The 56,035-nt window shown below is 57.2% G+C and carries 63 protein-coding genes (1 of these 63 cut by a window edge); 47 read left to right on the plus strand and 16 right to left on the minus strand.

The features are described 5' to 3' along the window. Positions 1-129: 129 nt before the first annotated feature. The 5 genes from KW843_RS25510 to KW843_RS25530 form a co-directional block, all read right to left on the minus strand. Complete coding sequence (locus KW843_RS25510; protein WP_218297930.1) at positions 130-804, minus strand: EAL domain protein; 675 nt, start codon at positions 802-804, stop codon at positions 130-132. Then, entirely contained in the window at positions 801-1,409 is a 609-nt protein-coding gene (locus KW843_RS25515; protein ID WP_121944215.1) for a DUF4400 domain-containing protein, read from the minus strand. Before KW843_RS25515 ends, KW843_RS25510 begins: the two co-directional genes overlap by 4 nt. Before the next feature lie 2 nt (positions 1,410-1,411). Then, positions 1,412-3,307 (minus strand): conjugative transfer system coupling protein TraD, encoded by a 1,896-nt coding sequence (traD, locus tag KW843_RS25520; RefSeq protein WP_218297931.1) that lies wholly within the window; start codon positions 3,305-3,307, stop codon positions 1,412-1,414. Between the two features lie 8 nt (positions 3,308-3,315). Beyond that, entirely contained in the window at positions 3,316-3,714 is a 399-nt protein-coding gene (locus KW843_RS25525; RefSeq protein WP_218297932.1) for a hypothetical protein, read from the minus strand. Between the two features lie 258 nt (positions 3,715-3,972). Further along, positions 3,973-4,293 carry an H-NS family nucleoid-associated regulatory protein gene (locus KW843_RS25530; protein ID WP_158605796.1) on the minus strand — a complete coding sequence of 107 codons (321 nt, stop codon included), beginning with the start codon at positions 4,291-4,293 and terminating at the stop codon, positions 3,973-3,975. A gap of 444 nt (positions 4,294-4,737) precedes the next feature. Between KW843_RS25530 and KW843_RS25535 the strand changes: the two genes are divergently transcribed. The 4 genes from KW843_RS25535 to KW843_RS25550 all read left to right on the plus strand — a co-directional run bounded on the left by KW843_RS25535 (position 4,738) and on the right by KW843_RS25550 (position 10,187). After that, positions 4,738-5,865, plus strand: a complete 1,128-nt coding sequence (locus tag KW843_RS25535; protein ID WP_233584371.1) for a ParA family protein — start codon at positions 4,738-4,740, stop codon at positions 5,863-5,865. After that, entirely contained in the window at positions 5,865-6,968 is a 1,104-nt protein-coding gene (locus KW843_RS25540) for a ParB N-terminal domain-containing protein (RefSeq protein WP_218297933.1), read from the plus strand. The genes KW843_RS25535 and KW843_RS25540 overlap by 1 nt, the downstream gene beginning before the upstream one ends. 1,397 nt (positions 6,969-8,365) lie before the next feature. After that, positions 8,366-9,313: a hypothetical protein gene (locus KW843_RS25545; RefSeq protein WP_218297934.1), complete on the plus strand. Its 948-nt coding sequence runs from the start codon at positions 8,366-8,368 to the stop codon at positions 9,311-9,313. Positions 9,314-9,548: 235 nt separating this feature from the next. Beyond that, on the plus strand, positions 9,549-10,187 hold the full coding sequence (locus tag KW843_RS25550; RefSeq protein ID WP_121944208.1) for a DNA-binding protein: 639 nt from the start codon (positions 9,549-9,551) through the stop codon (positions 10,185-10,187). Between the two features lie 393 nt (positions 10,188-10,580). Here the strand turns inward: KW843_RS25550 and KW843_RS25555 are convergent, their stop codons facing one another. Further along, positions 10,581-11,072 (minus strand): DUF1870 family protein, encoded by a 492-nt coding sequence (locus KW843_RS25555; protein ID WP_218297935.1) that lies wholly within the window; start codon positions 11,070-11,072, stop codon positions 10,581-10,583. Positions 11,073-11,251: 179 nt separating this feature from the next. Here KW843_RS25555 and KW843_RS25560 point away from each other — a divergent pair, with 179 nt between their 5' ends. After that, positions 11,252-11,698, plus strand: coding sequence for a hypothetical protein (locus KW843_RS25560; RefSeq protein WP_121944206.1), 447 nt, complete (start codon positions 11,252-11,254; stop codon positions 11,696-11,698). Here the strand turns inward: KW843_RS25560 and KW843_RS25565 are convergent. After that, the gene (locus tag KW843_RS25565; protein WP_147455724.1) at positions 11,688-12,152 is read right to left on the minus strand and encodes a hypothetical protein; all 465 of its coding nucleotides are present in this window, start codon (positions 12,150-12,152) and stop codon (positions 11,688-11,690) included. The two genes, KW843_RS25560 and KW843_RS25565, sit on opposite strands and share 11 nt — an antisense overlap. 127 nt (positions 12,153-12,279) lie before the next feature. Between KW843_RS25565 and KW843_RS25570 the strand changes: the two genes are divergently transcribed. From KW843_RS25570 to KW843_RS25600, 7 genes are all read left to right on the plus strand, one after another. Beyond that, a complete protein-coding gene (locus KW843_RS25570) occupies positions 12,280-12,480 on the plus strand; it encodes a hypothetical protein (protein WP_218297936.1) in 201 nt (66 codons plus the stop codon). A 1-nt stretch (position 12,481) separates the two neighbouring features. Beyond that, the gene (locus KW843_RS25575) at positions 12,482-13,144 is read left to right on the plus strand and encodes a phospholipase D family protein (RefSeq protein WP_218297937.1); all 663 of its coding nucleotides are present in this window, start codon (positions 12,482-12,484) and stop codon (positions 13,142-13,144) included. A 58-nt stretch (positions 13,145-13,202) separates the two neighbouring features. After that, the gene (locus tag KW843_RS25580) at positions 13,203-13,490 is read left to right on the plus strand and encodes an H-NS family nucleoid-associated regulatory protein (protein ID WP_121944202.1); all 288 of its coding nucleotides are present in this window, start codon (positions 13,203-13,205) and stop codon (positions 13,488-13,490) included. A gap of 220 nt (positions 13,491-13,710) precedes the next feature. Then, positions 13,711-14,145, plus strand: coding sequence for a hypothetical protein (locus tag KW843_RS25585; RefSeq protein ID WP_218297938.1), 435 nt, complete (start codon positions 13,711-13,713; stop codon positions 14,143-14,145). A gap of 18 nt (positions 14,146-14,163) precedes the next feature. After that, positions 14,164-14,466, plus strand: coding sequence for a hypothetical protein (locus KW843_RS25590; protein WP_218297939.1), 303 nt, complete (start codon positions 14,164-14,166; stop codon positions 14,464-14,466). Between the two features lie 471 nt (positions 14,467-14,937). Beyond that, positions 14,938-16,116 carry a transposase gene (locus KW843_RS25595; protein WP_255594959.1) on the plus strand — a complete coding sequence of 393 codons (1,179 nt, stop codon included), beginning with the start codon at positions 14,938-14,940 and terminating at the stop codon, positions 16,114-16,116. 53 nt (positions 16,117-16,169) lie between these two features. Then, positions 16,170-18,788 carry an AAA family ATPase gene (locus KW843_RS25600; protein WP_218297941.1) on the plus strand — a complete coding sequence of 873 codons (2,619 nt, stop codon included), beginning with the start codon at positions 16,170-16,172 and terminating at the stop codon, positions 18,786-18,788. A gap of 77 nt (positions 18,789-18,865) precedes the next feature. Here the strand turns inward: KW843_RS25600 and KW843_RS25605 are convergent, their stop codons facing one another. The 3 genes from KW843_RS25605 to KW843_RS25615 all read right to left on the minus strand — a co-directional run bounded on the left by KW843_RS25605 (position 18,866) and on the right by KW843_RS25615 (position 20,687). Further along, positions 18,866-19,753: a hypothetical protein gene (locus tag KW843_RS25605; RefSeq protein WP_218297942.1), complete on the minus strand. Its 888-nt coding sequence runs from the start codon at positions 19,751-19,753 to the stop codon at positions 18,866-18,868. A 77-nt stretch (positions 19,754-19,830) separates the two neighbouring features. Then, positions 19,831-20,553 carry a hypothetical protein gene (locus tag KW843_RS25610; RefSeq protein WP_218297943.1) on the minus strand — a complete coding sequence of 241 codons (723 nt, stop codon included), beginning with the start codon at positions 20,551-20,553 and terminating at the stop codon, positions 19,831-19,833. Continuing rightward, entirely contained in the window at positions 20,550-20,687 is a 138-nt protein-coding gene (locus tag KW843_RS25615) for a hypothetical protein (RefSeq protein WP_218297944.1), read from the minus strand. Before KW843_RS25615 ends, KW843_RS25610 begins: the two co-directional genes overlap by 4 nt. Positions 20,688-20,774: 87 nt before the next feature. Here KW843_RS25615 and KW843_RS25620 point away from each other — a divergent pair, with 87 nt between their 5' ends. Genes KW843_RS25620 through KW843_RS25630 form a run of 3 tightly spaced genes read left to right on the plus strand, consistent with a single transcriptional unit; the run spans position 20,775 to position 22,160 of the window. Continuing rightward, complete coding sequence (locus tag KW843_RS25620) at positions 20,775-21,146, plus strand: hypothetical protein (protein ID WP_218297945.1); 372 nt, start codon at positions 20,775-20,777, stop codon at positions 21,144-21,146. Then, positions 21,130-21,807, plus strand: a complete 678-nt coding sequence (locus KW843_RS25625) for a YkgJ family cysteine cluster protein (RefSeq protein WP_218297946.1) — start codon at positions 21,130-21,132, stop codon at positions 21,805-21,807. Before KW843_RS25620 ends, KW843_RS25625 begins: the two co-directional genes overlap by 17 nt. Further along, positions 21,804-22,160, plus strand: a complete 357-nt coding sequence (locus tag KW843_RS25630) for a hypothetical protein (protein ID WP_218297947.1) — start codon at positions 21,804-21,806, stop codon at positions 22,158-22,160. Before KW843_RS25625 ends, KW843_RS25630 begins: the two co-directional genes overlap by 4 nt. Positions 22,161-22,395: 235 nt before the next feature. On the opposite strand, the gene KW843_RS25635 is transcribed toward KW843_RS25630, so the two are convergent. Beyond that, the gene (locus KW843_RS25635; RefSeq protein WP_218297948.1) at positions 22,396-23,355 is read right to left on the minus strand and encodes an IS5 family transposase; all 960 of its coding nucleotides are present in this window, start codon (positions 23,353-23,355) and stop codon (positions 22,396-22,398) included. A gap of 190 nt (positions 23,356-23,545) precedes the next feature. Between KW843_RS25635 and KW843_RS25640 the strand changes: the two genes are divergently transcribed. From KW843_RS25640 to KW843_RS25745, 22 genes are all read left to right on the plus strand, one after another. After that, complete coding sequence (locus KW843_RS25640) at positions 23,546-25,003, plus strand: hypothetical protein (protein ID WP_218297949.1); 1,458 nt, start codon at positions 23,546-23,548, stop codon at positions 25,001-25,003. A 14-nt stretch (positions 25,004-25,017) separates the two neighbouring features. Then, positions 25,018-25,713 carry an adenylosuccinate synthase gene (locus KW843_RS25645; RefSeq protein ID WP_218297950.1) on the plus strand — a complete coding sequence of 232 codons (696 nt, stop codon included), beginning with the start codon at positions 25,018-25,020 and terminating at the stop codon, positions 25,711-25,713. Between the two features lie 9 nt (positions 25,714-25,722). Further along, the gene (locus tag KW843_RS25650) at positions 25,723-26,118 is read left to right on the plus strand and encodes a hypothetical protein (protein ID WP_218297951.1); all 396 of its coding nucleotides are present in this window, start codon (positions 25,723-25,725) and stop codon (positions 26,116-26,118) included. 55 nt (positions 26,119-26,173) lie between these two features. Continuing rightward, complete coding sequence (locus KW843_RS25655; protein ID WP_218297952.1) at positions 26,174-26,632, plus strand: hypothetical protein; 459 nt, start codon at positions 26,174-26,176, stop codon at positions 26,630-26,632. Between the two features lie 134 nt (positions 26,633-26,766). Then, on the plus strand, positions 26,767-27,093 hold the full coding sequence (locus tag KW843_RS25660) for a helix-turn-helix domain-containing protein (RefSeq protein WP_218297953.1): 327 nt from the start codon (positions 26,767-26,769) through the stop codon (positions 27,091-27,093). A gap of 37 nt (positions 27,094-27,130) precedes the next feature. Next, complete coding sequence (locus tag KW843_RS25665) at positions 27,131-27,334, plus strand: hypothetical protein (protein ID WP_218297954.1); 204 nt, start codon at positions 27,131-27,133, stop codon at positions 27,332-27,334. 11 nt (positions 27,335-27,345) lie between these two features. Continuing rightward, a complete protein-coding gene (locus KW843_RS25670; RefSeq protein ID WP_218297955.1) occupies positions 27,346-27,561 on the plus strand; it encodes a transcriptional regulator KorA in 216 nt (71 codons plus the stop codon). Between the two features lies 1 nt (position 27,562). After that, the gene (locus KW843_RS25675; protein ID WP_218297956.1) at positions 27,563-28,186 is read left to right on the plus strand and encodes a DUF1643 domain-containing protein; all 624 of its coding nucleotides are present in this window, start codon (positions 27,563-27,565) and stop codon (positions 28,184-28,186) included. 176 nt (positions 28,187-28,362) lie between these two features. Continuing rightward, a complete protein-coding gene (locus KW843_RS25680; protein ID WP_218297957.1) occupies positions 28,363-28,617 on the plus strand; it encodes a hypothetical protein in 255 nt (84 codons plus the stop codon). 60 nt (positions 28,618-28,677) lie between these two features. Next, a complete protein-coding gene (locus KW843_RS27040) occupies positions 28,678-28,893 on the plus strand; it encodes a DNA translocase FtsK (protein ID WP_218297958.1) in 216 nt (71 codons plus the stop codon). Positions 28,894-28,968: 75 nt separating this feature from the next. Further along, positions 28,969-29,499 carry a hypothetical protein gene (locus tag KW843_RS25690; RefSeq protein WP_218297959.1) on the plus strand — a complete coding sequence of 177 codons (531 nt, stop codon included), beginning with the start codon at positions 28,969-28,971 and terminating at the stop codon, positions 29,497-29,499. Positions 29,500-29,530: 31 nt separating this feature from the next. Beyond that, on the plus strand, positions 29,531-29,866 hold the full coding sequence (locus tag KW843_RS25695) for a hypothetical protein (RefSeq protein ID WP_218297960.1): 336 nt from the start codon (positions 29,531-29,533) through the stop codon (positions 29,864-29,866). Between the two features lie 8 nt (positions 29,867-29,874). Continuing rightward, entirely contained in the window at positions 29,875-30,057 is a 183-nt protein-coding gene (locus KW843_RS25700) for a hypothetical protein (RefSeq protein ID WP_218297961.1), read from the plus strand. Positions 30,058-30,069: 12 nt separating this feature from the next. After that, positions 30,070-30,327, plus strand: coding sequence for a hypothetical protein (locus KW843_RS25705; RefSeq protein ID WP_218297962.1), 258 nt, complete (start codon positions 30,070-30,072; stop codon positions 30,325-30,327). 2 nt (positions 30,328-30,329) lie between these two features. After that, positions 30,330-30,710 (plus strand): hypothetical protein, encoded by a 381-nt coding sequence (locus tag KW843_RS25710; RefSeq protein ID WP_218297963.1) that lies wholly within the window; start codon positions 30,330-30,332, stop codon positions 30,708-30,710. Next, a complete protein-coding gene (locus KW843_RS25715; protein WP_218297964.1) occupies positions 30,707-31,147 on the plus strand; it encodes a hypothetical protein in 441 nt (146 codons plus the stop codon). Before KW843_RS25710 ends, KW843_RS25715 begins: the two co-directional genes overlap by 4 nt. Positions 31,148-31,191: 44 nt before the next feature. Next, entirely contained in the window at positions 31,192-31,866 is a 675-nt protein-coding gene (locus KW843_RS25720) for a hypothetical protein (RefSeq protein WP_218297965.1), read from the plus strand. Between the two features lie 63 nt (positions 31,867-31,929). After that, the gene (locus KW843_RS25725) at positions 31,930-35,634 is read left to right on the plus strand and encodes an ATP-binding protein (RefSeq protein ID WP_218297966.1); all 3,705 of its coding nucleotides are present in this window, start codon (positions 31,930-31,932) and stop codon (positions 35,632-35,634) included. Then, a complete protein-coding gene (locus KW843_RS25730; protein ID WP_218297967.1) occupies positions 35,621-36,292 on the plus strand; it encodes a hypothetical protein in 672 nt (223 codons plus the stop codon). The genes KW843_RS25725 and KW843_RS25730 overlap by 14 nt, the downstream gene beginning before the upstream one ends. Then, complete coding sequence (locus tag KW843_RS25735) at positions 36,289-37,521, plus strand: hypothetical protein (RefSeq protein WP_218297968.1); 1,233 nt, start codon at positions 36,289-36,291, stop codon at positions 37,519-37,521. Before KW843_RS25730 ends, KW843_RS25735 begins: the two co-directional genes overlap by 4 nt. Continuing rightward, positions 37,518-38,342, plus strand: a complete 825-nt coding sequence (locus KW843_RS25740) for a hypothetical protein (RefSeq protein ID WP_218297969.1) — start codon at positions 37,518-37,520, stop codon at positions 38,340-38,342. Before KW843_RS25735 ends, KW843_RS25740 begins: the two co-directional genes overlap by 4 nt. An 80-nt stretch (positions 38,343-38,422) precedes the next feature. Then, positions 38,423-38,914, plus strand: a complete 492-nt coding sequence (locus KW843_RS25745) for a hypothetical protein (protein ID WP_158605788.1) — start codon at positions 38,423-38,425, stop codon at positions 38,912-38,914. Positions 38,915-39,057: 143 nt separating this feature from the next. On the opposite strand, the gene KW843_RS25750 is transcribed toward KW843_RS25745, so the two are convergent. From KW843_RS25750 to KW843_RS25760, 3 genes are all read right to left on the minus strand, one after another. Continuing rightward, the gene (locus KW843_RS25750; protein ID WP_218297970.1) at positions 39,058-40,335 is read right to left on the minus strand and encodes an ETX/MTX2 family pore-forming toxin; all 1,278 of its coding nucleotides are present in this window, start codon (positions 40,333-40,335) and stop codon (positions 39,058-39,060) included. Between the two features lie 129 nt (positions 40,336-40,464). Continuing rightward, entirely contained in the window at positions 40,465-41,565 is a 1,101-nt protein-coding gene (locus tag KW843_RS25755; RefSeq protein ID WP_218297971.1) for a hypothetical protein, read from the minus strand. 10 nt (positions 41,566-41,575) lie between these two features. Beyond that, positions 41,576-42,625 (minus strand): hypothetical protein, encoded by a 1,050-nt coding sequence (locus KW843_RS25760; protein ID WP_218297972.1) that lies wholly within the window; start codon positions 42,623-42,625, stop codon positions 41,576-41,578. A gap of 200 nt (positions 42,626-42,825) precedes the next feature. On the opposite strand from KW843_RS25760, the gene KW843_RS25765 reads away from it, so the two are divergent. The 4 genes from KW843_RS25765 to KW843_RS25780 all read left to right on the plus strand — a co-directional run bounded on the left by KW843_RS25765 (position 42,826) and on the right by KW843_RS25780 (position 46,794). Then, positions 42,826-43,038, plus strand: a complete 213-nt coding sequence (locus KW843_RS25765) for a hypothetical protein (protein WP_218297973.1) — start codon at positions 42,826-42,828, stop codon at positions 43,036-43,038. A 98-nt stretch (positions 43,039-43,136) separates the two neighbouring features. Then, on the plus strand, positions 43,137-45,422 hold the full coding sequence (locus KW843_RS25770) for a hypothetical protein (RefSeq protein WP_218297974.1): 2,286 nt from the start codon (positions 43,137-43,139) through the stop codon (positions 45,420-45,422). A gap of 25 nt (positions 45,423-45,447) precedes the next feature. Further along, positions 45,448-45,978, plus strand: coding sequence for a ProQ/FINO family protein (locus tag KW843_RS25775; RefSeq protein WP_218297975.1), 531 nt, complete (start codon positions 45,448-45,450; stop codon positions 45,976-45,978). Positions 45,979-46,023: 45 nt separating this feature from the next. Next, positions 46,024-46,794 carry a hypothetical protein gene (locus KW843_RS25780; protein WP_218297976.1) on the plus strand — a complete coding sequence of 257 codons (771 nt, stop codon included), beginning with the start codon at positions 46,024-46,026 and terminating at the stop codon, positions 46,792-46,794. Between the two features lie 51 nt (positions 46,795-46,845). On the opposite strand, the gene KW843_RS25785 is transcribed toward KW843_RS25780, so the two are convergent. Beyond that, a complete protein-coding gene (locus KW843_RS25785; protein ID WP_218297977.1) occupies positions 46,846-49,638 on the minus strand; it encodes a DNA methyltransferase in 2,793 nt (930 codons plus the stop codon). 116 nt (positions 49,639-49,754) lie between these two features. Beyond that, positions 49,755-49,946 (minus strand): hypothetical protein, encoded by a 192-nt coding sequence (locus KW843_RS25790; RefSeq protein WP_218297978.1) that lies wholly within the window; start codon positions 49,944-49,946, stop codon positions 49,755-49,757. Positions 49,947-50,274: 328 nt separating this feature from the next. On the opposite strand from KW843_RS25790, the gene KW843_RS25795 reads away from it, so the two are divergent. The 6 genes from KW843_RS25795 to KW843_RS25820 form a co-directional block, all read left to right on the plus strand. Beyond that, positions 50,275-50,592, plus strand: coding sequence for a hypothetical protein (locus KW843_RS25795; RefSeq protein ID WP_218297979.1), 318 nt, complete (start codon positions 50,275-50,277; stop codon positions 50,590-50,592). Further along, positions 50,589-51,935, plus strand: a complete 1,347-nt coding sequence (locus tag KW843_RS25800; RefSeq protein WP_218297980.1) for a HipA domain-containing protein — start codon at positions 50,589-50,591, stop codon at positions 51,933-51,935. The genes KW843_RS25795 and KW843_RS25800 overlap by 4 nt, the downstream gene beginning before the upstream one ends. A 406-nt stretch (positions 51,936-52,341) precedes the next feature. Beyond that, complete coding sequence (locus KW843_RS25805; RefSeq protein ID WP_218297981.1) at positions 52,342-52,623, plus strand: hypothetical protein; 282 nt, start codon at positions 52,342-52,344, stop codon at positions 52,621-52,623. Between the two features lie 64 nt (positions 52,624-52,687). Then, complete coding sequence (locus KW843_RS25810) at positions 52,688-53,605, plus strand: DUF262 domain-containing protein (RefSeq protein WP_218297982.1); 918 nt, start codon at positions 52,688-52,690, stop codon at positions 53,603-53,605. A 49-nt stretch (positions 53,606-53,654) separates the two neighbouring features. Beyond that, positions 53,655-55,265, plus strand: coding sequence for an ATP-binding protein (locus tag KW843_RS25815; protein WP_218297983.1), 1,611 nt, complete (start codon positions 53,655-53,657; stop codon positions 55,263-55,265). Between the two features lies 1 nt (position 55,266). Further along, positions 55,267-56,035, plus strand: partial view of a hypothetical protein gene (locus KW843_RS25820; RefSeq protein ID WP_218297984.1) — the 5' end (the start) only. It continues 2,708 nt past the right edge of the window; only the first 769 of its 3,477 coding nucleotides appear in the window; its start codon is at positions 55,267-55,269; its stop codon lies off the right edge, out of view.

Here is a 56,035-nt window from a genome sequence, read left to right on the forward strand (position 1 = left end):
GTGCGTGCGCCGCACCGCATAGCGGGGTGTCTGAGGGTCTTTGAGCATCGTGTCCACTCTCGTTTGCGTGCACACGATCGTGCTCAACCACAGCAGGTCCTTCAAGATGAGTTCGCCGGCCGCTTACATTCATGCCGCAGCCAATTGCAGCTGTCGATTTCTGGCCGCTACGCCAGGTGGAGTCAGAATTCGCGGCACCTCATGCTCTTTGAGGACATCGCACCAGTAGCCTTGCAACTCGCTGGCTCCGAGCTTGACCGCTTGCGTTGCGATCTCAGAGGACTCAATGTGTTCCGCAACCACGATGGCTCCAGTTCCCAAGCTGGAGATGAAATCGAGACCCGAACGATCATTTGCTTTCAGAACCCTCGGCCTGAACACTTCGATCATGCGCTCCTCCAAGTCTGTGCCGGCAACATCATCCAGCGCAATTTCACCTCCAAGGCCTCGTATGCCCTCACAGAGGTTCTTGATGCGCTGGAATCCCCAATGGTGACGGATCAGCTCGTTTCTCTCCACGATCTCGATGACCATTCCAGGAACCATGTGCTCGGCCATCGCCACCACCCAATCCAGATTAAGCATTGACGAGGCCTCGACATTGCAATGAACCCTGAGCTTGGACTTGTAGGCCGTGCAAAGGAACCGCGCCGCTTTCAGTGCTGCAATATCAACCTCAAGCATCTGGCGGCGGTTGGTGAAATCGACCTGATGCCTGTACAGCAACTCAAACCCCAGGATCTCGTGCGACTCACACGCGAGCATGGGCTGAACGCGGAAGTTTGCGAGAGCACTGACATTCACAGGCGCTTCTGAAGATTTGCAACCCATAGCCACCACGCAAAAGAAAGACCGGCGATTGCCAATGGAGCCACCCACGTTGAGACGTAGATAGGCACGAATAGCCAAGCGACCAACGACACTCCGACCAACTTGGCAAGGTCCACCCCACGCTTGTGCAGCATGGGGCTCTGTGAGGAGAAAGACGCTTTGGCAATCTGTCTGCGATAGTGGCCATCAGCCATAGCGGCCAGAATGCAGGGAAGAGCAAAAAGCGTCCACATCAAGAGCATTCCGCCCCGATACAGGATTACATGTGTCCAGACAGTGCCTGCGAATGCACGCTCCATCAACCAACGATCAACTTTTTCGTTTCCCGAGAGTTCAGCACTTTCGAAAGCATGACCGACTTCTCGATTGACCGTCTCCAGCAAAGAGAAGATCTGCTCCATGATCCATTGGTCAGTTTCATGCCCAAGCCACGCTACGAGCTGGCGCTGCTCAGCGTCACGCACTGCGTTGAAGATAGGCAGCGGCAACAGTACAAGAACTGCCAGGGTGCCAAAGAGCACAACGACCAGCGTCAATGAAGCAAGCGAAGGCTTTCCCTCTTTCCCCTTTTCTGCCATGACTATTTGCCCCCCCACAGAGAGGTGAACATGGTGATGAAACGCGGCCTAGCTGGCTTTGGCAAAGGCGCATTGGTCAAGAGGATGGGAATGCGAGACTTGAAAGTCCGACCACCCGACATGCGTGCGTAGAAGTGCAACGGCGGCAACTCACTCAATACCGGTGGTGGTATCAGATCGGCTTCCTCAGCCGAGGCTTGCTCTTTGTATGACGCGTCGTAGTGCTCGCTGGGATCAGATGCAACGTTATGCCCGTAGCTGACGGACATCGACTGCACTTTGATTTTGGGAATCCCATCCGCGAACAATTGCTGGGTTCTCGGATCTTGAACCCTTAGAGCAATTTTGTTGTTCGTGTTGGCCAGGACCTGAATCGCCTTGTTTTCATCGCCAAGCCGAGCTGCAAAGTCGGCAAAGGTTTGAGTTGCCACAGTGAGTCTGAAACCCGCCCCACGACCTTTGTTGAGCAGCTGGATGGTCGGCGTATTGATCACCTCTGCCGCTTCGTCAACGAACACGTCAATGGGCTTCTTCTTGTCCAGCCCGTAGTTGTAGATGTCGCCCGCAACTGCGGTCATGTCAGCGAGCATCACGGAGCCAATTGCACTGCCAACCGTTGGGTCAGCGAGTGAGTCCAGGCCCATGTACAGAACCATGTTGTTTCGGATGACCTTGGACATATCCAAGACCACCTTTTCACTCCCGGGCTCATGCTTGGGCGATAGCAGCTCTGCAAGAGGATCTGCAGTGAGCATCGACAGAATTGGGATGAGCGAGGCCACCATCTTTTGAAAGTGATCCCGGTTGTGTTCATACGTCGAAATCAGGCCAGCCAGATCAACGTTTGGCCACTCGTGAATCACCACTTCCTTGTAATAGGCGATGTACGCAAGAAGAACCGCTTCAGGCCCCTTGTTCTTCGCCTTGGAGGTTTTGATATAGCTTGCAGCGCCTTTCTCCCAATTGGGTACTTTCTGGTTGAAGTGAAAGAGGAGGCCCTTTGTCAGGAGATCATCTGGTCCCCCTTCGATGTAGCGACGGAGGCTTACCAAGTTCGGGCGCTCCCCAGTAGCGATCAAGCCCGCACAAATGTCTTGGAGCACTTTCCAGCCGAAAGCAACGAACGCATCGGCACCCGTTTCGGAGGGAATCAATGCAGCCACCCGAGAGGCAAGTTCCGTCTTGCGATTCCAGTTGCGGAGAGGATCGAGACTGACGGACTTGTCTGGATGAGCGGGGTTGAAGTAAGCGAACCGCTCTGGCTGACCAAGTGATTCGCAAATCCTCCGGGCGTTGTCCGCGAGTCCCTGGTCGCCCTTGGGGTCAATGATCACCACTGGGCCCCCTCGAAGGATGGCCTGTCCGATGCAGAGGTCAAATAGACGCGTCTTCCCCACCCCGGTAGACCCTACGATGAGGGTGTGACCTTCCAGCAACTCTAGTGGAACAGTGATGTCGTCCTCTTTGTCCAGCCCGTGGAGCCAATAGCTACCGTCCTTGCTGAGCGCCTCTTTGCCCAATGTTTTGGCGACCCCGCTGGCAATCAGCGCATGCATACGCTGAGCCACCATATCGGTCCATTGATACCCATTGCCGAGCCATAACTCGTCACGCTTGATCGCTCCCTTCGATGCCTTCTTCAACCCTTCGATATCAATGAACGTTTTGCCAGTGAAATTTGTTCGGGCCATGTCGGAGTGCCGTGTCCACGCCTTAGCCATCCGGTAAAAGCCCATGAGCGAACAACCGCTTGCTGCAACCGTTGCAAAAGTCGTCGGCAGTGGCAGATACCATGCCGAGACAATGCAAATCCCAACAGCTCCGAACCAACCGAGGGTTTGACCAGCCTCGTAGTTTGGGCGCCAAGGGTTGTCAAAGTCGAAGAGCTGCTCCGCCATGTCAATCCTCAGTGCGCCGCCGACAACGTGCCAGCCGACAGCGGCCGAGCGGCCTCAGGCGTCAGCGTGTCAAACAAACTGTCCACCTTGGTGCGAATCAACTCAATGGTCAATGGACCAGGGCTTGCGTTACCTTCGTCATCAATGGAAAGCTGATGCGCCAGCAGTCGCTTGATTTTTTCGTAGCGAGGGTGTGCTTTGGTGACCAAAACACGGTTCAAAGTCTCGCCTCCGTAGCGTGCAGATCGGCTTTTCCAACTGGTGACATTCTTGGCCGGAAAGCGAGTGGCAACGATCCTCGGGGAGCCACTCTCCAGCACGAACACCATGATGTAGCCGCCGTCCTGGGCCGAAGCGTCAGGTACCATGGCACCGACATGTTCTGGGCTCCCGTCAAACATCCACACACGTATCTCCTGTTCACAAACGTGTATTGAGAATATCAACCGGTCCTACCCAGACCACCCCTAAAAAGCGCGGATTTTCAAGACCTTTCGATTTTTCTGCTCAATCCAGGGGGCCCACGATGCATGTACAGCATCGTCAAGACTTGTCGTCACGCTCCCCCCTGCTTCACGCGTTCTTACCTTGAGCGACCTTTTTACGAGCCAAAAAAAACGAGAACCATGAAAGGTTCTCGTCTTGAAATCACTACGGTTACAAGGCTAGGTGACCGCGTACTTTTCGATGTCCTCACCTCGCGCTAAAGCTTCTTTGATCCAACGCGGCCTTGGACCGACGCCGCCACCCCATGTCTGCCCCTTCTCGTTCCGATATCTAACGGGTCGCGCGCTTGCGCGCCTGGACGTGTTGCGTGGCACAACTTTCACATCTGGGAAGAGATCGGTGGGAGTTAGCTTGTACAGCTCAATAGTCTTGCGAACGTCCTGGATCACATCATCCAGCGCGGCCAATCGGAATTTTTCAATCTTTGCCTCGACCCTCTCTCGCTCTGCGAGGGCCTCAGCCAGTTCTTCGGATGTCATGACGCGTCCTGGTTGCATGCGTGCAATTCCTCCATTGGATTAGGCGCAATTAACTGCAATTCTATTGCACATTTAATTGCATTTCCACAGCTAATTCATCAGCTCCCTTTCTCGTCACCAGGGACCGACATCGCTGAAGAAAGGCACCCTTTTGGGCCACGAAGGGCTAAACGTCATGTTTTTGCTTACTTTTCGGCACCCTTTTGGGTTGGCGTGCTACCTAGAATGCCTGTACAGAAGGGCTGTCCTCATAGGGGGCTGATGCCTACGCGAGGCGATGACGGGAAACAAGTGTCTTGCCGAGTTCGCAACATGTAACCGACTAATTTTCGTTGGTGGCTTTTTTCTAGGATGTTGACCGTTTGCCCACCAACGACGATTCGCCTTGACATGACAACTTGCCCAACCACATAATTCGCCATCAATGTGATGTTACGCCCTACCATGAGCCCTCGTTCTACCTATTCGGACACTTCTGGTCTCCAATACCGCCTACGTGCTGCGTCGGCTCTGCTGGGCATCGCTGAGAACACAACCAAGTCATACATCGAGAACTCAGGCATCCATGTTCGCCGAGCAAACGAGGCTGACTCCAAAGCCGTCGCAGTGCGGCTCTTCGATCCAGACACCCTTTTTCAACTCGCTCAGTACCGTCGAGCCAAGGGCTTCGTCAAGACTCCCCAGAAGGGCCCTTACTTCATCGCTGTGGACATCGTTAAGGGTGGCACTGGGAAGACCACCACAGCTGTTGAGATTGCGTTGCACATGCAACTGGCTGGTCTTCGCGTTCTCGCGATAGATTTGGATGCGCAAGCCAACCTCACCCAGTACATGGGTTACGAGGCAGATCTGAACAAGGACGAAATCGAGCCAATGGGCCTGAGTCTCGATGCCGTTGTTGGGAAAACATTTGCCCACACCGTTTCTACTTATGTCGGTCGATCTGCACGAGAGTCGTTTGGTAGCCTGATAAAAATGCCTTTTGGCAAAAATGGGCCTCACCTGATTCCCGCTGATGCAAATCTAGGCGATATTGAATTTGCACTGAGTTCTTCCAAGGGCGCGCGAGAGTTAACCCTGAAAAAACTCTTTTCTGAATCTGCGCGAGGCTTGATTCCAGAGTTGAACGTTTCAGAATATGACGTTGTTGTGATGGACTGTCCACCCAATGTCACTATGACGAGCACTGCCGCGCTGGCTGCTGCAGATCTCGTGGTTGCACCGGTCCGCTTGGACGCTTTCGGTGTCAAGGGTCTAACCCGTTTGATCAATGAAATTGCGCTTCTCCGCGAATCTTACGGAGACGCGATTGTGGCGGATCAAGTCATTCTTGCCACCCATTTCGCCCCACAACTTTCTCGCATCCAGCGGATGCATCAAGCGCTTCAGGCTTATCAGAAAAATCTAGCGCCAGTCTCGATTTCGCTTTCTGAGGATTTACCAAAATCCCTTGAACACTATATTCCGCTGAGTTTGCAGAAGCCATTGAGTCAAGCAAGCCGAGAATACAAGGAATTCAATGATTTCCTACTTCGTCGGCTCATGAACATAGAAGAGCAGCGAGGCAAATAATGAGACGTGCGCCTTTTGCCCCGGTTCAAGATAACCAGGCCGAAACTTCGGTCAAGTCTGAAACGCGGCCCCCAGCATCGAAAAAGCCTGCACCGCCCCCGTTGATCCTTCCAGCGATCACCACACCAGGGGCCGGTGCTTTGGCACGGACGGTAGACGAGCCTGTTGAATCGCCTTCGCCCGTATCAAATCCGGTTGCCGAACAAGCCGACGAGCGAGGCCAGCATCAATCGCTGCCTTCATCAGCCGCATCCCATGCCTACGAGGTTGTTTTCATCAGTGCTCACGACATTGATCCGAATAGGTTCGCGCCACGCGAAATCTATGGCGATAACACCCTCCAAGAACGCGCTGATTCTCTTGAGGCGAATGGCCAGCGAGATCCCATTCATGTAATTCCCAACCCTGCGAAGCCGGGTCGTTTCATCATTGGGGATGGCTGGACTCGGGTTCAGGCCGTCCGAATGAGGGACATTCTCAATCTTCAATTGAAGGCAATCATCCACACGGACAAGTCCGAGGAAGACATTGCCTGGATGGGCTACGCCCAAAACGAAGAACGCGAAGCCCACACCGATTTCGACCGTGCAAAGTTCTACCAAAAGTGGCGAGATCAAGGCTGGACTTGGGAGCAAATTTCCAAGAAAACTGGCATTCCCGTGGGAAGTCTTTCCCAATATGGAAATTACAGCAAACTTGATGTGGATATTCTCCACTATGCCAAACGCCATCCCGAAAAGGTGTCGGTGAATGTTGTCAACCAACTGTGGCGTCTCGTGTCCGCTAAAAAGAGCGCTGAGGCAGCGATATCGTTGTGCAAGACGTTCGTTGATAACGATGAGTCATTCCGTTGGCTCAAGGAACGTGTTGACTCGTTGACGATGGAACAACGGCCTGACCGGAAGAGCAGTCCCGTGAAGTTCCAGCGCCGGTACGAGCATGGGCACTTCAAACAACGGTCGGATGGAAAGATCGAAATCGTGGGCATGATTCCTCCAGATAAATTGGAGCAATTCAACGAAACGATGGACAAGCTGCTGCGCCCTTACTTCGGCTCTGAGGAGCCAAGTAACATCAACACACCCACGGACAATCAGCAGTGACCATCACTCAGGCCACTCAAAACAAAGGACGCTCAGCGTCCTTTGTTGCTTTTTGGGGTTCCGAAATTGGGACTTCATTCAATACGCAGCGACTGCCACTTCCTTTCTGTACGTACAGACCTAACGGGAAAAATGGGTACCAGCCGTTGCCTCATAAGAAGCTGAGTGATTCCCCAACAAATCCAGCACTCGGTTCTATAGGTACAAAACTAAGCGAAGAGCCGCACAACGGAGTAGCCTACTCATCCTCTCTTCTGTACGTACAGAAGATGCTCTGCGCGCCAGCTTCAGCTGCCGATCTTGACTACATTCAAGCACCCTTCACCTTGCCCAGCGGCATCGCAATCCACTTCTGTACGTACAGAACACCAACCACCCACGAGTACAGACCCTCTGAAATAATGGGCGAAATCAGCGAGCCCTTCTTGCGAGCCCTTCATTTCATCATCTCTTCCAGACCAACACCAAGGGGTGTCGATGGCAGCACTTCTGTACGTACAGAAGCTGAGCGACTAGGAGCCAGGATAACAAGGGGCTTGCCAGGCTGCGCCAATTCAAATTGCCAACAGAGTTCCGCCAAGAAGACCGTGCAGCCAGCCCTCGTCTTGACAGCCCCTCGTTTACTGGGGCTCACGTCAAACGCCTCGCTATGGACACGGGCAGACGTAATTTGTAAATCGAATCTTCAGATCACAACCTTTCCCACAGGCATCTGCGCTTGTAGCATTTCGCAATGGTCTGTCGAATGGCGATCCATGCGCACCCCGGAGAACGCTGTGTTGGCAAGCACAACAGAGATGGCAACCTCGATTCGTACTGCCAGTGCTACAGACCTTTCGGCACCTCTGTACGTACAGAACAGCCACAGACCCACCAAAGCATCTGTACATACAGAACGGCATTCCAAGCCCGTGGACTGGTCTCTAGCGTCCGTGTCGTCCCCTCTGTACGTACAGATCATGCGCCGGCACTCCCAAGGCTCTGTACGTACAGAACGACCTGGCAGTCTCAATACCAATGCCCACTGGCAAGGCAACTTGCACTCCACAGTGGGCATCGTTATTTCAGACATTCACCGAGCCCGGTTTCCGCTCCAACGGATTCATCGGCTCACACGCAGCAAGACCCGGATAGCAAAACAGAACCCCGCCATGAGCGGGGTTCTGTGCATCTGGGGTACTTGGAATTGGAGATTGAAGATGACCTAAGAACCGGCCAATAAAAAACCCCGGTAGCTCCAACTACCGGGGTTCTCAGCATCGTGATGGTGATGCTCGAAGCTGCTACTCGTTCCAACAACCGACGCCAATCGGTTTAAGCACAGCCAACTCAGGTACGAATAGTAGTTTTTCCATGCCTCGCCGTCAAGGAGATCGTGTCCTTACGTGGAGACTGCGATGGATAAACTCGCGCCTACAGAAATCCGATACCCATACGCCATTGTTCGGGCGTGCTCGGAGTTGCCTTACCTTTCACCATTCGTGGCAATGCCAGATGGTTTTCTCCGGGTTGTTTTGAAGATTGTTCAAAAAATCAATCTTCGAAATCCTTTTTCAGAAATCTTTGCTTCACGCAAAACGCTTGCGGATGAGGCAGGTAAATCGTTGGATACGGTCCACCGTTCAATCCAATGGCTTGAGCAGAACAACCTCATCGAAAGGGAGCGGAAGGCCCGTGCAGGACTTCGTGGATCACGGTCGCCCCTGGTGCCGACCAAATCCCTCCTGTTGGCGTTGGGCCTGGTGGATGAACGTGGGGTTCCTGTCGAGCCCAAAAAGGCCGCAAAAGCAGCCCCTGCAGGAATGGACGATGGTCAACTCACAACGAGTTCTTCAAACGGTCCAGAACTAACACCAAGCTCCACAACCTCTGCCAAGGAGGAGGGTGCCTACACGCGTATTGGGGCTGTTTGCCTGCCTACAGATCTCATATGGCTCTGCAGTAAGGGCCTATCGCCGTTTGCTGTTCTAGGTCTGATGAAGAGGGCAAGGACTGCTTCACAGCGACTATCGGACGTGGTGCATGCCGCCAAAAAGTACCTGGAAAACCTGAAGGCAAACCAGCTCTACGCCTACCTCCAAACCCTCTTAACCAGCGGTCGGGACTTCTCAGCACCATATCGAGAGGAAGCGAAAAAAGATGAGGAAAAACGCGAAAAGTCCTATCTTTTGGAAAAAGCTGAGATTTATGAAGGCCGTAGATTTACTTCTCGAAAGACAGGCAAGGTCTACCAGGTCGAATCCGGCGTGATCCGCGAAACGGTAAACGGTCAATCACGGGTGACACCGTTCAACAGGGCCTTCCTTGAGGCGCTAGAGGCCGGGAAACTGGTGCAACACAACTAGGAAGTTACACAGGGGTCATGTCGCAGTTCTGCGGCTTCTAGATCAGTAAATAAACAATCTATAGAAATACATGCTACGCATCCTGTGGATAACCTCCCTTGCGGGATAGGGCCTGCACATTCAAGACTTGCTAACAGAAACTGGACTCTGGGCGAGATGGGTAGATCCGCAACTTCAGGAGGCCAAGCAGATCCCCGTGTTGATAGGCCTACACTTGGCAAACACAGGAGCCAAAATGTCGAACGAACGCATGGACTACGAAAGCAGAAGGGCCTTGGTCTTCCAGGCAGCGACAGAGATTGCTGAAACTGGCCAAGTTCCCAGCTTGGAAGCCGTCAAACTGAAGGTAGGCGGTGGAAGCTACACGACACTCACCAGAGCGCTTCGTGAGTGGCGCAAAGAAAAGGACCGTCAACAAACGGCAGTGGAAGCTCCGCCAGAAATCGTCTCTGATTTAGCGCAGCGTCTAGCAGGTGACCTGTGGAAGGCAGCAACCGCTGAAGCACAGATGGGCCTAGCAGCAGCTCGTGAAGCCTTGAACCTGGAGAACAAGCGGCTTCAGGAGGAAATGACAGAGGTATTGCGCAGCGCGGATTTAATGGCTACCCAGATGACTGAGATTCAGAGTCGTGCTGAAGAGCTTCAAGCCAAGTTGGAAGAGGCATCACGCGGCCGATCAGATGCTGAAACTCAACTCCAGGTCCAGACGACCAAGGTAGTGAACCTTGAGGAACGAGTCAGTGAATTACGGAAGGAATTAGCTGACGCAAAGAGTGCTTCAACATCCTCCAGTCTGCATGATGAGATTCAAAGTCTACGAGCCCAGCTATCAACCCTCACCGAGCAGAATGCAAAAATCCTGGCCAAGGAGTAACTCAGAGACCTCACTCTGAAGTGATGCTGAAATGACTCTACCGGGAAGTGATCCTATGCTGCGGCTGAAGTGCTACAAGAGGATGAGATTTTACGGTGGGCATTTCCAGGTGACTCTGGGCTGCTACTGGAGTGCCAGTTCAGCTTGAACCCTTCTGAGACTGTAGTTTGTAGGCCTACACTACTACATACACTACACACCAAGCTTGGCCCGATGGATTGTGGGATGGGTGTCGATAAATAGTGCGCCACACCAGGCGTTATGTATGGATGCCCCGCGCAATTGCCCTTGTTGGAAGCAAAGTGGGGAAGTAGGTTTCTGTGCCTCCAGAAACAACAAAACCCCTGTCGGGGTTCTGTGTGTGAGGGATATGGAAATTTGGCCGTGCCGGCGTCAACCAGTTACCGCCCGAGGGGAAGAGACAAAGCCCAGGTATTCTGAGAGAAGTTCAGCGGTAGCCGGTCGGCCGCAAGCCCAGGCTGTGAAGCCCACCAGGTCAAAGGGATAGAGCTTGAACCTTGAGGGGTATTCAGTCGCCAGCGAAGCATTGAGTGACTGAGTGACCCGAAAGCCCTCTGGCTCGTGGTCATCGATTGCCATCCAGTCGTCCATGGTTTGGAACCAGAACTCATCGAATCGGGCATTGGGACTTGACTCAATCATCTGGCGATACATGACCAGCTGCTTGTTGCGGTACTCAAATATCGCGTTGAACCTGTCCATCACCATCGAGGGCGAGGGCGAACGGCCGGATTCGATGTTGTTCCAATGATCGAGGGTCATGTTCGGGAACAGTGATGCGGCCTCATTTGGACTGAGGAACAGGGTGTTCCGCAGCACCTGCAGGTAGACACAGCCTGGCTCAATTCGTTGGTTCATGCTCATGCAAACCTCCATAAATTCGGGTGCTTTCAGCACTCGCAGGGTTGGGACTGGATACCGCTCATGCGGAATTCGAACGGTCGCCATTTGAAAAACACGGCTTTCGCTCGCTTTTCGATTTTTCGGGGCCAAAAATCTGACAGATGAAAGTGCTTTCTGGACACTGCGGGTCAAGGTACCCCATGACCAGAACCATTAACTTTTCATCCATCAACGAAGCTGTAAATCAGGGCTTTGTCGTTGCCGCTCGTAAGGAGTACCAGTCGTACAAAGGGTGCTCCATTTACGGTCACGACAACAGCCAGCGTGGGTTCATTGGTGCCTCCTATGGTTTGAGGGTGGAGATCCCGGAGGACTTCACTTCCAACTTTCTGGGAGTTCGGTCTGACAAGATCTTTGGTCACACAGTCAGCGCCAATGTCCAAGCGCAATGGGGTTCGGTAGGGAAGGGCCAATCCATCCTTGTCTTTGAGCCCCACGTATTTCAAGAGGCGCTGATTTCGGCCCGCGCCTGGACCGACGCATGGTTCCACGCGCACCCCGAAGCGCAAGCCTTGTTCAACGAGTCAATCAATGCTGCCCGCCGTGTGCGCCAGCAAAGTGCTTCGGCCCAGCGCGTCACTGGTTGAAGACCTGGAAATCAGCTTCGTTGTTGAAACCACGCAAAAAATGGTAGCCGTCACGCGTCTCGAAGTAGCGGAACAGCATGCCGGTTTTCCACTGGTCAGGTCGTTGCGGGACGTATTGAGAAAGCACGAGCTTCTCTTCGTCGGAGCCCACTTCCTTGTACCGGATGTGGAACAAATCCTTGTTGTTTTCCAGGATCTCCAGAGCCCCGAGAACCAGGCTGGCCCCTCTAATGGTGGTGCTCTTCGTAGCCAGCCCAACAGTGTCCTTGGCAGTGGCCACCTCTGCGGGGGCCTTACCGATGTGAGTGCTCACAATGCGCCCTTCAGCGATCAGTGTGAAACCTCCCGAGGAGCGTTTCAGACTTTCAATCTGAGCAGCCTTCTCTTGCGAGACCGTGGCGCAACCAGTCAGGCCGATAGCAATAGCAACGATGGCAGCTTTCGCAATTTTCAACATCTTCCCTCCTTCAAAACTGTGAACGTGTTGATGGAGGAAATCCTACCCGAATTGATCGCGAATTGCAATTGAATTGCAATTCAAATGCAATTATTTGAACAATTGAAACAACAAGGAGCGTTACATGTCTTTGATCAGAAGTGCGCTGGTGTTCGCAGCTATGAGCTTTAGCATCGCAGTGGTGATGGAGACCGCATCTGGTACCGAGGGGGCGGTCGAGCGGGTGCTAGGACAGGTGCAATCCTCGATGGACCGTGGTGCGCATGTCGTGGTTGGCTTAATGAAGCAGGTTGAACCTGCCCTGGTGAATGTTGCATCGAAATAAATTGGCCATCTCATTCGCTTCGATCATGCGAACGGCAGTGGTGTTGGCTGTCACGGTGTTAGGCACTTCTGCGTTTGCCCGTGATTCAGGGTTAGGCGAAAAGGCTTTGCAGCTGGCCGCCTCAGCAGGGGAGGGCGTCAAGGCAGTTCGGGAGGCCTTCACCAACTCCGCAACTCCAGTCCAGGCACAAGGGCAGATTGAGGTCGCCTTTTCACCGAATCAGGGTGCTGAAGAGCTGGTGATCCGGGTGACTGACAGCGCGAAGAAGGATCTGCGCGTCATGGCATATGCATTCACCAGCTCAAAAATCACGTCTGCCCTGATCCGTGCCGCTAAGCGAGGTGTAAACGTCTACCTTCTTGCAGACGAAAAGCAGAATCTCGGGGCAGGGGCTGGGCCCAAGGGCAGGGCTGCGCTCTCAGCCTTGAGCCTGGCCGGGGTTCACGTCCGAGTGGTTGATGCTTACCCCATCTTTCACGACAAGGTTCAAATTAGCGATGGTCGAGTATTGCAGACCGGCAGTTTTAACTACAGCGATGCTGCGGCTAAAAGGAATTCAGAAAACGTGATTGTTCATTGGGACAACCCAGAATTGGCTTCGGCATATGCAGAGCACTTTGCTCGAAACTGGAAGTTGTCAAAAGCTTTCAATCCATCCTTCTGAACTATTGCAATTGAATTGCAATCCTCTACAATTCAAGCGTCAATATTTAGGTTGAACAATGACCACTTACCAAGATCTTCTCAAGCAGCGTGATGCACTCGATGCGCAAATCGCTGAGGTACGTAAAGGCGAATTGGCCAATGCGGTTTCGCAAGCTCGGCAGCTCGTTCAAGAGTTCGGCCTGACGGCTCAAGACATCTTCGGCGGGACACGCCAATCCAAGGTCAAGGGCACTACCGTTGCTGCCAAATACCGCGACCCATCTACGGGTGCAACCTGGAGCGGCCGGGGCAAGCCCCCACTCTGGATTGCTGGTAAGGATCGCGCGCAGTTCGCGATTGCTTGACCTGATCAACCTATGACCAGACGCGGCTCAAATGAGCCGCGTTTTGTATTTGGGGCCTCTGATCACTCCTGATTTGATCCCTCGTGCAATTGCTTGAACTTCCGAGAACGGATTTTCGTAATGTCATCGATTTGCTTGCTTTTCAAGGGGTAAATCGAAAGCCGTGCTTTTGATAATTCTCCTGACAACTTCGAAAGAAGTAATTCTCAGGAGGATTGCCTTGAAAGACTTCATCCCTGCTTCTCACCCGGCATCGCTGGAACACCCCAGCTCATGGACGCTCAGCGCGCGTCACTATGTCGGCGAACGTCACCCGCTGATCTCCCTCATCTACCTCGGCCTGGCACTGGGTTCGTTTTTGATGGGGGCCCATCTGCACATCGGCACGCAGGTGGGAGTTGATTCATACCCGGCAATGCTCTGCCTGAGTTTGCTGATGGGTGCAGGGGCCTCGGTGGTGACCTACCTTGAAGCACGCCCCCTCTTTGCGCCTGCGCCCACTGAGTACCTGCGTCTTCTTGACGGACAAAGGCTGCATCCCAAGGCCCACGGGATAGTGGACAGCCGCAAGTCAACAAACTCTTCCTTGCGGGGTATCGATCTGTGGTTGGTGCTTGTTATCCAGCTGCGATGGTCGCGGATTGCCTGTGTCTGACTTACCAGAGCCCCCGAAATGAGCCCTCAAACGAACACACGCCTGAATGTGATCCATACCCCGTCCACGTTCGAGCTGGGCGGGCTGCTGGTGGATATCGGGGGTGCCATCGACGGCCCCTGGTCACCAAACGAACCCGATGATCTGGGGCCGTTGATGCTGAACGAGCATCTTGACCCTGAAGCGCTCCGCAGTGAGTGTGCCGATCTGGTGCGGCGTAACCCTGGCCACTACCTTCGCCTCTTCGGCTCCATGTGCTTTACCGTTGTCCATGAGCTTGGCGATCTGGAACGAGGGTCTGAGGAAGGATGCGCGCTATGACGGAGGTCCTCTTCGAGGTTCAAGGCAAACCGGTAAAGCCCGGAGATACCCTTTGGGTTCATCCTTCACGCGAGCCCCGCGCCGGCACTCGTGTGAGGGCATTCCGCCCAGCAGTGAGGGGCGAAGCACTCATGCGTACAGACGATGGCGCCTTGCCCGTTGTGTCCATCGAATGCCTGTCGTGGAGTCCCTGGGCATTGAACCTGGTCGCGGAGGCTCGGAGATCTGCAGGCTCAGGAGAACGGAATCGCCAGGCCGATGCCGTGTGGGCCGACGCGATTGCCTGGGCTGTTGCGAATCCCGAAGATGCTGCACGGATCGCCGCATCCATCGCATCGGAACGGGCTGATGGGCTTTGATGACTCGCGATCAATCGCACCGCTGCGGTTGCATCTGGCCGACGCCCCTCTCCTGAGCCCCCATTACAAGGTCCATAGCTTTTCCGAGGAGGAGGGGACACTGCGTGTTGGCATGGAGTGCCAAGTAACACCTGGTGCGTGTCCTCACTGTGGGGGGAAGGGGGCGAAATCATGGGGCCGCAGAGAGCAGGTGATAGCTGACGTGCCACGTCGCGGCCGAGCAGTGCAGTTGACCATCACCTTCAAGCGATATCGCTGTTCGTCGCCCAGTTGCCGCAAGACCTTTTCCCAATCCTTGCCAGCGGTTGCTGACCACCGGGCCATGACCCAGCGTCTATGCCGGTGGGTGTGCGAACAGGCGCTGGACAGAACCTATGTGTCTATCGCTGCCGAGGCGAGGCTCGATGAGAAAACGGTGCGCTCTGTGTTCGCGGACCACCTCGCAAAGATGCGGCAACAGGTTCGCACGCTCGCTGCACCCTGCTTGGCAATCGTTCCGGTAACCGCCCTGAATGGCGAACGGTACGTGATCCTGAACACCACGCACGGGATGCTGATCGATGTCCTGGAGCATCGTCAGGAAGTCGGCCTCACGCAAACCCTCAAGGCACTGAAAGGAAGCGAGAAAGTTGGAAGCGTCAGTATCGGGTTTGATCCGATCGCACTCGCTGCTGTCCATGATGCTCTGCCTCAGGCAATCCCCTTCATTGACCCCGGCGAGGTCCAGGCAGTGCTGATGCAAGGACTGTTGACCGCCCGTGCTGCGGCGAGAGCGGCCATGACGCCATACTCATGCCGGAAGATGTCAGGCGATGTGGAGCTGCTCGAAGCATCGGAACAAAGTCTCACCGAAGACCAGCAACTGCGCTTGGAAGGCTGGTTTCATCAATCACCAGCCCTCGGAGAGGCCTACGAATTCAAAAGGGCTGTAATGGCCCTCTATGGGTCTGCGCAGCGGTTCGATGAGCCCCACCTAGCAGTGAAGTCCATTGAAGCTGCTTGGAGCAGTCTAGGGCCTGATAGCGCCCATCATTTCAGCTCGTTCCATCGGTTGTGGCCTCTGTGGGGGCGGTACATCGCCAACGCCTTCTGTCCCATCGAGGGATTGCGGTTTGCCATGGATGTGGCCACGGTCGGCGAGCTTCAGCAGATTGTGGAGCGCAGCGGACGCGGCAACTCCATCCAGGCGGTCCGCGCGAAGATGCTTTTTCCGCCCAGCGTGCCAGTCTTCTCAATGTCCGTCCCTGGGGCCAGTCTCACCCGCTTGAGAAGGCCACTGAGCCCCAAGTAGATCCCGTCTCAGTGGTTAAACTGAAATCGGAGAACTAACGAGACGGGGGATGCATGGCGTTGATGCAGGAACTATTGGCTTGGACAAAGGGGCTCCAAGCCTGGCAGAGTGACGCCTTGGCGCGCTTGCTGGCAAAGAAAGAGCTTTCGCCCGCTGATCAAGATGACCTTTATGCCCTTCTCAAGGTGGCACATGGCATACCTGATCCAGAGAAACGGGAGCCTTTGCCGCTTGCCGAAGACCAGATTCCGGCGCCGATCCAAGCTGAGACCGAAATCGAGTTGCTGGTCATCAAGAATTTGCGCAACGTCAACGCCATCGCTGAAAACCAGCAATTGGAAGTTGGAGCCAAGGGCTTGACGGTCATCTATGGCTCCAACGGAAGTGGAAAGTCTGGGTACTCGCGGGTCCTCAAGCGTGCCTGCAGGGCTCGCGACCAGGCAGAACAAATCCTCCCCAACGCCAATGTGGCTGGGGCCAAAATGGGTAACGCTCAGGCAACCTTCACCGTATGCGTGAATGGCCAGGTTGATGAATATCTATGGCAGCAAGGCAGGGAGGCGCCCAAGGAGCTGTCGGCCCTGTCGATTTTTGACACTCGGTGTGCGCGTGCCTACCTGGACAGCGAGGACGATTTCGCCTACGTGCCATATGGGCTCGATGTGCTGGATAGCCTGGCCAAGCTGTACCAGCAACTCAAGATCCGCCTTGAAGCCGAACAGCGTGAACATGCTGTAGATCTCCAGGTGTTCGCTCACCTCAAGGGAGAAACGGCAGTCGGAGGGTTGATTGATACCCTCTCAGCAAAGACCGATCCCGAAGCGGTGGAGGGCCTGGCCAACATCACCAATGAGGAGCTTCTACGAAAGCAGACATTGGAGGAAAGCCTCAAAGAGAACAACCCGAAGGAAAAGGCTGTCGCGCTGGGCGTCAAGGCGAAGAGGGTTGATGCCTTGGCGACCCGAGCCGAGGTGCTGGCTGGCGCCCTGGGGCTTGGAGCAATTGCGAAGCTCAAAGGCCTTGTGGATGAGTGCAGAGATGCACAGGCAGCTGCAGCCGTTGCCGCGAAGGCTTTCAAAGAGGGTGAGAGGCTGCTCCCTGGCACAGGAGGGCAGGCCTGGAGAGAGCTTTTTGATGCGGCCAAAAGGTTCGCTCTTGAATCCCATCCTGATTGCGAATTCCCTGACCTTGGGGTGGATGCAGCGTGTCCCTTGTGCCAGCAGCCCTTGGATGCCGGCGCTCAGCGGCTGCAGCGTTTCGAGGCTTTCATCCAAGCGGATGTAGAGCGCACAGCACAGGAGCGCAAAGAGGCCTTGGCCGTGGTTCTCGATCCCTTGGTCAAAATGGATTTGACGTTGAACCTTGATGCGATTACCGAGGCTGAACTGTCAGGACTGGACCCATTGCTGATTCCAGAGTTGCGTGAATTCGAGGGGCGTGTGCAGGCCCGCCATCTCTCCATTCTGAAGTCCGTAGAAACGCTCGACTGGGCGGGTCCAGCAGAAGAACTTATCAACCCTGGCGAGCGATTGCTGAAGCTCGAAATGGCTTTGAACCAGGAGGCTGAGGCGCTGGAACAAGCGGCAGACGAGAATGAGCGAAAAGCCCTTCTGGCTGAACTGAGCGAACTTCAGGCGCGCGAGAAGCTGGGCATGGTCAAAGATGCGGTGTTGGTCACAATCGCGAAACTCGAACATCGATTGAAGCTGACGAGCTGCCTGGCGTCGGTCAGAACCAACGGCATTTCACTCAAGGCGTCAGAACTGGCTGAAAAAGTAGTCTCCAAGGATCTTGAAGCAGCGTTGAACCGAGAGTTCAAGGCTCTGGGCGTTGGAAACCTCAGCGTGTCCCTGCAGAGCCGTGCTGACCGGGGCAGGGCACTTCACAAGCTCAAGCTGCAGCTACCGCAGGTCCGCAACCCTGCAGAGATACTGAGCGAAGGTGAGCAACGCGCCATCGCCATCGGCTCCTTCCTTGCGGAGGTGGGCCTGAGTGGCTCCAAAGGGGGTGTTGTCTTCGATGACCCTGTGTCCTCACTCGACCACAGCAGGCGCGAAAGAGTCGCACGGCGACTTGCCGTTGAGGCGAATCAGCGCCAAGTGATCATCTTCACTCACGACATTTACTTCCTGTGCTTGCTGGTGGAGGAGGCCAAGCAGGTGGGAGCCCCCGTTCTTACCCAGAGCCTCACGAAGCGACCGGAAGGATTCGGTGTTGCAGACCCGGAGTTGCCGTTTGAGGGTAAATCAGCCAGCAAAAGGATCAGCGCCTTGAAAGCCCAGCATCAGACCCTGGCCAAACTCTATCGCGAAGGGAACCAGGCTGAGCACGAGCGGATGACTGTGGACGCTTATTTCCGTCTCAGGATGGCTTGGGAGCGTGCAGTTGAAGAGGTACTGCTGCGCGAGGTCATCTTGAGGTTCCGCAAGGGCATTGAGACGCAGCGCCTACTGGGTGTGAGCGTTGAAGACGATGACTACGCCAAGATTACCGCTGGGATGTCCAAGTGCTCAAACTATGCGCATGACAAGGCCATGATTGGTGGCGTGGCTGTTCCTGAGCCTGACGAACTGCTGGCCGATATTCAAGCCCTAGACGAATGGCGAGCCACTGTCGTGAAGCGATCCGAGGAGACAGTCAAGAAGCGCAAGGCGGGTCCGGTTCCCGTATAGACACAGCGCTGGGCTCAGCCTCACGACAATGGTTCCGATATCGGATTTTGTGGTGGGGCTTCGCTGGAATTATCAGTTCATTTTTTAGACTGAATTGCAGGTTTCGGACGCGTAATGACTTCAGTTTCTATGGCCTGAACAAACTGCCGTATCAGGAGAGCCGTCGCCGTTACATAGGCCCGCGTGAAGTCGTTGAGCTTGTTGCCCTGTTTGTCGTAGCCGTTGCGATGCACGCAGTCGTGACGAAGAAGGATGGCCCTCATCAGGCTGTCCTTGTCCGCCGCAAGAGGCAGTATTCGAATTCCCAGTGCGATCCTATAGAGAACGTCCACCTTAGGTAGGTTGTGATACAGCATATCGCGCAGATATTCACGGACTTTTGCCTTGGCAAAGTCAGGGGTGGCTTTGATCGCCTCAAGGGTGAATTTCGCATCTGATAGCCCTTCAGCCTCAGCAATGAGGCGATCCTCGGCCTGCTGGTCAGACCCAACCTCCGCAATCAGTGTGTCGCAGAGATAGGCTTCAAGTATCACGATCTGTTGAGTGAAGAGCATCCGGTTGATGTTGGAACTCCCTTCCTCCGTGCCTCTTTCGTTGAGCAAGTCGATGGCTTCGGCGCTTGCTGTCAGAAATGACCGATAGGCGCTGTTTGGGAGCACATACTCCAACCAATTTTCAGGTTCTGGTTCTTCGTGTTGTAGGCCGAAGTCGAAGTCCTCGACCAGGATGTGCTGACCTACATTGGATTCGGTCATGTTTTCCGCGCCTTCTGGGTATTCCCATACCCCCCAGCTCATGAGCCCCAACTCCGGGTGTTCGACCATGGCTTCATGGTGGGAGGCTGGGCCCATTGGGCGTTCGTCGCCGCCTGCGTCTTGCCAGTCAAGTTCGTCGGCAGAAATTGAGTAGACATCCCCCGTCACGGCGTGGCGCACTCTCGCTGTGCCGTAGCAATAGATTTCCATGAGCAGACTCCCCGCAAAGTTGTGACGGGGAATTGTGGCACCTGGCCTGAGGTGTGCAGAGTTAGAAAGTTCGCGCTCTATCGTGCTGCAGGGCGAGGAAGGTGAGGCGCAATCTTGAGAATTTCTGGCCAGCGGGTTACTTCAGGTGCGGCGTACCCAAGCTGGCGAAGAGCCTGAATGGCCGTGACGATGTTGGGCACCACGTAGGCCTTCAGTGCGAGGTCAGGGGCTCCGCAAAGGGCAGGCAACGCCGTTTCCCATCCACGAAACATCGGCCACGGCGAAAGCATCTGTTTGCCGTTCTGGTGCATGACGCGAACCCAGCACTGCCCATCAGATCCCCGCAGGAGAGCAACAGAGGAGTTTTGGCGATGCTGCCATGGCCATGGGTGCTCTGGTGGTGGCGGCGGTGGTGGCGGGGCAGGCCTGCGAACGATGTTGAAGCTCGGCGCCCGTTCGCGCAACTCGCGCAGCCTTGCTTCAGCAGCCGCCATGGTTGCATCGTGTTCCGCCTTGAAGCGCGCCATCAGCTCTGCGGTGTTGTTCATGAGCAGTTGACGCTCATCCTCAGTCAGGGGCTTGCCATTCCCGCCTCCAGCTGAGTACGCGGGCAGTCCCAAGGCAGAGGCGCTACCAAATCTCTTGGCAAAGCAGGTGGAGCCCAGCACCAGGATCTGCCCGTTCTCCTCGACAACATGGATGGCCGCATACACGCCGTGTCCGCATCCTGGCTGCATGCATTGAACGCGCTTTTGAGGAAGCACGGCAACGATGGCGAGTAGGCGTGCGGGGCTGCTCATGCTGTGAAAAAACGGACCACAAGCCAGATCGCGACAGGCACGGCCAGGGTTACTGCGGCCAGATTGGTAGCAAGAGCCCAGGTCTGCAGCCTCCGCAGTCGCTGCAGGTCTTTCTCAAGAGCTTTCGTGTTCATCGGTGTTCGAGAAGTTGACTTTTGAACCTACAATTTATTGCAATTTTAATTGCAATTGCAAGTTCAATATTTAGCCTCTCACACACCATGAACGAATCGCTTGCCGCCTGGCAAAAGAACCATGGCTTTACCTACCAGCAGGCAGCAGAGGCTCTAGGGCTGGGCCGCACCATGTTCTGGAACTATCTCAAGCGCGATAGCTTGCCACGCCTGGTGGGTCTAGCGTGTCAGGGTGTCACTCTCGGGCAGTGCGTGCGCAACATCTCCGTTTGGCACGAGCGCCACAAGCACACCCTGGCTTCCGGCGCCGCAGCTCTGGGTATCAGCCGCGCCAGCTACTCCAAGTACCTGCACATGAGCCCCGAATTGGTACCCCGTACCGTCATGTTGGCCTGTGCCGCGTTGGATGAAGGCCTCGAACCCATTGGAGCAGGGGCAAGCCGTGACGGCCGACAGTGACTTCCTGGTGCCCGGTGGGCAGGTTCAAGCCCCAACCCACGAGGTCATGGGGCGCATCGAGCGCCGATGGGAAGGCCTGCGCGAACGCGTGGAGGCCAAGCTGCAGACGCTCAAAGGTGTGGATCGCAGGCAGGAATCCCGGCTCCTCGACCAAGCGGCCAAGGCCGGCACCGTGGCCAAGCGGGTGACATGGCTGCGCAAGGCGGCTGATAGCGTCACGGGCAGTGCTGCACCGTTGGCGGCATGCCGCAAGGGGTGCTCACATTGCTGCCATATCGCCGTGATGATCTCCAGAGCCGAGGCGCGGGTCATCGCCAAGGAAACTGGGGCGCCGATGAACCCGTTGGCAGGGAAGTACACCATGGCCAACGTGGATGGGGACAGCGAGAGCTACAAGGCGGCAACGCAGGAAGCGTTTGGCAAGCCCTGTACCTTCCTGAGGGATGACGGCTGCGGGATCTACTCCGTGCGCCCCCTTCAGTGCAGGCTTCTCCTGAACATGGATGAAGACGCATTGCTGTGCCAGCTCGTGGAGGGCGGCACCATCAACGTCCCTTACCTGAACACCCAGGAACACCACGTCGATTCGGTTGTCATCCTGGGGGCTCACCAGGATTACGACGACATCAGGAAATGGTTCCCGGTGACTGCGCAACCGTGAGCCACACCGTGCCGCGCAGTCATCTCGTGCTGCTCTATTCGTGGGCGGCGAGCAACTTCCATGTGCTGGTACCGAAACGGCGCGGCACTGGCTACCTGTCCGTTCCCTACGGGCATCACCCCATTCCTGGCCTTGACGCCATTGCGGATCGCGCTGGTGTCGATGTGACGGGGCTCGATGGGGCTCTTTGCTTCGAGTGTGGAGGCCGGGTCTTCCACGGCAACGAAAGCCTGCGTTCAGCTTTTGTCGCCCAAGTGGTCCCTGCGCTTGAGGCGCACTACGGTATGGCATCCCGCGAGGTCACAGAGGCTGACTTCTGGCGGTTGCACCCACTTTTCAGCCGGGAACGCTGACTAGGAAAAGGCAGCTGCGGCAGCCTGTATCTCGACCGAGGCAAGACCAGCCTGGCCCAGGGGCGCCGTTCAGCGGGGGGCATCATCAAAAAAAGCTAAGGAAGGTCTGCGCAATGCGCTTTGAGATGTGCTGATGCCGGGCGGCCAAACAGATTCGCTGCGATTTCTCGTCCGCAGACCGTCGCAGCGCTGTCAAAGGTCGGCTTTGCGGCCCGTTGGCCGTGTGCAGGCGCACTCATGCCTGCGCTCCAATCAAAGTTCGCCGCACCATCCACAGGTTGGACAGTGCAAACAGCGTGTGCAACTGCGCGGTGTTCTTGGCCAGGCCACGGTAGCGCACCTTCACGTGTCCGAACTGGCGCTTGATCACCCGAAACGGATGCTCGACCTTGGCCCGGATGCTTGCCTTGAGACGTTCGAGCTGCTCGCTCAGGTCCTCGACCAGACGGGTCTTGTCCAGTTTGCGGCGCTTGCCTGGGCGCATGGCGATGTTCCAGCGCACGCCGGCTTTGGCGTCGGGGCGCTTGTCTGCTCCCTGGTAACCGGCGTCGCCCCAGGCCTGCGTCTCCTGGCCGTGCAGCAGCGTGTTCGCCTCGACCACATCGCCCACGCTACCGGCCGTGCCTCGCACGGTGTGCACCAGGCCCGAGTCGGCATCCACACCAATGTGGGCCTTCATGCCGAAATACCACTGGTTGCCCTTCTTGCTCTGCTTCATCTGCGGGTCGCGTTCGCCCGAGGCATTCTTGGTCGAGCTGGGCGCGGCGATCAGCGTGGCGTCCACCACCGTGCCGGCGCGCAGCATCAAGCCCTTGGCGCCCAGCAGCTCGTTGACCAGCGCCAGGATCTGCGGGGCCAGCTTGTGTTCTTCCAGCAGTCGGCGGAACCGCAGGATCGTGGTCTCGTCGGGCAGCGGCGTGTCCCAGTTCAGGCCGGCGAACTCGCGGAACAGTGGCACGTCGTGCAACGACTCTTCCATCGCCGGATCGCTCAGCGTGAACCATTGCTGCATGAAGTGGATGCGCAGCATCGTCTCCACGGCAAACGGCGGGCGACCGCGCTTGCCCTCGGGCGCGTACGGCGTGATCAAGGCCACCAAGGCTGTCCACGGCACCACGCGTTCCATCTCCGCCAGGAACTCGCGCTTGCGTGTGCGCTTGGTCGTCAGGTTCAGGCCCAGGTCCGCTTGCTTCATGGCACCGATTGTCTTTGCATGCATGTGCCGATCAGCACATCGGGGCGCGATTTACGCAGACCTTCCCTAAACGTCACGTTTTCGCTTGCTTTTCAGCACCCTTTTGACCTATCCGGGGTTCCAGAATCAATGAAATTAAGACTGCGAAGGCAAACAGCCTGCGTAGTGAACAGCGAATTTCTATTGATTCATGACGCACTTGCATTCCGTTTACCTGCCATCGAAATCGACCACTGAGATTGCGGCGCAACCGTTGGAAGAGATCTGCTTTCAAACTTGCGTTGAGGCTGCAGAAATGGAGTGTTCACCAAATCCTGAAAGACGATGGGTACACCCCCTCAATAATAAGAATTACCTTCTATCTGACGATGGAAATTTCTTTGAAATTGATAGTGGTAGCAGGGTAAGACGCGGCAAAACTTTCAAGCGATCTGGATCGGCGAGCACAACTGTGATTTTTGGTGACCTACGCCCGAACCTCGGCGGATTGATGTTGGAGTCCTTTGGACATCAAAAACCAGGTAAATATGTTTACGTTGAGTTCCTCAATGGCGTAGAAGACGACTGCAGAATCTCGAATATGCGGTGGAGTGCCCCTGGTACGCGCCTGGACTCAAGGGCGTTGCTGTCCATTTATTTGCCAAATATCTCCAAAGACTTTCTCTACTCACAGGATCAAAAATTCACAGAAATGTCCCTTAGCGCAGAATTATTGTCTTTGCTGCGTAATGAGTGTCAGATGGCGGACACCCTTCGATGGGCTGTGAAGTTCGGCGTCCGAACTTACTTTCTTTCCGATCAAGGTCACTGTATCTCCGTGCAGGAATACCGCCCCAGGGGTAAACCTCGCTATCTTGGTACGAAAACAGCCACGCGTTATCCGGTGAAGATTCGTGGTGTCTTCTATGGTTATAAAGTGGATTGCGCCAAAGAATATTTGCTAGGACCACTGTTGCTGGATTCATTTGTCGGTCCACGGCCAAGCAACTCTGCAATAGCCAAATACCGCAATGGCAACCATGATGATGCACGGGTTGAAAACTTGTTTTGGGTCGAACGCACAGACACTTTGCCTCTTCGCCCAGTCGCAGAGCGTCCATTGACTTGGGAAGAGACTTCCAAAATGGTGTTCTCAGTTTTTGAAAATCAGTATGGGTCGATTCTGAGTACATTGGAACAGAGGTGGAGCGATGCCGCTGGGCGTTCAGTATTAATCACCGAAATATTGAATGCTGTTGTGGATGTGCTCGATAAGACAGCAGAATTGGCTCTTGGATTTGCAGGGACCACAAGGATGCGTATCAAGAAGGTCTTCGACACCTTTGATATTCCATTTCCTTGTGGCATCAATGCTGATGTTCTCATTGCACTTCAGCGTGTTCATGGGCGTTTCTTGCAGATGCCTGATGCGGTCAAGTTTTGCGAGGCTGTGGATGCGCCTGGGCTCGTCAAGGTTGAGGCGGGAATTGAAATAAATCCGGTTCAACTGCTTTTAGATACCGCTGTGGCGCTTAAAAGCATTGATTCAAAGATAAAGCAGGAGCCATTATTTCTTGGCAAGGCTGCTTTTCGCTTGTCAAACTTGTGCAGTATTGAGTTGTCGATGCTGAAAGCTTGGGAAGCCTCTGTCCCAAATTCAACGGTCTAGATATGCCTTCCACGATGAAACATTCAGACCTGTGCAAGCTCGCTGTGGGCTGGCTCAAACGGCCGTTTTCTCGCGGAGGCCACGGCTGCACAGTCGCCATTGACGAGTGCCGTACTGGCTGGAGCGGTGAAATCCCCGATGCCGTGGGCTACAGATACTCCGGCATGCAGGACACGTCCATGGATGGAACTGTCCTGGTCGAGTGCAAGGTCTCTCGCTCGGACTTCCTGGCAGACAAGGCCAAGCCTCACAGGCATGCGGGTGGCATCGGTAACTGGCGCTACTACATGGCCCCCGAGGGGCTCATCTCGCCAGAGGAGCTGCCTGAGAAGTGGGGCCTGGTGGAGGTGAACGCCCGTGGTCATCTGAAGACCCGAGTCGGCGCGTACACGGATTCCAACTACGAACTGCAGCGCCAGCGTCTGGCCGCGATGCGACATGAATCGGAGACTGCGCGCGAGTTCTTCCTCTTGGTCCGCATGTTCGACAGGATCTGCGACCCAGAAAAGTTCGTGGACATAGGCAAGGAGCGAAACCGCCTTGCCTTCCGGGTGACCGACCTCCAGCAGGAGCTTCGCCTCGCTGAGCGGAAATCTGAAACGCTTGAAGTGCAGATCTTCAACCTGCTCGATGAGCTGGCCCGCTATCGAGGCATGCATGGCGAATTGCCGCCTCTGCAGGCCTCGCCCCTTTTTTTAACCCCAACCTGAAAGGCTCCCATGAAGAAACTCACCGTCAACGATCTGCCCAACCTGAGCGAGAGCGACAAGGGCATCGTTTTCAACTACTTTGGCGCACTGAGCAGTATTGCGCGCCGTCGCAAGCAGGCCTTCGCGCTGGCGATCTTTGGCTGCTTCGTCATCGGCCTGTCCTATTTCATTGACAGCGCTGCAGCAGACATCACGAGCGAGTACGCGTGGATTCCAGCCCTGCAATGGGTGACCAAGGTACTCCCTGCCATTGCCTTCCCCGCGCTGGCATTCATGAGCCTGTGGGGTGCAAGCACCCAGCAGCGCACAGCCGGTGGCCTTGAGCACAAGCTGGCAGATCGCGGTCTGGATGTGTCGGGTCTGAGCGGGCCAGATGTGTTCAAGCACCTCGCAATGCCGGCTTGAGCATCAAGGATTTAGAGACATCTGTAACTGACATAGAAGCCGGGGACTCGAAGGTATGCCAATCAAGGCGAAATTATTTCTTTTGGCCGTTTTTATTGGCCTTGCCAGTGTGGTGGCAACTCTCTACGAAAGCCATCAAAAACAGGTCAAAGTTGACACTGCTGTCAGTCGAGCCCCGGCCCTTATCAAAGAGGATTTCTTGAGGTGGTCAGGCATTAGCTCGGTCGATGGAGAGGCCTTGCAGTGGATTGGGGCCGACAGCGAAATCCTCTACGTTCAGAGAGATTATTCGGGATTGAATTTCGAGTCGATGTCTTTTCGGAACTGGCTTGTCTGGGCCAAAACACCGGCAGGGCGCATCTACAAGGTTCACTATTGGATTGACGGTGATGCGACCTTGCATTCCAAATCGCAACCCATGCCTGGTAGTCAGGCTTCTCTTGTCGATGTGCTGGTTAAAGATGGGCAGGTTGACCTTATCCGCAAGCTTGGTTTGCCCTTGAAGGTGGGCTAGTTCACTTTTGATTGCAATGCGATCACCCATGATTTGCGGCTGGATCACGGGCTGATCCATGTGCTCCTCACCGAGGGGCTCGCAACTTGCTAAATAATTGCCATGGCAAACTTTATGCCCATAAAATACCTGCCATGGCAAAGAGAACCGGTACCCCTGTCAATCCCGTTCCGGTGGATGTCCACAACGCACTGCAGAGCATGGCAGATCGCGCCACCGTGGCGCGCAAGGCGAGAGGCCTGACTCAGGCCGACCTGGCGCGTCTATCCAATGTGGGGCTCAGCACCATCTCTTCCATTGAGGCTGGGCACGATGGCGTCACACTTGCAAGCTTGCTCAAGGTTCTCTCTGCACTGGACTTGCTGGAACAGGCCGACCAGATCTTCTGCTTGGAAAGAGACCCGGCCATCGTTGAGTACGGGCGGGAGAGGCTATCGAAATGGGGAGGAGGCCGACGATGACTGTTCTCCTTGCCCATCCAAGTTTTTGAGGAGCAACATGCTTGAGCTTTGGACGATTTACGACAGCCCGATAGATCTCCCCGGTAGTTTCGTGGCCCGCAAATGGGTGCTGGACAAGCCGACGAGTGAACTTTTGCAAGACAAGACGCTGGAGGGGCTGCGGGCGAAGCTTCCGGCTGGCCTGCACTGCATGCCGCGCTCGCCTGGGGATGAGCCCCAAATCGTTGAGACCTGGATGTGAATGGGGGCCTGATGACGGGAGAGCAGTTCGACACGATTGCCAGGATGATTCGGGCCCGTGAGCCCGCGCGCTCAGCGGCGCGGCTGGTCCTGGTGGATGGCTTGACGCAGGCCGAAGCGGCCCGCAGGCACAAAATGGAGCCCAATGCGCTGAACAATGCGGTACGCCGGTACCGCGAGTTCGACAGAGCGATTCGAGAGGCCTACGGGCTCAATGGGGGGCTCTGAGATGGATAGCCAGAACCTGTTCCCGGATCTGGAGGAGCCCCCAGTCACTCGCGGACGTAAGGGGCGTGGCAAGGCATACGCCACGGCGGCCATTGGCTCTTCTGCTCCATTGCCAGCGTCTGTGGTCGATCCGCTCGTCGCCGAGCGCACGGTCTTCAATGCGGATCGCACTCACAGGATGACCCTGTTTCGCCACTGGGGGGACATTGAGGACTTCGCCTGCGGCATTTGCATGAATCCATCCGGCGCGGCTGAGGACGTGAGCGACCCCACGGTGGATGGAATGTGCCGCCGCGCTCAGTTGCACTGGGGCGTTGGCGCGTACTACCAGCTCAACGTGATGTCCATTCGCGGAACCTATTCTGCAGATCTGGCCAAAACCAAGGTTGTGAACCTGCCCGAGAACGACGAGTGGATTCGCCGCATCGCTTCCAAGGCTCGCCTTGTGGTCGTGGGCTGGGGAGTGCCGGGGCTCAAGTCGGGCCGCGCAGAGGCCGTTGAAAAGATCCTGCTGGAGGTGTGTGATCCCGCCAAGGTTTTCTGTTTCGGCCGCAACATCGATGGCTCCCCAAAGCATCCTTTGTACCAGCGGACCGCTGCGCCACTGCTGCCGTACTTTTCGTGATGAGGTGAGGGTGCTGCAACTCGCTGTGCGCCTTGATATACACGTTATAACGTGTATATAATCGGCCCATGCGCAAGCAGTCCTGAAATGTCAGCACTCATGGATGCTGGTTGCCCTCGTGGGGGGGCGCCATTTCCAGCGTGCAGCAAGACTCTCAACAAGGAAAAGGAAAGACCGTGAACCCAACAGAGGCCATAGCAGTATTGCGATCTATCCAGGCCCACCACGAGACAACCAGGGGGATTCAAATCGGGTTCTTCATGAAAGATGCGACGGTTGCGCTGGGCAGCTTTGCGCAGGCATCGCACATGCTGACCATGTTGATGGTGGACGGATTGATCGGATCTGAGCCAGTGCTGATGAACGGCGAGGTACACACCATCTACCGTGTGGCAGATGCAACGCCACCCACATCGCCTGTTATGCATTGAGGGGCAGGACCAAGAAACCGTAAACGAGCAGTTCGAAGCAAATACTGAGAGGAACCCGTTATGTCCCCGATCCCTGAAGAACTCGTGGAGCAGGCTGTAGAAACATTGAGGCCACTCAACCGAGCAAGTCCGACTACGCTGGAGCGCTTATTGAAGGTGCACTACCACACGGCGGTAGCGCTACTTGAAGAACTTGAAACGAGGGGTGTAGTCGGGCCCGTGATCGGGAAACTCGGTGAAAGAAGAACTATTGCGTTTAGGACGGCAGTCGAATGAGCCTCCAGATGGCCCAGGCGAGACGCTGCTGAAGGGTGGTCAAATGAGAATCTCAACTGTGGAGGGGCGCTTCGAATGAACAAACTGTCTTTGCCCGTGGTGCTGGCCGCGATGTGTCTTTCGGCATGCAGCGGTGGTGGGGCAAATAGCGAGAAGCTGATCGGAAGCTGGACTTGCGACGGTCCGTCCCGTCCAAACATGGAGTTCAAGGCAGGTGGGCTGTATCTCAAAGACACCCTCGGCGATCCCAACTCGCCACAGGCAAGCGGGCGGGCATCGACGGAGATCAATGGGACATACAAGATCGACGGCAGCAGCGTGACCATGACGCCGACCCAGTTTCGTTTGGCCGTTGAGCCCCAAGACCTTGCGATATTTCTACAGGCGTCACACGGCGGTCAAGGCCGTTTGACTCACATCCGTGGCACTACTTTTGAACTCGCACCAGGCAAAGACCAGACAGTGATGAGCTTCAAGTTCGAAGGCAACTCTGCGACGTTCCAGGTCACGAAACTGATCGACGCAGAGGGCAAGGAGGTCAAGCACCCCAATGGCGCTTGGAAGCCCTTCGAGTGCGTGAAGTCGTCATCGGGCTCCAAGCCGTGATGCTGGTCTGAAAACTCACGAGCCCCTGGTCATGCCCATCACGAAACGCCCTTGCTCAAACTGCCCTTTTCGCTGTGACGGCGAGGGTATACCGCTGGAGCCTGGACGGATCGAGGGAATCGTTTCGGGCCTGCTCCGAGACGACCAGCAGACGTTTGTGTGCCACAAGACGTTGGACTCCTCCACTCAGCGTATGACGTGCGCCGGGGCCATCGGCGTGATGTCAAAGCTAGGCCGACTGCCGGTGATCGCGAGGCTTGGGCTGGTCTACGGCGTCATCACGACCGCCGACATCGATGCGAGTGCCGCCATGGTCATTGATCCGACTACGCTGGATCTGGCCCAGGCGGATATTGAAACGGAATAGGGGGCTCTATGGTTTTCGAGAACATGCGCAAGGAACTGAGCGAACTGGTGGGCCTGGTCCGCATGAGCGAGCGCTATTGCACATCGGTGGCCGTGCGCTCCGATCTGGCCACCGATGAATCGCACGCGGCCGAGGTGAAGCGTGAACAGCGGATTGCCGAGCTTTCCGCCAAGTTCGGCATCACGTCCTGAGGAGATGACGAAATGCAGACACACACGATCTTCCAACCGCTGCGCCGTGACGACACCATTCACGGCGAAAGCTACTACCTCGCATCCGAGGTCGATGCGGTCCTGGGTGCTGGCTCAACCGCGCCTGCAGATCCCATGAAGGCAGCATTCGAGGCCAAGTACCACCGGGACTGGGAAGACCCCTCAGGCGATGAAATGAAGGCCATCTGGGCAGATGCATGGGCTGCAGCCAAGGCCGTTCAGCAACCCCCATCCTTGGCAGGGCGTTGAAGGTGGGTTGGTTCAAGCGAATTGCGCTCTGGTTTTCTCCCAGAGACAGGTTCATTGCCCAGCAGCAGGCCTTGGGGAAGACGCCGGAGGAAATCGATCTCCTGCTCAGGCTTCATGAGTCGCGCCAGTGGCTGGATACGAGGCGGCGAGAACTCTATGAGCAAGAGAACCCACCACCTCAGCTTCGCTTTGTGGATGTCACACCTGGCGCGCTCGAAGACGATACGCCTCGCTCCGAGCTGGACATTTTTGGGCATCGGCGTGAAATGGCGGAGTACGAAGCTGGGTACCAGGCCGTGCTCGCCGATGAGCACGAGGAGCTACAACGGGAGTTTGCGGAGCAAGAGGCTGCTCAGCACAGTACCCCAAAGGGTAGAACATGATGCCCCCCGCCGAATTCGCTGCCCGCGCATTGGAAGCCTTGGATGCTCTGCCCTTGGAGGTCCTGCACGGCATGCCGCTGGAGTGCGATGGCGCCTCTCAAGCCCTTTCCCAGATCCTGCTGCATGCCGGGATCGACCACGCGATCCACATTGGAAGCCTCACGGTGGATGGTTCAGGGCACATCCCTTTGCACTGGTGGGTGACCCTGCCCACTGGTCAGTGCTGCGACATCCGGGCCCGCATGTGGCTTGGGGATGCACCGGGGGTCCCCCACGGCGTGTTTCTGCCCACCGCCGCCCAGCACTACCAGTCCAAGGCCATGCGTGCGCCAGTCAAGACAGCGGTGCTCTTCAGCATTCTCACTTCGCAGGACCTGGACGCCTTCGTTGCATCCATCGCCTCGGCCGCTCCTGTCCATCGCCTTACCGCCGCGTGACGCTGGCGCTCCACCCGTCGAACACACCCCAACAACGTGCCCCAATGAACGCCCTGCAGCCCCTTGTTTACCCCGTGATCCATCACCTGGATGCTCCAACCACTTTTTCCGAAATCCAAGTTGCACGAACATGCGGCGCGGACGGTGTATTCCTGATCTCGCATGACGGGGCGGATCTTGAATTGGTGGAAGTTGCTCGGACCGCCATCCGGGAGAACGCGGGGTTCCCGATAGGCCTGAATCTACTCTCCATGGGTTGCGTCCAAGCCGCGATGATGGCGCTGGAGGCGGGGTCGGACATGCTCTGGGCCGACGATATGGGAGTGGACTCGCAGGGGCTCACGGCTGAAGGCCAGGAAATGGCCACCATTGCCCGTGACCATCCCCGTCTGCAGCTCTTCGCCAGCGTTGCCTTCAAGTACCGCCCGCACGAGCCGAATCCGGTCGGAGCAGCTGCTCACGCCCGTGCCGCAGGATTCATCCCCACCACCAGCGGCGATGCCACCGGCCACGCACCGGACCCGCAGAAGATCTTTGCAATGGGGGAGGGCGGGGCTCTGGCCATCGCCAGCGGCATGACCCCGGAGAACGTGGCGACCTACGCGCCGGCACTGACGCACATCCTGGTGGCGACGGGGGTATCCCGGACGGAGCATCACATCGACCCTGAAAAGCTCACCGCGCTCATTGGAAAGCTCAGGCAAGGAAGTGCTGTTTGAGCGGGGCTGCGAAGGCACAATGAAATCACAGCCTGTCTAATCACATCCGAGGGATCGAACCACATGCCCCATCAGCTTCGCCGCATCATCGCCATCAACATCAGGAACCCCAGCGACAGCAACCCTTCGGGGCGGATCTCTGAGCTGGACCCACGCGGCGGTGTTCTGGCGGTGGGTGACAACGGGGTGGGCAAGACCACTTTTCTGCGCCTGATCCCTCTCTTCTATGGTGCTACCCCCTCCCAGGTCCTGAAGGGTTCCGGGAAGGCGTCCATGATCCGGCACACGCTACCCGACCCCAGCAGCGCGGTGGCCTATGAGTACGAGCGGGAGAGTGACTCACATCTGCGCACGGTGGTGATGTATGCCAAGGATGGCGAGGACATCCCGGACTTTCGGATCGTCTCAGCCGGGTTTGATGAAACCTTCTTCTACGACGAGAACAACACGTTTGTGACGCGCTCGGAGTTCGCCCAACGGCTCCATGCGCGCAACATCAACGTCTCGCCCGTCCTGCAGCTCAACGAGTACCGCAGCGTCATCCTGAATGAGCGCATGAGCAGCAAGAACGCCAAGCAGATGATGCTGTTGGCCCGCGATCACTCTTTGGGACCACGCCCCCTGCGAAATCTCAACCAGATTGCAGCCGCGATGGCGAATGAGAAGATCAGCTTTCGTGACCTGCAGAACATCGTGCTGGAACGCGTGGCCGAGGACCAGGCCACGGAATCGAAGCGTCAGAACGTGCGCGAACTCAAGCAGCGCCGGGAGGATGTGACCACCTGGTTGGACAGTCGCACCCACATGGCCGATATCTTGAAGCGCAAACCCGACGCTGACCGGATGAAGGAACGCATCGGCCGCATCAAAGGGGTTCACATGGAGCTGTGCTCGCTCCATGTGGCCGTCAAGGCAGCACTCGCCCAGGCGGCAACGGACCAAGAACGGTTGACCAGTGAGCGCAAGGCCCAGGCAGAGGCCTTCGATCAGGCGCTTAGTGCTTTGGGCAACGAAATCACGGAGGCAGAGCAGAAAAAGACCGAAGCCCATGGCGATTGGCAGCGCCTCAATGAAGCGTTTCTGGCCGTGAACAGTCGCCAGAATCACTTCGACCGGATCGATGCGAAGACCCTTGAGGCCAATGAATCCAGGGAGGCCGCACTTCGGCAGCAGGCGCGGGACAAGGAGAAAGAGCATGAGCGCCTCACCTCTGCATCGGGTTCTCTCCAGACCGAATACGAGAGGCGCTGTCTCGAAATCGAGCAGTCCGCACAGCGTCAGCAAAATGAGATCGCTGAGCGCAAAGCCACAGCACAAAGCGCGGGGCTCAAAAAGCGTTTGGCCCTCGGTGAAGCCAAGGACGCGGACTTGCAGGCGCTGGAGGAGCCCCCCAGGCTCGCCGAGATCGCCAAGGAGCGCACCCGCCTGGCCACCCGCGAAGGCGAGATCAACCAACAGATCAAAAACCCCGCTGCCACGGATGAGACCCTTGCTGCACAAGAGGAGTCTGAGGCCATTCTCGAACAGCGCCGCAAGGATTTCGACGCAGCCAGGGAAACCGCCTTGGCACGCGATAAAGATGAGGCCCAGGCTCGCGGTGAGCTTGAAGCGGCTGTCAAGGCCGTGGAGGGTCTTGAGGCCAGTCAGAAAGCGCTGCTGGACCACATTGATGCCCTGACCGCCCAGGTCACCCCGGAACCCGGTTCCTTGCTCGCCTTCATCCGTGCAAGCGACGACCCTGTATGGCCCCATGCCAGCAAGCTGATCGCGGAGGCAGTGATCCACCGAACCGACCTCTCACCAGTGATGCTGGACATCCCAGCCGCACAGAGAGGCGAGGAGGGGGCCGTGGTGGTGGGCAATGCCACGGTGAGCACTCAGGAGCTACCCCTGCCTGAGTGGTTCTCGATGGATTCGGTGCGCCACCAGCTTGAAACTGCAAAAGGCCAGCTCGCAAACATCAACGCGTCGGTGGACAAAGCGGCAGACCATGCAGAAACAGCCCGACTGAAGCTGAAGCAGGCCGGTACCGACCATGGCAGGGCGGTAGCTAACCTTGGTTTGGCGAAGTCGGCCTTTGATGCTGCGGTCACAGAGAAAGGACGCCTCGACAGCCTTGTGAAGACCGAGCGTAGCGCGGCAGAGACCCAGGCTAGGAAGGACCTTGTTGCTTTGCAGGCGGCTCTCACAGCCCTTGGCAAAGAAGACCACGGCATCCGCGAAGGCGTCAAAAGAAATCGCCAAGCAATCCATGCGGAATACAAGCTCAAGGCCGAGACTCTGGAAGCCGAGATGACGAGTGCGATCAACAAGCTGGATGCCGAGGCGCAGGGAGTTGAAGCGACCCTCAAGACCGATCTGAACAACGCTCGACAGGACTACGAGCGCAAGCTGGCTGGCATGGGGCTCGATACCGTGCGGATCAATGCCGTGGAGGGAGAGCTGCAAGAGCTGCGGGCCCAGCTTGAAGCGATTGCCAACAACCGGCATGAGGTGGCTGCGTGGAAAAAATTCTGCACGGAGGAGCTACCGCACTTTGAAACCACCCGGCGCAGGGTGGGAGATCTGCACACCGCTTTTCTGAAGGCGTCTGAGCGCCTTGGGAATCTTGAAACCAGCCGAAATGATCTGACCAAGGAGGCCAAGGAGGTGCTTGATGCCCTCGACGGGCAGATTTCAACCGCCGCCAATGACGCACAGCGCTTGGAGGAATTGCGCGCCCAGAAGCTCAAAGACTATCTCGACTTTGTGCCCAGCAGCGCCCACACCGGGCGCTCCATGCTGGAACTCGACCAGGAGGTGACCCGCAAACTCCGCACGCTGGTGGATGAGGCTGCGGCCCTTCGCAGCGAGGTCCTGTCCCTGCGCAATGAGTTTGAGAAGAAGGAGGGCGGGCCCAATGACTGGCTCAAGCTCAAGCGCAAGGAGCTACCTGACCGGCAGACCCGTCTGGAGCACGAGTACCTGTGGCTCGAAGCGGAGCAGCTGTGCGACTGGTTTGAACGCACTGAATGCGGGAGCTTCATCGAACAGCTCACCCACCAGATGAACGGCTTCTTCGAAAACGCCAGCGTGTTCGTGAGCCGTCTGGACACCTTCGACCGCCTGGTGGCGACGTTCAACACCGAGCTGGGCAGGGCGCTGGCCACGGCCGAGCACTTCGAGCGCTTCAAGAACCTGAGCGTGCGCGTCACATCGAGCGTGGGCCAGCAGGCGTTCCTCTCGGTGCTGCGCAAGATGCGGGACAAGAGCCCCACGATTTCGCTCACAGGGCGCGCGTACTCCCGTGTCGGCATGGAGCTGCCCTCGGATGAGGATACCGCCTTGGTCCGCGAGTACAAGGAGATCCTGCGCTCCGATGGTGGGGTGCAGGTGGACCTGAACGAGCAGGTACGCCTCGAATTCAGCCTCTATGAGAACGGCAAGCGCTCCGTCATCAGCAATGAGGAGGAGTTCCGGGCGGTGTCGTCCAACGGCAATTCCGCCCTCATTACGGCCATGTTCCTCATGGGCTTCGTGCAGATGATCCGGGGCTCCTCGCCGGTCCGGTTGGTGTGGGTGACCGACGAATTGGGCCGGTTTGACGCCAAGAACGTCGGCGCGTTCCTCAAGACCCTGGCCCTGAACAACATCGACGTGATCAGCGCCAGCCCCAGTGTCGATCCGGCGCTCGCGCGCCACTTCCCGCGCCTGAGCCTGTTCGAGAACACCGGGGCGATCTTCACCAACGAGACCCACGAACTGGAGGCCGAGCATGAACTCGCTTAAATCCGCGCTCAAGCTGCTCGCCAAGGGTGAGTTTGTCTGCAAAGTCCGGTTTGAGAGTGAGTACGAGGCACTGGCGACACAGGAAGGCCAGCAGCAGGCCCAGGAATGGCTATCGGCCGTGGGGTACCGGCTGGCGCGTCTCCACGACGAGGGGGCGTTCTTTATGGCCTACGACGAATCGCCCACCACCGACACCCGTGCTCGCATCCGGGAAGAACTCAAAACGGTGCGCCACCGGCTGATGCCCTATGTGGGCTTCTTCAACCTGTTGCGGGAGGCGCAGGGGAGCGATCCGCAGCTCCACGCGGGCGACGTGGTGTGGTTGACCGAGATCAGTGAGGCCGTGCGCAACTCCTCCGCGCTGGAGCGGCGTCTGGCCGACATGCGCGAACTCGCCGATAACCGGGTGACGGACAGCGGTGCAACGGTGTTCCGCGTCCAGAAGATGTTCAAGATCCTGGAGGACGCGGGCTACCTGCAGCAGACCAACGAGGTGAGCAAGGGCTACACCTTCACCGGCAAGGTGGACTACCTGCTCCAGCTCATTGCCTTCATCAACGAAAACACCCCCCACATCTCTGATGAGCAGGTGGTGGACCAGATCGACCCCCAGGCGCGGCTGGAAGAGGCTGAGGCTCCCGAGGCGGGGGCTGCATGACCTCCTCACCGACCAAGGACGTACTGAAGACGCTCTACCAGCATGCCGATGTGGTGGAGCAAACCCGGCGCGACGGCATCATTGTGCCGGCGCAAGATGCCCCGCAGGCGTCCGTGGGGGCTCTGCGGCAGGCCAACGCCCTGCGCCCTGCGGGGGAGGATGGATATCGGCTGCACCCCAAGCTGCGCGACTTCCTGAACGACCACCTGCAGCTCTTCCCGGCCTACCAGACCCTGGCCGAGATCGGTTCGCGCATAGGCCAGGCGAATCAGCTCTGGAATGAGGTGGACGATCTGTTTCGCGCCAAGGACTACAGCGCGGTGGAGAACATCGTGGAGACCATCGAATCCACGGTCTTTGATATCGGCGACAGTGTGGAGCGCAACCTGCTGTACATGCATACGCTCCTGTCCACTCGCTACGGTAACGTGCGCACGCTGGAGGCCAAGAAGTCGCAGAACCGCTTCTACCAGCGCGAAGCCAACATCCTCGCCCAAGACATGTCGCGCATGGCTGCTGTCTTTCACAAGATCGAGAGCGAGGCAACCGCTCGCGGGATGCCCGAGCTGGCCAAGTTCGTCCGCATGAACCTGCAGGCTCACCTGCAGACCTGGCAGCATGCCATGGCCGAGATGCAGGCGCAGTTGTCGCGGGAGATCTTCCGCATCCGGGAGGTGGAGGACAGCCACAAGCATCTCGCGCGCCTGGATCTGCTCATGCGCCAGCAGCCTTCATGGCTGGGATTCGAACTGGACCCTTCGGCGCGCATCCCCGACTTCTTTCTGGCTGCGCGCCTGCCGGATTTCGCGCCCCAGATCGAGCCGCAGGACACCGACCACCAGTTCGTGGAGGCCATGGTCAAGGAGGTGGCAGCGCTCCCTCCGCAGCCTGTGGAGCCCCAACCCAAGGAGATCAAGCGCTTCAAGCGGGTAGTGGACGAGCGGCCCGTGAAAAAAAAGTCCGATGCCGCGATTGCGCTGGACAGGCTGGCCGGTGCCGCCAAGCGCGCAACGGACAAGTTCTCGCTGGCTGAATGGCGCGAGACCGACGACCTTGCCAAGACCCTGCAGCCCCATATCTGGCTGGGCTTTGCCGTTCTCGCACTGCGGGAGCAGAAATACCGGGTGGAGGTGGTATCGAGCCCCGCGCGCCCCGGTGAGCGGTTCCGGCACCGGTTTCACGATGCGATGGTCCATCCGGCCTCGGTAGCGGGGTCCGTGAAGGCATGAACCAGCAGCAGGTGACGTTCCTGAGGCGGCTGATCGAGACTGAGCCGTCTTCCCGGCCCTTCGGCGTGACCGCCGAATACCTGCTCAATGCCGAGGGCCTCGGGAAGGTCCAGGGGAGAAGGGTGGTCTACACCCAGACAGACTTTGCGGCGGCGCGCAATCTGCTCAAGGCGCGAGGCTTTGAGCCATCGCGCCAGGTGGAGCCGGTACCGCGCAGTCAGGTGCAACCTGGTGAATCCGAGAAATGGGGCTCCCTGCGCGTCTCTGAGGGCCTGGTGGCGGTGGTGCCGTTGGGCCTGCCGGGGGTTCAGATCCCCACGGGGAGCATGCTGTGCATGGATGTGCGCCAAGCGCTGGCCTTGCCCTACGAGGTCCTCGTGTTCTGCGAGAACCTGGAGCCCATGCTGCGGCTGCACCATTACCAGTGGCTCGCGGGATTCCTCAAGGGGCGCCCCGCGCTGGCACTGTTCCGGGGTGCGCCTGGGTATTTCCGCACGGACATGGCGAACGAGCTGCTGGTGCAGGACCATCGTCCCGTGCTGGCGTTCTTCGACTTCGATCCCAAGGGGCTGTCCATGGCCACTTCGGTGCCACGGCGCGAGGCATTGTGTTTGCCGCCGCTGGACAGTCTGGAGGCGGCTGTCAGGGCGCAACGGCGGAAGAGTCTGTATCTGGGGTCCGTGGAGGTGTCACGGCCTCATCTGGAAGCCCAGCCTGCAGGTGGCGACGTGGGGCTCGCTTGGGGGCTCATGAAAAGGTTGGAGATGGGGCTCGATCAGGAGCATTTTCCCGTTCGTATTGGAGGCGATTTTCCTGAATGAGTCATCTCATTCAGATATGCTGCTGGTTCGTTACATTTAATATTTTGGCTACGGGAGTGGGTATGTTGAGGACTTCGATTGTGACTGTTGCTGTGCTTTTTGTTGCTGCGTGCGGGAAAACATCGTCATCAGATCCTGTAGACGGGCTGAAATCTGTTATGGGTAATTTACAAACGAAGCTCAACAACCAGAAGCCTGTAATCACCCCGCCTAAGCCCGGCGATCCATATTACACACAGTGGTGGGCGCGAAAAATATATACCAATCCGACGATGGAGTTTGATGTACAGAAAACGGATTCGCTCGTTTCACCTTATCGAGGATTGGTCAATTTCGAGTGCAACAACCGATTTGCCAAAGGCGACTCTCAGGAATCAGTGCAGGGAGAACTCCGAGATTTTGTTGAAACGAAATGTAGGGCTACTTACGCATTTCAGGAGAAGAAATGGGTGTTCAAAGCTCTGGCATGCAATCGCGACCCTTCAAAGCCAACCTTCTTCGAAGAAATTGAAGCTGGAGATTCGAGCGTTCTTGGTCAGTGTCGGAGCATTGCTAGTTCGAATTCGCCCTGATAAAAATCTTTCGTGTTCAGCCTCAAGCTTGCGATGAGTTCATTTTTGCTCCGTACAATTTTCTTGTTCAAAAAGTATGCTGACGGGCGCCTAGTTGATGAACTCATAATCCAGGCGCACGTCGCAAACGCTTTGTGGGTTTCCTAACGCTTCAGGATTTGTCGTTGTTCACTGATAGGCTCACACACAGCATCTGACTCGCTGGTGCAAACAGTGCAAGCGCCATCATCGTCTGCAAAGCAAATTTCCCTGTAGCCGTTTGGAGGTGAGTCGCAGGGACCCATGTAGCACATTGAGCCTGGGGTCGCAAAGGCTTTGAAGCGAATTTGTGGTTTGGCACCTTTTGATTGCAGTCCGTTTCTTTTGTTGCGATCAGCGATGTCCTGAGGTGTCGTCGTAAGGGTGTTGAAGCCTGTTCCCACGTAATTCATGTCGCGGATGACATAAGCTGGAGCCAGTCCTTTTTCAACATCGTCACAATCTTGCGAGGTAACTGGAAAGTCGTTGCGCCTAGATTTGGAGAGGGTTGAGGCAGTAACAGCCAGTACACCATTTACCTCAATTGTTCGCTCGGACTCGCTGAGAATCTGGCTGGCCTGCCGTTTTTCATCCATATTTGGATCTAGGTCACCATCAACTATGACTGATCCGCTGAATGGAACTTCCAAAGAAGTTTCGAACAAAATCAAGTCAACGCGCGTTCTCGTCATTGGAGGAACGTCCTCCAAAACTTGCGACGTGTAGTTGATGGTGGTGTTAGATGATTGGCTATCTGTTCTGTCCAGGCTTGTAGTCTGGCTTACGCTGGCACCAACGCTTGCACCGAATCCACTCGGGAGTTTGTAATCAACGCGTGCATTGACGCCAATTGTTGACGACACACCCTTTCGAACTTGCGTTGAAACGGTTGATTGTGATGTAAATGAGAAATTCTCATTTATCTTTGATTTTTCCGTTTTCGAGCAATTGATTTTTTCAGCTTGCTTTATGAAAGTCTTGGGTGGAAATTGAATTGTCTGAGCTTCCAGGACCTGCATTTGGCTGACTTGAATTACTCGGCCATTTGTCGCAATAAGCGGCTCAATGGCAATTGACTCCTTTCTTGTTACTTTGTCAAAGCATCTTGGCTCGTAGCACATGGGAGTGGTGCCGCTCATGCCTGCTGATTTTAATTCAATAGGGTAAGACATTTTGTCTACGGGGCTTGAGCATGGTATTTTCCGTCCCAATCCCCCACCGCAGACTGTTTCAACAGTCTCGGTAACCTTCAATTTCCTTGCTCCAGGTTTTGTTGCAAGTTTTTTGGTAATTTCTTTCTGTATATCTGTCAATATTATATTTTCAGCCGCGTTTGCGTTTGTAAATAAAATGCAGACAACAGGAAGTAGCACTAATCTATTGACTAATTTCAAGGCGGTCATTGCATTCCCTCTCAAAAAGAAAGGAAATTCTGAGTAGCTTTGAAATGGGGTGCAAGCTTTTTTTGCGCAGTGTTCGCGCTGAGGACAGGCAGTTGGAAGCGATTTATGAAGGCTGATCCTCCATCGCAGCTACAGCCCCAAAAGCGTTCCCATGCGAGCTTCAAGAGACATAGCAGAGGGTGCTGATTTCTCCAGTAGCACTTCTGGCGGTGACGGAGATTGGGAGGGCGGATTCAGAACCAATCGCCTGAGCGTCAGATTTTCATGTTCTAGCGCTCGATACCTTTCATTCAGGATTTCCATTTCCGCTTGGCGGGATTCATACCCCTGGTTCCATTCCAGCGCGAGTGCATCCTTGTTCTGGCGGGCGCGTTCATCCTCGGCCGCGCTCAGCAGGAACTCGTTTTCCAGCAGCAGGCCTGATCCCAGGCTGCGGATGACGGTTCGCGCCTTGTCATCGATCACCTGGACGGGTCCATCCTGCGCCTCTTGCGCATCGGTCTTGCGCGCCAGGGTATCCTGCATGAGCCGATCCAGGGCGTACTGGTTCTCATCGGGACCACGAATCAAATCCTTGGCCAAGATGACGCGTGCGAGAGATGGCCACAGTTCATGGCGCCAAATTTCGAAGTCCAGCCGCTGCCAGCCCTTGGGTGACACAAAAGAAACCTCGGGCAGATCGTCCGGGTCGGCAGAAGACGCTATGGCGAAATGCACCGCCAGGTTGCGCACCTCGACCCCAAAAAAGTAAGCCCCTTGCGTGGGCTCAGGCTCCAGCTCAACGGAGGTATTGGCAACGACCTCATCAGGTTGCCAGTTGGAGGCCAAGATCGCATTCAAAGGGAAGTGGGCCGACCTGAACTGGGTATCGCCATCCCCGTTGAGGAAGATCCGCCCGTCCAGGCCAAATCCTGCGTAGTGGGCGTCAGGGTCAGCCTGAAGCATGGAGACCAAGCGCGTTGTGTACCCCCGCAGCCTCATCCATTCTGGGCTCTGGAAACGGGACTCTTTGTCGCTGACGGCAACCGACTTGCCGCTCGCCAGGTTCAAAACCGCCGCATCCAGCTCCGGTTGGGTGCCAACCCCCTGCAGAGCCAGGGTGATCGCCATCATCAGACCGTCAACCTTCTTGAAGTACCGGTTGTCCTCGTGCTCGCGGCGCAGCTTGAGCTTGCGCTCCTCGCGCTTCTTTTTCTCGCGCTTTTGGTCCTTGGTCAGCTTGGATGCCATGGGGGGCTCCTCAGGTGTAGCTGGTGGGCAGGTGGGATGGCATGTGCCCGATCACCACGCGGTTTGTGTCCTCGTCCCAGCAGAAGTAGATGCGCATGCAGTACCGTGGATCTCGGGCGCTCCCCTTGCCAAGGTGCTGGTCCAGAAACCGCCGTCTCCCGCCCAGGCGGATGAAGTACAGGTCGCCCAGCTCGCCGGCAACACTCGGATCAACCGAGCCCCCGAAGTCGATCCCCAAGGCGTCGGCCTTCACCTTGAAGGCGTTCCGGTCGGCCTTGCCCGTCTTGACCTCGGTGTACTCGCTGGCCAGCAACTCCAGGCAGGTGTAGAGGAGGTCCGGGTTCTCAAAGGAACTGCGTTTGGTGGCAGACACAGCCCGCTGCAGGATCGTGATCCGGTGCGCATTCGCCTCGGCGTACTCGGCAATGTCCTTGAGCCCCCACTTCCGGGCCGCTGGAGCGCTGCCTGAGGCTGCAGGAGGGGCGTCAGCCGGTGAGGGAGGGGTGTAGGGGCTCTCGCGGGTGAGCGCGGTCTTGCTGAGGGATACGGCCAGGTGCTTCCAGTAGGCAACATCGGCCTCTAGACGTGCAACCATGGCGGCATCATCCCTGACAGTCGTCACGCCGTTTGGGCTGCTCCCTGCAGCTACAAGCTCGCCGAAAGCTGGATACCGGGCTTCGACTACTTGAGTTTCCACCAGAGGGGCAAAAACCTCCAACCAGAGGGTATCGAGGAGTTCGATGGCGCTGGCATCGCCCATGCAGAGCCGCCGTCCTGCAACTGGTTGACCGCTGCGCGCGGGCACCAGGAACACTTCCCAGAGGCTGCGCGAGGTCATATCGGTCACCTGGGCTGCGAACCATGCCCCGGTCGGGTCCGTCCACCACTGCACTTGCAGACGACCCCCGCACATCGTGCCGATGGTGTCCGGGGCGGGCGGGCGGATGTGCTGATCCTGCTGGCCAAGCCATGTCCAGAAGGATGCGGCCACAGTCTGGTGCTCGCCAGCCAGGCTGAAAACTTCCCCTTGTCGGCCGACCGTATCGGCATGCGCATACATCTCCATCCTGGGAATTTGACCACGGGATCAGGGCATAAGCCCCATATCTCTGTGCTCACCTGGCGTCAAACCCTACAGGGGGGCAAGAGAGATTTCATGGCCTGCACGCAACGTTTTGCGCTGTACCCCCTATAGGGTTATGAAAAAAGTTGCTTCATCGGAAAACTGTGTGCATGCATTTCGACGCAACAGGAATCGTCATGAACACTTTTTTGAAACGCCTCCTCACTCGTTTGTTTGGAGATGGGAAGCCTTTGCTCATCTTCTTTGTCATCGTCGTTGTAGTCAGTTCAGTGGTCATTGATCGCGCGAGCAGTCGTGGCATGAATGTCACGCTGAGCGTGGCCAATTTCCTGTCTGTCTCTGCAACGGTCCCGGCCCCCGACGCCAACCCTTCTTCCCAATCACGTTAGTTTGGCAAGGAGAATATGCCGAGGCTCCAGGCTCCCACGTAGATCTACAGGGATCGCATACCGTACAGTCCGAACCAGAAAAAGAGTAGGAAGATTTCATGATCAATCGGCCACCCCGTGCGCAAGGACTTGCTGCCAATATTTCCAATCCTCAAGCAGCAAATCTGGCTCGCCAAATTAACAACGGTGGTGACGTGCGCACCCTGGTGAAGGAAGCCATCGTAGATGCGCAGATTCACAAAGACTGGTCTCGCGTTGCCGCTATCGAAAACAGTTTGCTGCGGGTCGATGATCGAACGATAGCTCGGCATTTGGGGGCTGTAGGAACGCGGGCTGTAGTGTTGAGCCGTACTGATGAAGGGGGGCTTGCCGCTCGAATCCCTGAGGGCTACCAGCACGGCCTGGCATGGCTGGTCTGCCTGTTGTTTGTTCGCTTGGATTCCGACATAGAGACAGCAAGAGCCATATCGAAATCGTTCTGGAGCAAAGCTCGTGCTGTAGGCGGTTTCGGGGTCGATTGGGGCTCCACACCTTTGTGTTTTCCGCCATTGGCTTTCGGGGGGCCGTCGCGCATCCTCCTCACTGAGTCAGTAGGTAGGGGTGAAACAAGCTTTCTGTATGAAATCCGGGATTTCACTGCCAGATCCGTTTTAGCCCAAGAAAACGCTTCAACCGGGGGCATTACCAGTCTGGCTCATATCCTATGGGGCACAGTGGTGACCGGCACGAATGACCCACTGGCAGACCTCTTCAACGAGGATATCTGGTGCCCTGGTTTCGACCATCCGGCTTTTGCACCTGAGATGACGCGCTTGCTTGCTGAGGCCTCTACGGGCTATGACGGCGATACGTTCATTCACCCTGAATGCATGCCAGCTCCGGTCGCAAATGACTTTGCGCGCAGCATGGTGAATGAGCAGGTGATCAGCCAGGTGATTGAGGGCAGACTGAAGCCTACGCTAGGCGAGCAGCTCGAAGGCGCATCCGTGCGGATCTCCAAGCTTGTCCCAAATAGCTTGCCATATATGGACCAGTTGCTGATCTCCATATGGACTCGCGCCAACATTCTGGTGCAGACCCTACGGATACCTCGCACCGGCAATCCACTGGAGGCGGACGCACAGACCATCGCTGACTTTTGCCGCGCACAAGGCATCAAGAACGTGTTCATGCCGGAACTGGCCTCGCCGATAGGGGCCAACGACTATCCGGGCTATGCGGTCGGAATGGATGGTGTTCTTGTGAAGTCCGGTGTTGGCGGCTTGGGCGATGCGTCTTCTTTGATCCAGAGCCTTGACTGGGAAGGCGTTGAGCCTGATAGCGACCTCTCAGGTGTAGAGAAGCTACCCTTTGTTCTTGTCATCGAGAAGTACGGGGTCATGACCTTGCTCGGACGGCACTACCAGCCTCCACTGTGGCATGCGATCAAGGAGTCTTTGAGTCGTGCAGGCGATCCGATCGCGCTCATGAAAAAGGACATGGGCCGGTTTTGGCAGGGGGCTCCTGAAGATCTGCCGTGGGCCCTAGATGCCTATGAACGTGCGCTACTGCCCGAAAGAGCACATGCCTTGGCTGCTCAGTTCAAACTGAGTGGTGGAGCCGTGGTTCAGGTGACACCGGGGCTCGTGGAGATACTGCAGAACACCGATATCGGAGAGGACTGCCCCTCTCAATTTCTGCAGGGTGGATTTGATGTGATGTATCTGGTTTTCCGGGTACCCGCGCAGGCGTATTCCGAGGAGAGCGATGATGACGATGCCGACGAGGTGTTCCTGATCGACGGAGTGCTGGTCCAGCGCTGGGAAGAAGCAGGGGTACAGCACCTGCAGCTCGACGGATTCATCACACGCGGCCCGGTTGATGGATCAGACCCATTTCTGACTGAAGTGGCTACTCTGAACGTGGTGGTCGGTGAAACGTCCACCTTGGCGGACCTCTACAGCCAGATGGACCTTGCAGACGGGGTACTGAAGCAGGCGCTTGACCTGTACGCGGGGGTGATGCTCTACATGAACTCGCGCGATGCGCGAGTGCAGCGCAAGGACGAGCATGCTGAGGCTGCAGCTGCTCTGGCAGCACTCAATCGCAAGAAGAGGCGCAAGGAGCACTATCAGCGGCTCAACTCAAGTGTGGATGCGATTCATGTCGGGCCCGAGACGGTCTCTGCTGAAGGAGAGGGTTTAAAACTCGCTCACGGGCGCCATGGCGTGAAGCCTCACTACCGTCGCGGTTTCGTGCGGTTCAATCAGCGTTTCGGCAAGGGGCGCTTGCAGACTCGGCCTGTGCTGATCCCCCCAGTCCTGGTCAATGCGCACAAGCTCGCCGGGGACTCTCCGGGCAAAAAACAGTATGTGGTCGGCTCAAGCCGCACCGACGAAAAGTAGGCCATTCGACAATGTTGGGAGCGCCATGATCGCGGAATCGGCAGAAATTCAGTCCATCCGGGTAGGGGAAACCGCCGTCGCACGGGAGGTAGCCGCTTTGTGGCCAAACCTGTTCGGCCCCGGTGTTTTTGTGCCACTGAAAATCGGCATCGACAAGATCCTGGCCATCGACGCCCAGCGCAGGGGCTCCGAATTGACGCGTGCGAAGATCCGGATTTTCCTCGGCTGGCATGTTCGAAGGCCCCTGTACCTAGCGGCCGTGATGCAGGGGGGGCCTCGCCACAGCATCAACGGCGCGGCCGAGAACGCTCGGACAGTTACTACGGCCAACGCTGCATATGCGCATGAGAAGTTGCAGGTCCTGTTGGAACGCAACGATCTTCCGTCCACTGAGGATTTGGACGGCGAAGAAGGCATGGCCTGGTGGAACGCGCTGGATCGCCGGGAGAAGGCGAAGTGGATGAAGGCCGCTGGTGATACTGGCGTTGCTGCCGATGCCTGGAACGCTTTCAAATTGGCCCTTTCCGCCCTCAGCGATCCCGCTGAGCGTGCTTGAAATGGCCCGATGGCAGGATCTCCCCCCTCCGGCGCAGTGCCAGCAGTGATCGACTTTCAGCCGCGCGAGCGACTGTTCTATCGAGACCGTCTTCGCTCTGCGCGTTACGCTGCCCTGGAAGATGCCGAAGGCTTCGAGGAGATTTGCTTTGCTCTGGAAGCTCTTGGGCTTCGACTTCTTGGCAAACAGGAAGCGCTGGGGCTCTACAGGGACCAAATCGCTCTGCAGGCGAACAGAGCGCTCGTCTTTTCTGAACTCCCCGGCGCCTTCCCGCTGCGTTTCAAGTCCTTTGGGGCTCTTTTCTCGATTGTTCAGGCCGCGCGCAACGACGCCATGCACACGGGCTCCTACGCGCGCCATGCAACCCAGGCTGCAATCGAGTTGTGTATTGGTTTGGAGGAGGCCCTGATGGCTGGTGTAGAGCGAACGGTGGAGAACCTCATGGTCTCCTCACCCGTTGCCGTGGAATCCTGGCAACCGGTGGCGCACGCGCGGCAACTCATGCTGATGCACTCGTTTTCGTTCCTGCCGGTGCGGTTGGACGGGGCCTGGTGTCTGGTGTCGGAATTGGGGCTCGCCAAGTACCTCAGCGAAGGACCCCGGAAAACCCGCCTGTGCGAGTCCATCGCGGCCGCAAGGAGCAACGGCATGCAGGTGCGCGAAATCGCGCCCGAGGAGCTTCTCAGGGCGGGAATGACCGTTGCTGATGTGCTGGCCGGTGCACAGGTGCAGGATGGGCCGATGCTGTGGCTTGTCGTGGACCAGCGCCAGCCTGACCACTTGGCTGGAGTGCTCTCACCGTTCGAGCTGATGTAGACCTGTTCATCCGAGGTAGGGAGCTGGCTGGCCCATTACCCACCCAAGGCTTTACCTTGTGTCACCACCTGCCTGTAAATACTTCTCGAAAAGGTACTGGACACGACTGGTGTCTGCTGACCCGCCCTTGTATCCGTATGCTGCATCGACTGCACGATCCAGCGCCGCGTGTGCCGCAACAAGATCAGTCGGCATTGATGCAAGGTTGTAGAGTTGGGCAAGGGTGCTATCCGGGTATCTCGCCCTTGCGTCAAGAACCTCCTGTGCCGCCATCTCAATTGCCTGCTGCTTTTTGGTAGTGAGCTTCTCTGGCCAAGGAAAGTTGTTGTACACGATGTCCTTGGAGTAGCGGTATCGGCTTTCAAGGCGTCCGCAAACTGCCCGCATCCAAGCGTTGTGGGCGCTACTAGACAAGACACCAAAGTGGTACATGGAAGCGTCAGGGACGGTCATGAGCAGATCGCTCGCAAGAATGTCCGGCGACAGAATTCCAATGGGAATGAATCTTCGCTTCTCTGACGAAACTTTGGGAACCACCAAGTAGCTGCGTTCAGGGAAGAACTCCACATGAAATCGCCGAGGTGTTGCGGCTAATGCAATCGTGGGCCCGCTACCGCTTTTCTCTCGGAATGCGCGAACGGCCTCAGTCCGCTTGCGACATTCAGGAAGCGCAGCCAACTGGTTTGGCGTTGCATCCTTGAGCAGAAGGCACCAGCGCTCAATCCCGTTGAGAAATTCATCTGACCCTAGCCAGCGCCTGAAATATGGGGCGCTACCGGGTTCCTTCGCAATAAAGGCGTCTTTCTGTTCCGGCGTGAAGAGATAGTTCCCATCATCAATCGGCTTGTTGCCGATACCCATAGCGGGGACTGCGCTCAATGGAGTTGATCGGCGCTTTAGCACTACATCTGGGGCATCCACCAAGTAGGGGTTGATGCGCTTCACGAGTTGGACTTGAGCCTCTGCCGCCTTGATGTTGGAGCCGTATTCGAATAGACGTGGTTGCTCTGTGGGTTGCATTCCGAAGCCCACAATGATGCAGTGGACGGCGGCTACTCCGCGCCCTTCGTTGCTCCACTGGAAGGTGCGGTGCGCAAAGTGAATCTGAATCCCCTGCTCCAGAAGCAGAGGCCACAGCACGCCTACCTGCTCTCCCTGGCAAATGCTGTTCGTGGAGACAAGAGAAGTGCGCACCAAGGGGTTCTTGCGCATGTAGCGAGCGGCCAGCACATGCCAACAGGCCACAAAATCCAATAAGCCGAAGCTCGGCACTCCGTTCATGACTCTGGCGACATCTTCCTTCTGCTTAGGTTTGAGGTACTTGGCCCCCACAAACGGCGGATTACCTACGATGTACGTGCATTCAGCAGCAGGCAGGACATCCTCCCAGTCCACCTGGAGCGCGTTGCCATGGCGGATATGGGGGCTGTGCACAAGAGGAACGCTAGGTCGTGTGCTACCAAAGCGGTCAGCTGCTTCCAGATTCAGTTGGTGGTCCGTAATCCACATGGCTACCTGGGCAATATGAGCCGCACTCTCGTCAATTTCGATGCCAAAGAACTGCTCCACGCTCACCCGGATCATGGTGCTGATATCCAGCAGACCTTTGCTCTGCCCGCCCTTGCTGAACAGACGGTCAATCAAGTCCAGTTCAAGGCGCCGCAGTTCGCGGTAGGCGATAACCAAGAAGTTCCCGCATCCGCATGCTGGGTCGAAAACGCGAACTGATGGCAACTTGTCGTAGAGGGCCTGCAGCTTGGGGCGGCTGGTACCAGCGGCGCTTAGTTGGTCGCGCAGACTATCCATGAAGAGTGGATTGATGGCCCGCAGGATGTTGCGCTCCGAGGTGTAATGAGCGCCCAGCTCGCGGCGCTTGGCTCCCTTTTTCTTTTTCTTGGTATTGGCGCCATCCAGCTCCTCTTTTTCCTCCTGCCCCTCGTCCTCCTGGTCTAGCACCCCTTGGAACATGGCACCGAAGATGGCTGGGGAAATCTTCGACCAATCCAGTCGAACACATTCCAGCAGGAGCGCGCGAAGGGTGCTATCGAACGCAGGGATACCTGAACGCTCTGAGAAAAGTTGCCCATTGATGTACTCGAAGGCCCGGAGATCCTCATCGAGCAGGGTGCTGCGTTTCTTGACCGGAGTGTCGAGTACCGCGAAAAGCTCACTGAGCTGCGATCCAACATCCTTACCGTCCTCCCGCGTACCCTCCATGAGACGCCGGAACAGACTGTTGTCCCCAAAGATGGCCGTGTCGTCCGCGAACAGGCAAAACAGCAGGCGCGTGAGGAAGATTTCCAGGTCTCGGCCTATGAAGTTGCTCTTGAGCAGCGCCTCATGGAGCGCGGCCATTTTCTCGGCCGCGCGACGGTCTGCCTCGCTCTCCTCGGTGATCTCTGGGGCTGCGTCACCCACCAGGAAACGGAACCATTCAGCACGTTTGGCCAGCTCTGGCAGCAGGCATGAGTGCGACCTGTCCTGGGTCAGGTCGAACAGGATGAACTGGTTGAAGTCGTGCAGCAAGACGTAGCGGGGCTGGTCTTGTGGTGGGCATGCCCATCGGTATTCTTCAGCCTGCGCGCGGGCCTTCTTGAGGTCCTTTCCAAGGCTTTTGCCCTCGATGATCACCTTGCCGGGAATGAACCCATCCATGAAACCGTGAGAGCCGTCGCGCATGGTCAGCCTGAACTCACGGCTGTATTGATGCGGATGGACGCCGAAGCACGCCAGGAACTGTGCAGTGAAGAGCTTCTCGTCGGCCTTTTCGCTAGTGGTGCCGGCCCATTGGTGTGCAAAGGCAGAAAGGCGCTTACGCAGTTCGTTCGTGGTGATCTTCGCCATCAGGTTCCCTCGTGTCCGGTGTGGTGCTATTTCGTGCATCGAATCGTGCACCATTCTCACCCACGGATAAGGGGCACACCCTCTCAAGCCCTTTCGTTCTGCCTCGCCTGGCTCAATCAGGTGGGAAGCATGGCTCGAATGTGCACGGCGGCGCTTTCCTCTGTTTCTTTCGGGGGGTAGGCATCTGCAATGGACGCACACTGTTCAACCACTGCCTGGGTATATGCGAGAAGTTCGGGGCTCATTGACTGCCCCGCCCCGAGCAAGCCGCACTCGCGGGCCATCTCTTCGAGGTCTTCAACACCCACGGCCTCTGTCCTGTGTATCCAGTCCTTCACACCGGGCTCCTTGTATCTGGGGTGCTTCGCATTGTGGAGCGTTCGAGGGTTCCAAGCTACTGGTACCCGCGAAGATGAGGCGCTGTTGCTAGCGACTATGACCAAGCTCGCGAATCGCAACGCTCGCTTCGAAGTTAACCCTTAACAGTCTCAGGGATCTGCGATCTAAGGGTACGTTTAGTTTTTGGGGAATCCACCTCGGCAAAGCATAGAAAACGAATAGCTCGTTGCGATTGGCTTGTGTCCTGGTTCATAATGCCTTAAATCTAAGCGCTCATTGCGATTCAGGAGTGTGTCCATGCAGATAGAGGTATCGTCAGTCGAAAGCGTGGGTGTGGCCATCCGGGCTATGCGTAAGGTCCACAGTATCCGGCAGGATGATGTGCCGGGGGTAAGCCATATGTTCCTGCGCGACCTGGAGAAGGGCAAAGACACAGTTCAGTTCGGTCTGGTGCTCAAGGTGCTCGACGAGCTGGGCATCCGAATGGTGTTGGAGGTGCCGGAATCGCAGGCCTACGATTTGAGGCAGGCTGTAGAGCACTTTTTGCCAAAAACAAACTTGATTCTCATTTCCAGCAGCGAGAACAATATGGTGCTCAAAAAGGTGCGTGAATGACAGTCCGCACGCTCCAAGTTCTCATCAACGGCACCCTGGTGGGCACGCTGCGAGATGAAAGCAACATCTGGTCGTTCCAGTACGCGGCTACATGGCTGGATAGCCCTGGAGCTTTTCCTCTGGCCCCGTCTCTTCCGCTGGCCACCGATTGGTTGGTAGACGGCGCGTCGTCGCGGCCCGTGCAGTGGTTCTTTGACAACCTGCTGCCCGAGGAGCTGATGCGCCAGGTGCTGGCCAAAGAGGTGGGGGTGGAATCTGCAGATGCTTTCGGCATGCTGGAGCGCATGGGCATGGAGTCGGCTGGGGCTCTGGTCCTGCAGGCCGAGGGCGCACCGCAGCCTGAAAAAGGCATGCAGCCGCTCACCTGGAACGACCTGTCTCTGCGCATCCGCAATCTCCCCAGGGCGTCACTGAACAAGGACGCGCCCAAGCGCATGTCATTGGCCGGAGCCCAGCACAAGATGGTGGTTCTCTTCAACCCGCAGCGCAAGGAGTTGTGGGAGCCCCTGAAGGGCACTCCATCCACCCACATCCTCAAGCCGAACTCCACGGCCGAGGGCTACCCTCACTCGGTGATCAACGAGACGTTCACCATGATGCTGGCTGGGCGCATGGAGCTAGATGTGCCGGAGATCCATCACTTGTACGTGCCGGAGCCAGCATTCATCATCTCGCGATTCGACCGCACGCCTGGTCCCGAAGAGCCTGCCCGCGTCCACGCGCTCGACGGCATCCAGATGCTCAATGAGCCCGCCTACAACAAGTACACCAGCGCAACCCTCCCCAAGCTCAAGGACCTCATCGGCCAGTGCCGCAACAAGGTACGTGCGCGCTTGGATGTGTACCGCTGGATCATCTTCAACACGATGGTGGGGAACTCGGATTCGCATCTGAAGAACATCTCGTTCTTGGTGGATGCGGATGGCAAGCGCGTGGCGCCCTTCTACGATCTTCTGTGCACAGCGGTGTATCACACGCGCGCATACAGCGACGGCGATGCAGTGTGGCCCCGTGAAAGGCTATCGTCACCCGTTGTTGGCGCGGAGTTCTTCGAAGACGTGACCTACGACAAGCTCATCGAGACCGGCATTGAGTTGGGGCTCAACAAAGCGACCGCAACGCGCGAAGTCGGCAAGATTGTGAGCAGGCTGGGAGGTGCCGCAGAAGACATCGCCAACAAGCTAGAAGGCACCATGCGCGACCCCGCAGGTCCACACGGCACCCCCACCCGCGAGACTATCGGCGCAGAAAGTAGGCTGCTTCGTTCTATCCGCATGATTGTGATTGCGGACATGCTCAGGTTTGTCCGGTTGCCAGCACCAGCATCGAAGGAGCCCCAGTGATCCAAGCGCTCACCTCAAAAGTCACGGTCCCGAAACCCAGCCGCCGCAATCCCTTCACGGAAGGGGGACAGGCCGCCACACAGTTCGATCACATGCTCAGGCTCTATGCTGAAAGCCACCGAGACCTTCTGCGCTTGGGGCCTGTGCGGTGTATGGGAAACAACATGGCCGTGGCCTTCTGGAGGGGCTACGACAGCATCCCGCCGCACACCATTCCCAAGAACACACCCCTTTGGGCCTGCTATCGGGCGGGGCAGACCCAGCGGCTGCTGGACGATGAGCAGGATCGCTATGTTCCGCCCAGGACCAACTCTATCGTGCAGGTGGAAGCACACGCAGGAGCCCCCCGTTGAAGCCCCTGAGAGGTCAGGATGGAGCAAGCGCAGTGAGCGGTGAACAAAAGCCCATGCGCAAGCTTTCCGCCGCTGAGAAGGCCGCGCTGCAGCTCCTGCAAGAAGAAGGCGGCTCCCTGATCGAGTGGCGCGTGCCTGAGACCACCGAGAAAGAGCCGGTGTTCGGAACCATCGTCCCCGGCATGCCCGTTTACCAGAAGCTGGAGCGCATGGGCCTGGTGTTTTTCACGGAAGAAGAGCCCTTCGACCTTCCCGGCGACCCCTTGGACGGTTTTCAATTCTCCTGCGAGATCTACATCACGGATGCGGGCAAGGCGCTGGTGCGGCGCAGTTGAGAAAAGTCGTAATTGCATTAGTTGTCTATTGCATTGCAATTAATTGCAATTGATAATTGCATCTATGCAATTCGATGCAAAAAAGCCCTCATACCTGAGCGATTCCTACTGGGCCCGCTTGTCGCAGGCGGACCAGGCGCTCCATCTGCTGGTCAACCCCATGCCAGAGGCGGCATACACGGTGGATTGGCCCCTCAACATGCTGGAAAAGTCCCTTGCCAGCGCCCGAGAGGGGGTGGAAGGGTTGGGGGGCTCGTTCGAGTTGAATCCCGACTTTCAGCGCGGCCACGTTTGGACCGATTCCCAGCGGACGGCCTACGCCGAAGCCTTCATCCGCAAGGCTGTCACCGGGCGCATCCTGTTCAACTGCCCAGGTTGGTCGAAAGCCTACCTTGAGGGTGACATCCCGCAGCAAACATTCCAGTGCGTAGATGGGCTCCAAAGGCTGACCACCATGCGCATGTTCCTGGCCGGTGAGGTTCAGGTGTTCGGAGGCCTGCGCGCAGCCGATCTCAAAGGTTCACCCTTTGACCCGACCCGGATGGGCTATCAACTGCAGATCGGCATCTACGAGTTCAGCCAACGTCAGGAGCTGCTGGACTTTTACCTGCGGTTGAACGAAGGGGGCACTCCTCATTCTCCCGAGGAGCTGGACCGCGTGCGCCGACTGCTGGAAGAAGCGCGCAGCCAAAGCGCTCGGCAGAAGGAGACGCCAGCTTCTACCGAAGCACCTCAGGCCTCACACAACGAGAACGACTGGGTGAGCGTGTCACCCCATGAAATGAAATCCGCTGGTCTCGACCAGGTTCTCAGCGCTCTGCGGGCTGGGGGCTCCCTGACCGAACTGCAAACCAGCTTCTACAGCGGTGGCTACAGCTACACCCACGTCCTCACGACAAAGCGCGGAGCCCAGTACCGCGTGAGCAAGCAGGTGCTGCGGGGTGTGCCTGCAGCCGCCGTGTCTGGCGGCGCACAGCCCTGAACGATCCAACCCTTACCGTCTGCCGACCGCCCCCCGTTTTGGAGCATCCATGTCCCTGACCGTCAGCCCTGACCTCATCGCATTCACCAAGTCCCCTGCGTTTGAGTCCTATCGCCAAGATGCGGACAGAGCCAACCGCGATCAGGTGATCGACACCGCGAAGTTGAACGACGAGGGCATGAGCGACCTGATCAATGCCGCCCAGGCTGTGCAAGACAACAAGACCGCCCGCGCCCTGGAGTCCATCCTGCTGGCCAGGGCTGGCAAGTTCGACAAGCCGGTACCGAATTTCAAGGCCTTTCAGGCGGTGCTGCTGGAGTTCATCAAGTCAGATCTGATCGACGGATGGATTTACGTGACGGGGCCCGATGGGAAGCTGTATCCCCAGCTCGTTACGGATGTCACCTTTGACAGCGGGCAGGACTACCGGCGCAACGGGACACCAATGGTGCTTATTGAGACCGCCAGCTATGGTTTCAGCCGCGACGGCAACTACAAGCCCACGTTCGGTGTGTTCACGCGCCGGCATGGGTTCCATCCCCAGATCGTTGCCAAGCGCCGTGTCGCGGACATATTGGCCGAGCAGGGCATCTACAAGGAAACGCCAGCACTGAAGGCGGCGCACCAGGAGAGCCTGAATCGGCACTACGGGGGCATTCAGAGCGCCTTCGCGCAGCAATTTCGGATCAAGGGAAAAGCCTTCCACTCGGAGTCCCGTGACGGCAATGACGGCGATGACCTGACGGGGCGCCGCGTGATCCACGACCTCGACTCCGGGGACTATGAAGCCGTGGGGCGCCATACCGACTCAGCACTGTTCAATGCAGAGGATGGTGTTGGCCAAGTGCCCGAGCATCCCGTTGTCAGGGTGTTTGACCTGAGCAGCCACGGGTTCTACTGGGTTCACGCGGACAACATGGAGCCCTACGCCTACGACGAATCGTTGCGCCACAAACTGGTCCTGCCTGAAACCCACCGGGATCTTCTGGACGTGCTCACCACGGACCTCGATGCGTTCGTGAACGACATCATCGAAGCCAAGAGCGCCACCAACGTCATCTTGTGCAAGGGGGTGGCTGGGGTCGGCAAGACGCTGACGGCCGAGGTGTACGCCGAGCTGATCAAGCGGCCTCTGTACGCGATGCACGCGGGCACCTTGGGCACCACAGCCGAGGAGATCGAGAAGAACCTCAAGATGGTCTTCGACCGCGCCACGCGCTGGGATTGCGTGCTGCTGCTCGATGAGGCGGATGTTTTCGTGGTCAAGCGTGGCGACAGCATCGAGCAGAACGCCATCGTGGCCGTGTTCCTGCGGGTGCTGGAGTACACCAAGGCGCTCATGTTCATGACCAGCAACCGAGCGAGCGACATTGACGAGGCCATCATTTCCCGGTGCGCGGCCATCATCGAATACACCGTTCCGGGAGCCCAAGATGCTGCGGCAATCTGGAAGGTGATGGGAGCCCAGTTCAAAGCGGAGTTGTCCCCCGAGTTGATTGAGCAGCTGGTGGACCTGTTCCCCGGTATCGCCCCGCGCGACATCAAGATGCTGCTGCGGCTGGCGCTGCGCGTCTCGAAATCCCACGATGAGCCCCTCGATGTGGCCACTTTCCGCCGCTGCGCAATGTTCCGTGCCATCACCATCAAAGCCGACGCCTGAGATGACCCACCACCCCCTGGCCCATTCCGACGCTGAAATCCACTCTCTCGCGCGGTTCCAGACCCTGCAGGCGGGCCAGTATTGGCGTGCCTTGGAAAACGTGCCAGAGGAGGGCATCGACGCGGGCATGGTCCTGCTGATCCAGTCCCTCCGCGTGGTGGACGACAAGCCCCACACGGTGGTGCTGCGGCCCCACCCCCTGAAGTTCGGCCAATCCGTCTATCTGGAGATTCCAAAAAAGGGGGGTGGCACGCGACGGACATGGTTCCAGTACGACGAGCACCGTTTTTTGCTGGACGACTTCCTGGCCCGTTTTGAGTTCGAACCCGACCACCAGAAAATCCGAAATGCCGAGGTGCAGGCGGTCCAATCCCGCATCAGCGAACTGCAAAACGAGCTGGTGCAGGGCCAGAGCAATCCGGCCCTGATCGCCGCCCTGGTGCACGAAAAAGCGGCCGAGAAATCAGCCAAGCAGGCAGACGCTGCCGCCGAGGCTGATGAACAAGACCGCACTGAGCCCCCATCTGAGGTAGAGCCCCGAAATGTTCCGGTGCCGGTGGCGCCGCCCGTGGATGCCGCCGAGGTGGTGGACATGGCCACGGGGACTGTAGCCCAAGCGATTGAGGGTGGACTGTCACCGGAGAAGATGGCCGCGCTGCGCGCAGCCGCGAACCGCCAGCATGAGATTGCCACCGTGCGGGCCCAATGGATCGAAGGCAAGACGCAAGAGATTGCGGGCGCCATCCAGCAGCTCACACCCTTTTACAGCG

Origin of the sequence: Acidovorax sp. sif1233, from assembly GCF_019218755.1 — a bacterium.
Classification (GTDB): domain Bacteria; phylum Pseudomonadota; class Gammaproteobacteria; order Burkholderiales; family Burkholderiaceae_C; genus Acidovorax.

Excerpts from the sequence above, each read along its gene's own strand:
- KW843_RS25515 (WP_121944215.1), bottom strand. The coding sequence starts at position 1,409 with ATGGCAGAAAAGGGGAAAGAGGGAAAGCCTTCGCTTGCTTCATTGACG.
- traD (WP_218297931.1), bottom strand. The coding sequence starts at position 3,307 with ATGGCGGAGCAGCTCTTCGACTTTGACAACCCTTGGCGCCCAAACTAC.
- KW843_RS25530 (WP_158605796.1), bottom strand. The coding sequence starts at position 4,293 with ATGACATCCGAAGAACTGGCTGAGGCCCTCGCAGAGCGAGAGAGGGTC.
- KW843_RS25535 (WP_233584371.1), top strand. The coding sequence starts at position 4,738 with ATGAGCCCTCGTTCTACCTATTCGGACACTTCTGGTCTCCAATACCGC.
- KW843_RS25540 (WP_218297933.1), top strand. The coding sequence starts at position 5,865 with ATGAGACGTGCGCCTTTTGCCCCGGTTCAAGATAACCAGGCCGAAACT.
- KW843_RS25545 (WP_218297934.1), top strand. The coding sequence starts at position 8,366 with ATGGATAAACTCGCGCCTACAGAAATCCGATACCCATACGCCATTGTT.
- KW843_RS25550 (WP_121944208.1), top strand. The coding sequence starts at position 9,549 with ATGTCGAACGAACGCATGGACTACGAAAGCAGAAGGGCCTTGGTCTTC.
- KW843_RS25555 (WP_218297935.1), bottom strand. The coding sequence starts at position 11,072 with ATGAGCATGAACCAACGAATTGAGCCAGGCTGTGTCTACCTGCAGGTG.
- KW843_RS25560 (WP_121944206.1), top strand. The coding sequence starts at position 11,252 with ATGACCAGAACCATTAACTTTTCATCCATCAACGAAGCTGTAAATCAG.
- KW843_RS25570 (WP_218297936.1), top strand. The coding sequence starts at position 12,280 with ATGTCTTTGATCAGAAGTGCGCTGGTGTTCGCAGCTATGAGCTTTAGC.
- KW843_RS25580 (WP_121944202.1), top strand. The coding sequence starts at position 13,203 with ATGACCACTTACCAAGATCTTCTCAAGCAGCGTGATGCACTCGATGCG.
- KW843_RS25590 (WP_218297939.1), top strand. The coding sequence starts at position 14,164 with ATGAGCCCTCAAACGAACACACGCCTGAATGTGATCCATACCCCGTCC.
- KW843_RS25595 (WP_255594959.1), top strand. The coding sequence starts at position 14,938 with ATGGAGTGCCAAGTAACACCTGGTGCGTGTCCTCACTGTGGGGGGAAG.
- KW843_RS25600 (WP_218297941.1), top strand. The coding sequence starts at position 16,170 with ATGGCGTTGATGCAGGAACTATTGGCTTGGACAAAGGGGCTCCAAGCC.
- KW843_RS25605 (WP_218297942.1), bottom strand. The coding sequence starts at position 19,753 with ATGGAAATCTATTGCTACGGCACAGCGAGAGTGCGCCACGCCGTGACG.
- KW843_RS25610 (WP_218297943.1), bottom strand. The coding sequence starts at position 20,553 with ATGAGCAGCCCCGCACGCCTACTCGCCATCGTTGCCGTGCTTCCTCAA.
- KW843_RS25615 (WP_218297944.1), bottom strand. The coding sequence starts at position 20,687 with ATGAACACGAAAGCTCTTGAGAAAGACCTGCAGCGACTGCGGAGGCTG.
- KW843_RS25620 (WP_218297945.1), top strand. The coding sequence starts at position 20,775 with ATGAACGAATCGCTTGCCGCCTGGCAAAAGAACCATGGCTTTACCTAC.
- KW843_RS25635 (WP_218297948.1), bottom strand. The coding sequence starts at position 23,355 with ATGAAGCAAGCGGACCTGGGCCTGAACCTGACGACCAAGCGCACACGC.
- KW843_RS25640 (WP_218297949.1), top strand. The coding sequence starts at position 23,546 with ATGACGCACTTGCATTCCGTTTACCTGCCATCGAAATCGACCACTGAG.
- KW843_RS25645 (WP_218297950.1), top strand. The coding sequence starts at position 25,018 with ATGAAACATTCAGACCTGTGCAAGCTCGCTGTGGGCTGGCTCAAACGG.
- KW843_RS25650 (WP_218297951.1), top strand. The coding sequence starts at position 25,723 with ATGAAGAAACTCACCGTCAACGATCTGCCCAACCTGAGCGAGAGCGAC.
- KW843_RS25655 (WP_218297952.1), top strand. The coding sequence starts at position 26,174 with ATGCCAATCAAGGCGAAATTATTTCTTTTGGCCGTTTTTATTGGCCTT.
- KW843_RS25660 (WP_218297953.1), top strand. The coding sequence starts at position 26,767 with ATGGCAAAGAGAACCGGTACCCCTGTCAATCCCGTTCCGGTGGATGTC.
- KW843_RS25665 (WP_218297954.1), top strand. The coding sequence starts at position 27,131 with ATGCTTGAGCTTTGGACGATTTACGACAGCCCGATAGATCTCCCCGGT.
- KW843_RS25670 (WP_218297955.1), top strand. The coding sequence starts at position 27,346 with ATGACGGGAGAGCAGTTCGACACGATTGCCAGGATGATTCGGGCCCGT.
- KW843_RS25675 (WP_218297956.1), top strand. The coding sequence starts at position 27,563 with ATGGATAGCCAGAACCTGTTCCCGGATCTGGAGGAGCCCCCAGTCACT.
- KW843_RS27040 (WP_218297958.1), top strand. The coding sequence starts at position 28,678 with ATGTCCCCGATCCCTGAAGAACTCGTGGAGCAGGCTGTAGAAACATTG.
- KW843_RS25690 (WP_218297959.1), top strand. The coding sequence starts at position 28,969 with ATGAACAAACTGTCTTTGCCCGTGGTGCTGGCCGCGATGTGTCTTTCG.
- KW843_RS25695 (WP_218297960.1), top strand. The coding sequence starts at position 29,531 with ATGCCCATCACGAAACGCCCTTGCTCAAACTGCCCTTTTCGCTGTGAC.
- KW843_RS25700 (WP_218297961.1), top strand. The coding sequence starts at position 29,875 with ATGGTTTTCGAGAACATGCGCAAGGAACTGAGCGAACTGGTGGGCCTG.
- KW843_RS25705 (WP_218297962.1), top strand. The coding sequence starts at position 30,070 with ATGCAGACACACACGATCTTCCAACCGCTGCGCCGTGACGACACCATT.
- KW843_RS25715 (WP_218297964.1), top strand. The coding sequence starts at position 30,707 with ATGATGCCCCCCGCCGAATTCGCTGCCCGCGCATTGGAAGCCTTGGAT.
- KW843_RS25720 (WP_218297965.1), top strand. The coding sequence starts at position 31,192 with ATGAACGCCCTGCAGCCCCTTGTTTACCCCGTGATCCATCACCTGGAT.
- KW843_RS25725 (WP_218297966.1), top strand. The coding sequence starts at position 31,930 with ATGCCCCATCAGCTTCGCCGCATCATCGCCATCAACATCAGGAACCCC.
- KW843_RS25730 (WP_218297967.1), top strand. The coding sequence starts at position 35,621 with ATGAACTCGCTTAAATCCGCGCTCAAGCTGCTCGCCAAGGGTGAGTTT.
- KW843_RS25735 (WP_218297968.1), top strand. The coding sequence starts at position 36,289 with ATGACCTCCTCACCGACCAAGGACGTACTGAAGACGCTCTACCAGCAT.
- KW843_RS25740 (WP_218297969.1), top strand. The coding sequence starts at position 37,518 with ATGAACCAGCAGCAGGTGACGTTCCTGAGGCGGCTGATCGAGACTGAG.
- KW843_RS25750 (WP_218297970.1), bottom strand. The coding sequence starts at position 40,335 with ATGACCGCCTTGAAATTAGTCAATAGATTAGTGCTACTTCCTGTTGTC.
- KW843_RS25755 (WP_218297971.1), bottom strand. The coding sequence starts at position 41,565 with ATGGCATCCAAGCTGACCAAGGACCAAAAGCGCGAGAAAAAGAAGCGC.
- KW843_RS25760 (WP_218297972.1), bottom strand. The coding sequence starts at position 42,625 with ATGTATGCGCATGCCGATACGGTCGGCCGACAAGGGGAAGTTTTCAGC.
- KW843_RS25765 (WP_218297973.1), top strand. The coding sequence starts at position 42,826 with ATGAACACTTTTTTGAAACGCCTCCTCACTCGTTTGTTTGGAGATGGG.
- KW843_RS25770 (WP_218297974.1), top strand. The coding sequence starts at position 43,137 with ATGATCAATCGGCCACCCCGTGCGCAAGGACTTGCTGCCAATATTTCC.
- KW843_RS25775 (WP_218297975.1), top strand. The coding sequence starts at position 45,448 with ATGATCGCGGAATCGGCAGAAATTCAGTCCATCCGGGTAGGGGAAACC.
- KW843_RS25785 (WP_218297977.1), bottom strand. The coding sequence starts at position 49,638 with ATGGCGAAGATCACCACGAACGAACTGCGTAAGCGCCTTTCTGCCTTT.
- KW843_RS25795 (WP_218297979.1), top strand. The coding sequence starts at position 50,275 with ATGCAGATAGAGGTATCGTCAGTCGAAAGCGTGGGTGTGGCCATCCGG.
- KW843_RS25800 (WP_218297980.1), top strand. The coding sequence starts at position 50,589 with ATGACAGTCCGCACGCTCCAAGTTCTCATCAACGGCACCCTGGTGGGC.
- KW843_RS25805 (WP_218297981.1), top strand. The coding sequence starts at position 52,342 with ATGCGCAAGCTTTCCGCCGCTGAGAAGGCCGCGCTGCAGCTCCTGCAA.
- KW843_RS25810 (WP_218297982.1), top strand. The coding sequence starts at position 52,688 with ATGCAATTCGATGCAAAAAAGCCCTCATACCTGAGCGATTCCTACTGG.
- KW843_RS25815 (WP_218297983.1), top strand. The coding sequence starts at position 53,655 with ATGTCCCTGACCGTCAGCCCTGACCTCATCGCATTCACCAAGTCCCCT.